The following is a 50466-nucleotide window of genomic DNA, read 5'->3' as shown; positions in this document are numbered from 1 at the left end:
CTGTAGTGAGACAAATCGGAGAAAATATGTCTCACTACAGTTGGCCCAACCGCGAGTTTCCGGGGTTTTCGTGGGCCAACTTATTTGAGACAGGACACCTGGGGAGGGCGAGGGGAGAAAACGCGCAGGAGCAGTTCTGGATCAACGGGCTGGTCGGCTGCATGGGGCAGAGAAGTGGGCAAAAGGGGGTGTGCACATTGTGCACAAATTTGCCTTCGGACCCGGCCGTACCGGTACCGGACTGGCTTGGATTGGGGATGTTTTCGGGATTTCCCAGCGTTTGCAGGGGCGGGAATGCAGTTCGAGTCCCACCTCGGGCACGCATAACCCCTCGTCAGAGGGGTTTTTGCTTTAATGTGTGGACATTGTCCCTCGGCGGGTTCCTCTGACACTGGCCGCGGTCTATGGCTGGCGCTGCGGTGGCCTGTGAAGTTATGTGGGTGGCGGGATCAGGGTCCTGGCTTGTGGGCACTCCGCATGCTGGGATGTGGGGTCCAGTTATTGGCCGTCACTCATTCATGGCCAAGAGTTGTGGTGACGACATGACCAAGCCGGAGCCTCTTCCAGGATTTTCCTCGGATAGCTGCTTCCTGCCATCCAGGCAGCCTCCGCTCATCAGGTGTTTGTCCGGCCAAAGGGGGTGTGGACATTGTCCACACCCTGTCCACGGGCGGCTCTTCGGCCTGCATTTAGATCCCCTCCTCCTGGCGCTGCCTTCACTACTTCATGAAGTTCTCTGTTTCAGACGACATGACTTTGCGGCCTAGAGCGTTGGTTTACGTGGGACGTTCCTGTCGGCGGGCACCTCTCGTGGCGTACCTGTGGCCGGTGAACGATCCGTCGACAGCGTGAAGGTGTGTGGGATCCCGACTTTCTTCCGGGCTGTCCTGGTTTGGTTGATCCGTCACACGTGTCCAAACTCGGCCGCGCGGCCCATATGCATGTCTCTCTGAGCCTGCTCTTCAACGGCCATGAGCAGGCTGGCGTGGATGACCGGAAACGGCCGGTGGATCAGCGCGGGTAAATGGAACACGGAGTATGTCCGCAAGGCGAGGGTCGACAGACGCATTAGGCGAAACACTCGGCCACGGCCTCCACGCAGAGCCCGGACTCTCTTTCCAGGACTCGGAACGCACTGCTCTGCCTCGTGCACCGAATCACTGTTGCGGGACACGGCGCCGGATCCAACGCGGTGGAGACTCTCCGTCGGGCGGAGAAGGTTTCTTGGATGGGCGACGCCCGACAGCGGCGATGCCTATCTACCGGATGGGACCCGCCTCACGCCTACGACCATGTGATCACGTTGGGAGAGTAACCGACGACGACTCCTTACTCGCAGGGTTCTACTCGTTCCGGCGGCCGAGGCCCTTCGTGGCCTCGTAGTGGAGACCCGTGCGGCCTTCTGTTGCCCATGCCTCATAGAATTCAGCCTTCTCGAACAGCCTCCTGTTTCGCGCAGGAGGGCGCAGCCAGAGGATGGTCCTGTCGTCGGAAATGGCGTCAACGTAGCCGCTACTGACGGGACTGCTCTGCTGCCGTATCTCGATGCTAGATCCGGTCAGTAGGTTCAGTCGTTGATGCGTCTCAGGTCCAGGGGGTCAGTCGCCTTTTCCAAATTGGGGGATTGATGGCCCCAAAGATATCCACGCGCGCTGCGGCGGTGAGGAGCTGAATGTTTCGCGGCGGCTCAGGGTGCTATAACCCGTCGCCGCTTCGGCTTTCTTAGTGGGACTTAGCAGGCCAGCGCTTTAGTGCGTTGGAAAGCAAGCCACTGCTGTGGCTGGGGCCTGCTGAAGTGCCTCCGCAACGGGAAGTGCACGATGTTCATCCGACAGGATCTCCACGCCCCAGGACCTTCAAAACCGATGGATTTCACCGTCCTAATGAACCCGGGGGACATCTTGGTCACCTTGTCCGCGCAGGCGGCGGTTGTCGCGGGTGTCTTCGAAAAGGGAGCCGCTGATTTCCGCGTCATTGAGCTCGACGCCGAAAATCTGATGTGCTTCAATGCTGGCTGACAGGTCGCGATGATCTGGGCCATGAACGCGCCGTGCTGCTCATCCGCCTGCACCGGCTCCTGCGCGAACTGATACCCGGCGGCGTCGAACCCGGCCTGAGTGCCGACAAGGCTGCGCAGGCCGGGGACGAACCCCGACGATCAGCTGCCAACGACAATCCAAGCACCCAGAAGACGTCAGCAGGTCTTTGCGCCATCGTGCCGTTTGAACAGCTAGGAGCGGCCATCTCCGGAGAAAGGACTTCAAGGCCGAAGTGCACAAACGGTCCGACCCTCTCAACCGCCGGGGCAGCTTCACATTTTTGACCAAATCATCGCGCACGCAGGGGACCCAGCCGCGGTCCTTTAGGCGCAGTTCGCGGCCAGCCGGACGACCGAGTGGGAGTTCTGCGGCGTGTGTTTTCGACATGGAGGTCGCGGGCGATGCGCCCTTGCTTCCTATGGGCACCGAGCGCCCGCTCGCCTTCGAGGTGGACCCGCCGCGGCTTGCGGGTCTGGTTCAGGTTCTGCTTTGGCACGACGACGGCCGCGCGAGCGGGGTCGAGGTGTCCGCGGTCGAGGATCCACACCCGGACAGAGGGACATGCAGATCATCGACCGTCTGCGCGAAGACCGTGCACCCTGAGGACTGGCTGCACCGGCGCGCGAACGGATCCCTCCACCCTGGGCCGAAAGTTCATGTGCTTCACGATGGCAAGAAGCAGGGGGCGGCCGCCGACCATACGGCTGACACTCTCACCGTCAGTAACGCCATAGTAACGACGTCCTCCGACACTGGCAGGATGAGCGAGCCAAACGTGGACCCGCCTACCCAGCCAGCGGACCTGTCACTCCGGAACGTTCAGACCCTCAGGGAACCAGCAGATGATTTGGGAGGCAGCAATGGTCACGGGCTTGACTATCGCAGATGGATTGACTCCGACGAGCGGATGCCGATACAACCCGATTGACGACAGGGTCTATGTCGCCGAGATCTCGGGTCGGGTGTCGAGCCTCGGCTTGGACCGCTCGGTGCTGACACTCACCGGCGAATTGCGCGGGGCCGTTGATCTTGCGGTCACCAGTGACGGTCGCGCCGTGTTCGTGGCCATACGTGATGGCCGCCTCTACCTGCTCGACTTGTCCTCGCCAGGCTCGGCGCCTCAGCTCGTCGCTGAGGATTTCGGGACGGCCGGGCAGATCGCCTGGGTTCCTGGGCGGGCCACTGTGTGGGCTGTGCAAACGGGGCCGGAGGGATGCCTCATCGAGATCGATCCGGCGACGGGTGACGTCTCGCGTCTGTCGGGCGTTCTCGACAACGGGGTGGGCCTCGCAGCGCGCGCGGACGGATCGCTTGCCTACGTCTCGCGACCGGCTGAAATCCTCGCGGTCGATGTTTTGGGCGGAGTGATCTCACCGTTCACGGGTGCGTTTGAGAGTCCGGGCCGCCTCACCTGGACGGACGACAGCGAGACGCTCCTGCTGCATGCGGAACCGGGGACAGGCGGCCGAGTGGAGCAGATTGACTCTGCCGGTGTGACTGCGCCGCTGTTCGACGCCGGGGACGTGCAGCCCACGAGCATCGGAATGGTGCGGGATCGGGTGGTGATCAGCGGCCTCCGTGAGGTCATCGTCTACGACCTTGCACCTGTGCCTCCAGGGCCCGTCGTCTCCGACCTCTCGCCCCTGCTTGGACACGGCGGCGACGTGCTGGTTCTCTCGGGCAGCGGGTTCGGGGACTGGGCGACACCGGTTACTGTCGAGGCTGGTGGTGCGCCAGCGACAGTGCTGGAGCACTCGGACCATCGGCTGCGTGTGCTCACGCACCCCGACACCCGGGACGGCTCCGTTATCGTCAGGGTCGGCCCCGACGTCCTTGACGCAGGCACGTTCACCTTAAACGAGAGCCCGGGGTACTTCGACGACGGGCCGCCGCTAGTGCTGTCTGATGTAGCCCCCGCGCCGGTACTTGGCGAGGAGGGACTGCCGAAGTCGGGCGGCTCGGTCTTCGTCGCGTTGGTGTCTCCGGCCGATCTGGCGACGCCGGCGACAAGCGTACTCACAACGGTCGACGACAACTGGAACAGCCCCGGGGCTTCGGTCGCCACGTACTACGATCAGGCGAGCTACTCGAAGTGCTCGGTCAGCGCCGAGGTGGCCGCAGGCTGGAAGACGCTCAGCGGCAATCTACTGGACTACCACTGGACCTTCGAGCTGAAGCGGGAGCTCGATTCCAGCGGCAACCAGGTTTACGACTCGAACGGCCACGCAGTGTTCGAGACGGACGACACGGGCAATTTTGTGGTCGAAAAGAACCCCGACGGCACCGACAAGAAGTACGAGAACTTCTGGAACAAGGCACGGCTGGTCGCTGAGGCAGTCCAGCTCTACAAGACCGAGATTGCCGCCGCTGAGCCCGACATGATCGCCGTGACGTGCAACACCGGCGGAAAGTTTGCGCGCGCGTGGGGAAACATGAGCGCCAAGACGTTTATGTTTTCCGCGGCGGGACTCAGCATTAACGAGACCCTCAGCAAGGACACCGCCTACATCATGGTTCACGAGGAAGCCGACTGGGGCCGCCTCGCGCACGAGACCGGGCACAACATCATCGATCCTAAGTTCGCGTCGGGTGCCCTCCTCGAGGAGGACATATACGCGTCCCAACTTATCGACCCCGCCGAGGCGACGGCCGCCGCGTTCGACATCATGGGATCCCACGACAAATTTCACGCACTGTTCAGTGGCTCGAATTTAGAGAACCTGGGGTGGTTCACTGACGCGCACGCGTCGAACCCGGACGAAGAGAACCTGAGCGGGCAGACGAACATCGGGCGCGTCGAGTGGGACCGCAACCCCCGCACCTTCGATGTCGAGCTGCAAGCGCACGGCACTACCGAGAACACGGTTCAGGGCCGGTATCACCTACTGAAGATCATCGTCACGCCTTCGCTGGCGTACTTCGTCGAGGTAAGGCAGCGCCCGGGCACGACCGGGCTGGTGTTCGACCCGATTCTGCCTCTCGACGGGGGGGCGAACCCGAACCGTGGAGGGGTCATCGTCACACGCGTGCTGTTCGACACGGTCAACAACAACCAGCAAACCCGGTTCATCACCCTCGCGCACGCGCCGAACGTGCTGCGCACTGGCGACGTAGTCGTCGATCCGCTGCGCGACCTCAAGATCACCGTGGTCGACGACAACATCCAGGCGTGGCCTCTGATCTGCAAGGTGAGGATCGAGTGGGCACAGAATGTCCCAAACGATCCGGCCGGCAAGTTCGATTTACGCATCCAGCCATGGGATGACTACTACCAGACGCCCGACATTTGGATTGACCGCAACCAGGACGGCGTGTACGACCAGCCCTTGGATGCCGAGGGCCGCCCGCAGGGAAGCGGGGACAAGCCGCTCGTTAATGCCAAGAACGACTTCTACTGCCGCATCCGTAACGACGGGACGGATGGGGCAACCAACGTCCTGGTGACGTTCTATTCCGTCACCCCTCCGGGTGTGGGCGACAACGGAAGCTGGGCGCCGATCAGAACGGCCACGGTGGGCTCCATCGCGGGCGGCTCAAGCTTCGACGCAACGACGGTGTGGGTGCCACAAGTCGGTGAGCACACCTGCCTGAAAGTAGTTGCCACCCATCAGCTGGGCGAGGTCACGGGCGGCAACAACCAAGCGCAGGAGAACATCTCCGAGTTCGACCTTTCGGCAGGCAGCCCGGTGCATCCTCTTACGCTTCCGGTCGCGGTTCGAAACCCGTCTGCTGAGCGCCAGCGCATTCATCTGCGTGTACGGGTCACTGGGCACTCCGATGGCTACGTTGTGCAGATTCCGCATCAGTGGGTGTGGGTCGAGGGACACGGCGAGCGGATGGTCGATGTCGTCATCGCGGCACCCGACGACGTCGGGCGTTATGTGGAACAGCCTCCGATCGATGTGCGAATCGACGGATTCCTCGAACGGCGATACACCGAGACCGTCGACGGGATCGAGCCGGGCGAATTCCTCTCGCCCATCGGCGGGCTGACCGCCCGGTGCAAGGCCAAGTTCGCCTGCCGCGTGCGCATCTGGGCGGAATCCGGTGGAGGGACGGTTGCCGTGGGCGGGGACGTCAGCCCCGGAGGCTCCGGCATTCCAGTGCTCATCGTCATCACGGGCGGACCCGAGGGCGATGTCGTCGTAGATGAGACCCTCACGGGAACTTCCGGCACGTTTGATACGCAGTTCCATCTGCGCTCGGTACTCGACCGCAACCCCGAACTGGACGGCCGGGATCTCGACGTGGTCGCCGTCGTCGACCGAGCCGAATTCGTCGCGGGCGTGCGCTCCAATTCGGTCCGCATCCACACCTGAGCCGATGGACACGAGGAAGACGAAGACGAGCCCGACGCCAACGATCCAACATGGCTGTTACCGCAGACACTGATGTTCCGACCGTGCCGAGTAAGGGGCCGCCCTGGCGGATGCGGAGCGGTTCATCACTCGCCTGGGAGACACCGGAAGCGGCTGTGTGGCTGGATCGGCTGCGCAACCGGTTCACGAGGTTGTGGGCCAACTAGGCTGATTCGCGTGGCTTAGTCCTCGTCCGGATCGAAGACAAAGAAGTCCTATTCGCATGCGTCGACCAGCTCGGGGCCGTCCAGTTGACGTGGGTCTTCTTCGACCTTGTGGCGGCAGTATCGTTCGACCTCCATGCACTCGGATGCATCCTGAAAACTAGGGGTCGCGCGCTCCGTTGCGAAGAAAGCGAGGGGCTGCTTCGACACAGCATTCCCCCTCGTCAGGGGTTTTTGCTTTAGCGTGAGTACCGACCGCACGTCCCCCTGACGCGGGTCGCGGCCTGTGGCCGTGGCCTAGCTTCCGCGGCGGCCTGTTCGGTTGTGTGGATGGCGGGTCAGGGCCCTGGCTAATGGGCCGGCCGCTGCTGGGATGTGGGGTCAACCGCGGGGTTCGGGCCGCTTCGGCGATGATGAACGCCTCCGGGCGTCGGTTTCGCCTCGCGCGGGTGCAGGTCAGCGTTCCGGCGCATCGCCAGCCCGGGCAGGCATCCGACGGTGACACCGATGGCGTGGACAACCGCGACGGGGAGCGCCCCCGATCGTCGCGGGCTCGTCAACCACGAGCAGAATACGGCCGTGCATGCCCGGGGAGCTAAAGATCTCGCGCAACCGGCCCTCGTCGATGGGCAAAGCCTTGTCGAAGAGCTTCTTCCCGACCCGGTCCACTGCAATGGCGTGGTGCTCGCCCTTGCCGACATTCCAAACCGACGAAGACGTTAGCGCTTTCGTGGTTTCCGATCACTGGTACCTCCCAGTCGCAGTGGCTGATACCTGAGCTGGACTGTCCGCGGTGTCTGACGCGGTCCTGAGTGCTGTCACTGGTAATGCACTTCTGTATTTTGCGGCCTGCCTCAGGCGCCGGCGTGTGGCCTCACCAGCTGGGTGCGTCCAGCCAGAAGCCGTACGTCTGGTCACCGCTGCCAGGCACAGACCGAGGGTCATCCCACCGCACCCTCAGGGCGCATTTCGGATCGTTCCACAGCTGGTTCATCAGCGTGAGTTGTCCGCCACTGGACCCGAGCAGATACGGAGGTACGAACCAATAGTTCAGAAGCTGTTTCCCCATGAAATTCTTAAGCACCTCTGCGAGGACCTGCCATGCGATGGGGCAGTAAGCCGAGCGGTCCTCCGCCTGACACGGGTGCAGTCCGCTGTCCGGGCTGAACCAACTCCAGTGGTCGGCGCCTGCGAGCAGGACCTGGCTCTTCGGTACTGGCATCTGCGTCCAAAGTGGCGGGAGATAGGAGGCATTTAGTGAGTCCAATGCTCCTGCAACGAGCAGTGTTGACCGGAGGCTGCTGACGGCGCTGACTACCTCGTTGTCGTCGAAGGCTCCAGCAACGGAGGCGAAAGCGTCCACCGCGACGTTACGGTTTGCTGCGGCCAGGGCCGCAGCCCGCGCTCCCCATGAGTGTCCGATAACGCCGACCGGTGTTGGCATTCCCAGGAAATGAGTGTCGTCATCTCCTATCCCGAGTCCCGCCCCCACACCCGCCAGATCAGCGCGAGGATCCTTCGCCGCAACCGATCGTAAACGGTACTCGTCCGGGTCCAAAAACACGGATGGACGGAAAAGCACTTCCCGTCCATCCCAGTGCCTGTGCATCCACCGGACAGTTTCCTCTAGGACAATGGAGGCCGACACGGGATCGCTGAGTGTATTGCTGAGATCTGGGGCTGCGACGACGAAGCCACACCGGGCGAGGACATACAGGACTGATGTCCATCGCTTGTAATCCTGGCTGACATCCGTCGGGCACAGCTGAACGCCGGAACCGGCGCGGGACCCGTGGGCGAACACCACTAACGGATAGGGTCCGTCCAGGATGGGGGCGTCGAAGACGTAGTTCTCGGCTGTGGGGTACATGATCCGCAGACCTCGGCCGTCTTCAATGGCACCGTCCTGGATCCCGTAAAAAGCTGGGTTATTGAAAAGGTCGGGCATGCTCTCCTCCTGGTGCTGTGTGGACCACTCGCGTTCAGAAATGTCGGGTAGTGATCAGGATGCGCCGTTCATGTTCGCGGTCAAAGTCCGAGCAAATTACACAATGGGCAGCGGGAGCGAGTCCCGCCAGTCACTATGGCGGCGGGAACGGTACCGAGACGGTCCGCGTCGCGTCCGCGACCTCCACGCTTTGCAGTTCCGTTGCACGGGACCGGGCGAAGATCTCATCGATTTCGGGACCGAATACTCATGTTGTCATGATCTTTCCTTGCGATTGAGCTGACGGACAATCGGTCGACTTTCACCTCTAGCTTGGTCGGTACGGGTGGGCAAAGATCCTGTGCTTGAACATCGTCAGGTATGGCCGTCACGTCATCGACACTGCGGCAACAAGTAAAACCAGTGTCGAATTGACGCCGTCGGCACCTGTTCTTGGACTATTCGAGAACGGAGGTCGGTGGCATCGGGTGGCGTGTGACGGCCTTTCGTGCTCGGTTCCCAGTAAGAAAGCAGCCCCGTTTCGGGTAGTTTCCGAAGAGACGGTGCAGGCACGCTCACGTAACGGCCAGCAGCGGCCACTTCGATTGCATGCTCCGCATCAGCCTTCCCGTCATAGGCTTTCGAAATTGGTCCCGCTGTCCGGCTCACTCATGGCACTCCTACATATGAATGGATTCGACCTTCCGCCCCAAGCCGATGACAACGGTCTCGCCGCGCGGCACGCCGGCCTTGCGGATCGAACTGAAAAGCGTTGGCACAAAGAGCCAAACACTCGTCCGTTATCCGAGCGTTACAGCTCAGGAGGGGAAGAATTTCCGCGAATTGGTCGGACCTACTTGTGGATGATCAGATTGCTCGGATTCTGGGGAACGGTTGGGGCGCCGGAGGAAAATCGTCAAACCGGCCGTGAATGTCACAGGCCTGGCAGACTCCGGAGTCGACTCTCTGTTTGGGACCCGTGCGTGGCAGGTGTTGCTCATGAAACCCAATGATGCTGAAGAACACGCATATTTTTCTTCGGGAATCTGCCAGATGACGCAGGCCATTGACAGCCCGCCCCTGACTGCGGAAAGTCGTTGCTATCTGTTCCAGCTCTTCAGTCCCGCGCTGGATTTTGGGGGTGCCTATGGGCAACGACGGCTATGGTTTTCAGTTGAGCCTGCTTCAGTCGTGGCAACTTCGCCGCGGCGCAGACATCGTGCACGTTGCAGCGCGGCAACAACGGCTGATCACAGCGCTGGCCATCAACGGGCCCCGTCCCCGAGGTTTTCTCGTCGGTTTGTTGTGGCCTGAGTGTCGCGAGCCCAGGGCACTCGAAAGCCTGCGCGTCAGCATGCATCTCATCTCGCGGCAGGTCCCCGGTCTGCTCATCAATGGCGGGGCAGTCCTGTCGCTGAGCGAACTGGTCGACGTCGACCTCCACCGGGTCCGCGCCCAGATCCGGGAACTGAGCCGAGTCGGTCTGAATGGGAACGTCCCCTCATGTCTGCATCAGTTACGGGAGGCCGAATTGCTCCCGGGCTGGTATGAGGACTGGGTGCTCTTCGAACAGGGCAGGCTGCGGCAGGACCGGCTCCACGCCTACCACCTCATTGCCCGCGAGTCGTTGGCGCGCTTTGACTATGAATCTGCTCTGGAGGCCGCGGAGGCCGCACTGGAACTCGAACCGCTGTATGAAAGTGCCGTCGGACTTCTCATCCAGGCGGAACGGAAGCAGGGCAATAATGCTTCCGCGCTCCGGGCCTTCGAAAAGTATCGAGCGAGATTGCGAGAGGATATGGACCTTGTGCCGTCGGAGGCCATAAGGCGCCTCGTGTCGGATATTTTGTTACAGCCAAGCCGTACACAAGGGGGAAATCCCTAGAGCTCGCTACGAGGGCCATGTTCGGCAGACAGCCACTGGCGCACAACGCTTAGGATCTCGTCCGGATCGGCTGTGGAGAGAGTGCCCGGTTTATCGCCTGGATTTTGACTAAAGGTCAGGCGGGCTCGGAAACCTGGCGTCTGGTCCGGCTCGTGCCATGTGCGGATAACTAGCGTGCCCATGGACGGCAACGCCGGGTCTGACTCGCCTTCGTCGAGATAATCCGAGGGACGGTCATCGTTTGTCATGGCATTTCACCTTACTTTCAATCAGCGACCATCCAAACAATGGAACACGGCGGACTTTTGCCGCCGAGTCCGACTCGTTTATCAGCCGCAAGCAGCTTTGGGCGTTCGGCCTTGCACGGCACCCGATAACCGGCAGTCCCCGGCTGCCTTGATCCTGCTGCACAAGAATCAGGAATCAACCCACGTTGGCTAAAGGTTTGCTCAAGATCACCGGCATGAGGGTGGGTTAACGCGAGCTAATGCAGTGGCCATCCGTGAATGGACGCCCTGGCGGTAACGCGTCGGTAACGCCACAGGTGTTTGATTGGGTGAGGTCTCAGACGCTGTTTCTGATGGTGCTCAACGGGGTGATGCCACAAGCACTCGAAATGTCGACGCATCCCACGAGTGCTTAACGATCACCCTTCTCCAAGCGGGTGGTTTGGTTTGCATCATGGACACCGGGTCGGGGAGAAAGTCGTGAAAGAACAAGAGGCTCGTCAGAGACTGACCGAGAACATTGAGCTGCGACAGTCAGCTATCAAGCTGTTTCTGCGACAGGAGCGCCCTCGTCGGAACAGGCTGGCCACGACAAGCGTGGTGGGTAGCGCGTTGGCTGCGGGCTTTACAGCGGGCCCCGCATTTGGCGGGCCCAAGTTCGCTGCGGGGGTCCAAGGAGCACTGACGTTGGAACAAAGTTCCATAGTTTGGCAGGTGCTCTGTTTGGCAGCGATGTTGATGTCCGTCGTCGCTGCTGTATCGACCAACTTGGCTAACTCGCACTCAGTGGCCGCAAAGGTCAGTGCAGCAGAGGCCTGCAATGCCCAGCTCGAGGGGCTGCAAACGGCGTTGAACTTCGGACGCCTCCCATTGGAAGATGCCATTCAGCTATATCAGCAATACACGACTCAAGTGGCTTTCGTAGATGATGTGGAAGACAAGACGACTTCACCGCGGTGACGAACGTTATGTCCGAACCGGAACTGGGCTGCAAGGGTGGCTCCGCAACTGGACCTCACTATTTGGTGGATGCTTTGCAGAAGGGTTCTGCCAGGGCCACCAAGAGCCGCGTACATTCGACGTCTATTGCCGGCGATCGGAAACGGAGGAAATTGGCGTGTGGACAATGTCCACACTCGGGGCTTCGGATCGGGTCGTACAGGGGGCGTATCGGGCCGGATTCCGGATGCTTCCGGGCGTTGCCAGTGATGCTCCTATGGTTGTCAATTGGGTTTTTGAGTCGCTTGCTCCTCGAGCCATTTCCGGTAGCTTGCTGCGAGGTCGTCGTTGCGGAGGATGCCTCGTTCGAGCCGGGAGATAATGGAGGGCCATTGGCTGAGTTCGCCGGCGACCGCGTTGACGGTCAACCCGAGGCTTTTGCGTTTCTGGCGTAGGTCGGTGATGTCTGGTGCCGGTACCGGGTTGAATATCTGGCGGTATATTTCACGGGATACGTAGCGTTTGAGACAACGCATGATCTCTCGCTTGTTTTTTCCTTCGGTGGTGCGTTTACTGACATAGTTTTTCGTGCGTGGACACGAAGACATGCGGGTCAGCACCACTTGATGCAGGGCACGGTTTGCGTTGCGGTCACCGCCTCGGCTGAGCCGGTGGCGGGTCGTTTTTCCTGACGATGCCGGGATGGGTGCAACCCCAACGAGTGCCGCGAACTGGGCTTCGTTTCCGATCCGTCCCCGGTTATCTCCCACGGTGATGAGGAGTTGGCTGGCAACGTCTGGTCCTACGCCTGAGAGGTCGCAGAGCAAGGGCGCATAGGAATCGAGGATTTCTTGCAGGGCAGCATCGGCGGCGGTGATTTCCTCGGCCAACGCCTGGTAACGGGTGGCCAGGGTTTTCAAGGTCAGCAGCGTCATGTATTCCGGGTCGGCCACATGGCCTGAGGGCCTGCTCCGCTGAAGGGCGGTGATCATGGTGGGAGTGGCCATCCCCCTGTATTTCGCCCGGAGAGCGTCCGGTGCCGACACGAGGAGACCCTTGATCTGATTGATTGCTGCCGTGCGGGCTTTCATTGCCGAAGAACGCGCGGTACGTAGGATCCGCAGGCATTCGACGGGTCCGTCTTTGGCTTTCGGACTCGAGAGGCCTCGTTGAGCCAGTACTGACTGGGCTGCCTGGTAGGCATCCAGGGGATCGGATTTTCCTTTCAGGCGACGCTGAGCCCGGTTTGGCCGGTTGACCTCCAGGACCGTGAGCCCTTCGCTGCGGAGCACCTTGGACAGCCCGGCACCGTATGAGCCGGTTCCTTCGACCCCCACCGCGGCAACCGTTCCATGACCGGCAATGAAGTCCAGGATTTTGCGGTATCCGGAGCCCACGGCAAGGAACTCCTGATCGGCCAGAGGTTTGCCGTACTCGCTGATGATGGCGACGTGGTGAGTATCGGCATGCGTGTCGACGCCGACGAAGACATTTAGTAGTTCTTTTGCCAAAATGGAAACTGCCCCTGAGATATCAATGATCAGTTGACGGGCACGTGGGCCAGGTAGGCAGACAAAACGGTAATGGGACTGGTCGAATCAGGCTCCTATGAAGTCATGTCCGCCTGGCTCAACGCGCTTATAGCGGAACCTGAACCGGCGGACAGATCACAGGGAAGACAGCACCCGCAGGCACGTCAGTTTGCAAGTGAGTCACACCGGTTCAAGACCAATTCCAGTATTACCGTTTGCAAGGCCGGGAATGCAGTTCGAGTCCCACCTCGGGCACGCATAACCCCTCGTCAGAGGGGTTTTTGCTTTAATGTGTGGACATTGACCCTCTGCGGGCCCCTCTGACATTGGCCGCGGTCTGTGGCTGGCGCCGCGGGCGCCTCTTCGGTTGTGTGGGTGGCGGGGCAGGGTCCTGGCTGGTGGGCCCTCTGCTTGTTGGGATGTGGGGTCACTCGGGCTCCGTTCTTGTTCCTGTGGTGGCCGGGGTTGGTCCTTTACTTATTCATGGGGCGGGGTTGTGCTCACGACATGACCTTGGCGAGATTTCTTGAAGTCTATTCGTCGCCCGTCGCTGGTTAACATGGCGTAGGGGAGCTGGAATGTGGTCGGTTGTCCGGCCAAAGGGGGTGTGGACATTGTCCACACTTTGTCCACCGCCTGCTTTTCGACGCGCATTTTGATCCCTTCCTCAAGGTTCTGCCGACACCACTTTCATGCAGGTCTCTGTTGCAGGCGACATGACTTCGCGGCCTGGATCGTAGGTTTCCTAGGACGATCCGGGTTCAGCGGGAACGTCTCCGGAGGCGCCTGTGGCCGGCGTTCGACCCGGCGGCAGGGTGCAGGTGTGTGGGATCCGGACTCTTCTTCCGGGCAGCCCTGGGTTGGTTGATCCATCCGACGTTGGCGCCCGCTGCTGGCAAGGCTGCTGACGTTCCCCTGCGCGGAGCATACGCTGGAGTGGAATTCCGATCCGGACGGGTGGGACGCGGCGGTGGAGAACTGGCTCCGGAACGTCCCGCCATCGTCCGCCGCCGTGTCCCCGTGACTGCGGGTTATGACGCTTCGAGGCCCCAGGGCCGGAAGGCCCGGTCTTTGTCCATGTTCCAGCCGGCGACCATTCCGGTGCCGATCATGAGGTCGCTGAGCCTGGCCAAGCGGTAGGCGGGGTCGGCTTCGAGGGCGAGTTGGAGGAATTGATGGGCTTTGCTGCCTCGGCCTTCCCACCAGTTGACGTAGGCGATGGCGGTGAGGATGGGGGCGGAGTGTTTGGTGTTGCTGTGCGTGTAGGCGTGGAGTAGCAGCTGTTGTGCCCATTCGACCCGGGACCATTGTGGGCCGCCGTGTGTTTGGGCCAGGAGTACCCGGTCCATGGGTTCGTCGATTCCGGGGATGTCGGCCATGAGTTGGTCGCGGATGGCGGGGGCCTGGAAGTTGGCAATCAGGCTGATGGTCTGATCGTCGTTGGGGTAGGAGATCGCCTCCAGCATGCCGTCCCAGAGTGTCCTGGCTTGCTCGAGCGCTTCGCCCGGGTTCATCGTGTGGATTGTTTTTCGCGCGGTTGTCGACGGCGTCCGCTGTGCGGCCTTCTTTTGTGGAGGCTGGCAGGGTGATGTGGTTGGTTGGTGCGATGGTGCTGCCGCGGTAGATGAATTCGGCGTTGATCTGGCTGGACTGGGTCGCCGTCACGGGCAGTGTGAGTCCGTCCCGGGGGTCGCCGTCGTAGGGGGAGACGGTGTTGTCTCCGACGAGGAGTCCGTCGCGGATGGTCATTCCGCGTTCGGCCAGGGCGCAGGTCAGTGCTGCGATGGTTGCTGCGTGTGGTTTGGGCTGTCCGGGTTTCCAAGTTTCGGAGGTGTAGACGGCGAAGAGCACGCTGGCGGCGCTGGTGTCGTGGGCGAGGTAGTCGGCTACTGTGCGTGCGTAGCTGAGTCCGCCCTCGCGGGTGGGGAGGTCGACTCTGAGTGTTGCGCCGATGCGGTTGGTGTCCAGTGTGATGCAGACGAGGCTTTCGTGTGGCCAGAATCCGAGGGTGTGGCCGACGAAACTGAGGACGTCGGCTGGGGTTTTGATGGTGAGCGGTTCCATGGTCCTTCTCCTTCAGCGACTGGCGGGCACCGGGTGTGTCTGTCAGATGTGTGCGTCGTTCTGATAACGGAGTCACCGCTGGGTTTGAGGGTCCGGAGTGCAACTTGGGGGGACCGGGAGCGATTCAAAGTTTCGGGAGGAAATAAGCGACGGAGGAGCGCCGAACGAAACTTTGGACCGAGGCCGGCGCATCGCGCCCTGGTTGCGTGAAGGGCCCGCCCAGCGATGATGGGGATCAGAATGACGTCAAACAGCAATGTTGCTTCTGGTGGTTCATGGAGGTGGGGGACTGGGGCGGCATGACGTCTCAGAGAGCGGTGCTCAGGGAGTTCTGCCGTCATAAACGAGGGTGCTTCGAGCGGGATTCGAACCTGTTACCTGCCCAAGAGGGGGCTGCTCCATTCAGCGGTGCTATCGAGGCGGGTCCCGCCGAGGAGATCCTTCCGCCTGTGGTGGCAGCGTCCGCAGTCAATAAGGGAGTATCGACTGCGGAGCCACGGGATCACACCAGCAAACGGTGTGATTCAGTTCGACCCAAGAGTCTGGCGGATTGTTGCTGCGGCGTTTAGAGTTTTGGCGGTTCTAGGAGTTGTCTTGCGACGTCGGCGTCGGTGATCAGGACATTGATCCATCCTCCCGTGATGGCACCTCGGATGGCCTCCAGTTTGCGCATGCCTCCGGCGACGCCGATGCGTCGGGGGACGCGCATCATTGCTTCGGCCTCGATGGAGATCATTCGCTCTTCGATGGCAGGCTTCATGGGCTGGCCATCGATGTCGAAGAAACGTAAACATATTTCACCGACGGCGCCGGCGCGGGAAAGTTCATTTTCTTCCGTTCGGCTTAGGGCGTTCCCGCTGGCCTGCCATAGTGGAGATGCCGGGAACGTCCCAACGCCGACCAGCAGCGTGGTCAGGCGGTCCCAGGCTTTGATGGATGTTTTGACGGCCGGGTCGCCGAGGAACGCCTCTCGGATTTGGGGGTTTCCTACGAGTCCGGGGCATCCCATGTAGTAGGGCTTGGCCGATGTCAGTTCCGCGAGATGCGAAACAAGGCGCGTGGTTTGAATCTGTGCCTGAGGGCTGCCTACGCCTCCGATCAGTTGGATCACTTCCTTGGCGATCTTTCTCGGCCGTGAGCGCATGGCTTCCACGGTTTGCAGAAGCGTCGTGCTCCATGAGGAGATTCCCACGTAGTCGTCGGCGTCGATGGTGGTTTCGAGGTAGGTCGCCGCTGATGAGCCGAGCCGCATTCCCAGCGAGGCGCCATCCATGACATCGACCACCACGACTTCGCGGAGTTGGTACTTCTCCTCGAGCGCCTTCTCCAAGCCGACGTAGATGCCGGCGGGCTGAACTATAGATGTCCGTACGATTCCGAGCTCAACAGCATTTTTGAGATATCGCGAGACCCTTGCCTGCGAAAGGTTCAAACGCTGGGAGATCTCGCCCTGTGACATGCCCTCCTCGTGGTAGAGCACAGCGATCTTGGTGAACAGCCGAAGCTGCTCCGTGCTGGCAGAAAGAAGGGATGATTGGGGAGTGACCTGCGTCATATTTCGTCACTTTCGAAGCGTTTGTGAATATTCATTCAGATGCGAATATAGCCTCATTCGGCTCTTCGCGTCACGTGCCCGGCATCACGATGCCTTCGCTGTCCCGGTCTTCATTCGATGCCTGATGAGCATGCTCTGAATCATTATTCAGTGTTGAAAGATTCCCGATCTCCCCGCCAATGCGGGGACAGATCGCTCGTAGACTTCCAACACCAGCCCAACTTCAGAGCCGAAGTTCCATCAGGAATTTCGATCGCCGTCTATGCGGGCCAAGCGGCCTACTCGATCGAAAGCGAACCAATGACCGACATCAAATACTCCACCCGACTCAATTCCTTTGCTTTGGGCAAGGGCAAGAAATACCCCAGCGGCGAGGATTCCGTGATCGACCTGATCGCCCTGGCTGGAAGCGTGAAGGGGCTGACGTCCCTCGAACTGAACTATCCGGAGCACTTCGGCCAGCACTCCGTCGAAGACATTAAGGCCGCCCTGGACAGCGCCGGCCTGGACGTGCGCGGCATCCAGCTTCGCTGGCCAGCTCCACAGTTCGCCAACGGAGGGTTCACCAACCCCGATCCGGCGCTGCGGGAGGCGGCGGTCGGAATGGTGAAGGAAGCCATCAGCCTCTGCCGGGAATTCGGCTCCGACCATGTTCTGCTGTGGCCCGCTCATGACGGGTACGAATACCCGCTGCAAATGGACTACATGAAGTCCTGGAACTGGATGGTCGAAAGCTTGCAGGCCGTCGCCGACGTCGACCAGGACATCCGCATTTCCATTGAGTACAAACCTGCCGAGCCACGTGGACGCACTATCCTCAACACCACCGGCGCCGTCATGAACCTCATCAAAGACTGTGACCGCCCGAACCTCGGGGTGACCCTGGACTTCGGACACCTGCTGATGGCACGGGAAAATCCGGCCCAGTCAGCCGCGATGTGCCTGCGCGAGCAGAAACTGTTCGGGCTGCAGCTCAACGATTCGCACGGCGTGGCTGACGACGGCCTTGTCGTAGCCTCGATCCACTTCGCCGAAACACTGGAACTCGTGTACTACCTCATTCGCGAGGGGTATGAGGGAACGTATTATTTTGACACTGACCCGGTACGGGAAAACCCTGTCTCCGAATGCGAAATGAATATCGACCGGATGGGGACCATCATCGACAAGGCCCGGGAACTGGTCCGGGACAACCCGGACCTGCCGAACGGAGATGCACTGCGCTCGTCAACTGTTCTCTGGTCGAAAGTCGTGGGTGTCTAGGTGGGGTCAGCCAGTATCTGCGTGGTCGGCTCGCTGAACGCTGACCTCATCGCCTACGTGGGCGCAGGCGGCAGCGCGGCGAGCTACGCAACGGGGTCCAACTTCGAAATGGCAGCCGGCGGCAAGAGCCTCAACGCCGCCATGAGCATCGCTTCGCTGGATCCGACGGTCACGCTTGTGGGACGCATCGGATCGGACGATCTCGGCAATTTCATCGCCGATGCCCTCCGGGCGCGCGGCATCACCACAGAAGGCATCATCTTCGATGATCGGACACACACGGGCGTAGGGCACGTGAGAGTCAATCCTGAGGGGGAGTACGACACCGTCGTTGTCCCGGGAGCCAACGGGAACCTCTCGGCCGCCGACGTCGACGCCTACCTCGAAGGTCACGAACCGCCGGCATTTGTGGTTCTCAACCTCGAGGTCCCTCTTCCCGCCGTCCGGCGCGCTGCGGCGCGCTTCCGCGAACTCGGCTCAACCGTGGTGCTGAACCTTTCGCCGGTGCATGCGGAGGCGAGGACACTCCTCCGGCTCGCCGACGTCGTGGTCATGAACCGCAGCGAGGCATGTCACGTATTGGATGTCCCGCCGGACACCGACACGCGACTGCTGCTTAATGCCCTGCGCGAAGCCGGCGCCAAGACGCCTGTGCTGACACTCGGCCACGACGGGGTGGTAGCCCTGAACGGGAACGACCTCATCGAGGAAAAAGTCGAACCGATCCCCGTCGTAAACTCCATCGGGGCAGGGGACAGCTTCCTGGCCACCATGGTGCTGGGGATGGCCAACGAGCACCCATTCGCTGTCAGCCTCCGGGCTGCCAACGAGGCAGGCCGGCTAGTCTGCAACCGTTCCGAATCCTTCCTCACCCCCGATGACGTCCGCCATATCGAAACCGTCATCGGAGTTCCCCTGGCCAAAGGCCCCATCACAGCCCCACAAGCGTCCGAGAACATCCGGGCCTGAGTCCACGACGGACACCAAAAGCCGAAAGACACATCAGCCGCACGGCGAAACGTGGCGGTGCTCCCGTTAGGGACCGTCGCCCAAAAACACGAGCATGAATCCCGCACGCGCGGGCCTTCCAAAGACGAAAGGAAACACAGATCATGAACAAACTTCCCAAGGCAGCCACCCAGATCGCCGTCGCCACTGCAGCCGTAGCCCTCCTGGCAGCGTGCAGTGCCACCCCGGAGGGATCTTCCGGGCAGTCAGGCCAGTCAGGCCAAGCCGCGGGTCTGGTTAGTCGCGTCGACGCGGCAGCGAAGACACCCATCAAGGACCTCACCGCCAGTCTGGGGGCACCTGCAGGGTCGGCGGACACCAAGCTCTGCTACATCACGCGGACGCTGTCCAATGAGTTCTGGGGTTTTGAGAGGGACGGATTTGAAGCCGAGGCGAAGAAGCTCGGCGTGAAGTACCAGACGTTCGACGTGACTGATGAATCCTCGATCACGGAGCAGTTGGACAAGGCCAAGAGCGCTGCGAACCAAGGCTGCAGTGCGCTACTTGCTTCACCCATCTCGGCGACGGGCTTGGACACCGTCTTCACCGACGCCTTGGCTAAGAACACTCCTGTCGTCATCCTCAACGACGCCAAGGGTACCGTCCCCGGAACTGTGTACGTGGGCCCGGACGCTCAAACTATCGGCCAGACGGCAGCGGACTACATCGCCGCAAAGCTGCCTGAGGGCGGCAAAGTTGCCATGATCGAAGGGGATCCCGGATCCTCGAACGCCCTTAACCGCGGCGAGGGATTCAAAGCCGGTGTTGCAAAGCATTCCAACCTTCAGCTGGTTGCGTCCCAGACCGCGAAATGGGATCAGACGAAAGCACAGGAGATCGCCTCGGCCATGCTGACGGCCAACCCCGACATCAAGGCGTTCTACTCCCAGAACGACGGCATGGCCCTTGGTGTTTCAGCTGCCATTGCCGCGAAGAACCTCACGGGCAAGGTCTTGCTGATCGGCACGGACGGCATTCCCCAGGCCAAGAAGGAAATCCAGGCGGGGACCATGACCGCCACCGTGAGTGAGCAGCCTACGACTGAAGGCGCCAGTGGTGTGGATGCGGCGCTCTGGCTGCTGGCCGGGAAGAAAGTTCCGGGTTGGGTCGACGTTCCTGCGTTCATCATCGACTCGGCCAATGTCGGGCAGTACCCGACCGGCATGCCGTAGAGGGACGGTACGGATCATGGTTGCACCACTGCTTGAATTGCAGAATATTGCCAAGTCGTTCCCCGGTGTCCGTGCCCTGAACGACGTTAGCTTCACCTTGGAACGCGGCGAGATTTGCACATTGGCCGGCGAAAACGGGGCCGGCAAAAGCACTCTGCTCGCCATCCTCGGTGGCTCACTCGTCCCGGACCACGGTTCGGTGATCATCGATGGCACCCGAAGGACACACTTCTCACCGCGCCAGGCACTGTCTGAGGGTGTGAAGATCGCCCACCAGGAACCTGCCATTGTGCCGCAGCTGACCGTGGAACAGAACCTGCTTCTGGGCCGGACCTCACGGCAGCGGCGGGAAGCCGGCGCCGACATTGATCAGGCTCTGGCGGACGTCGCCCAGATGGGGTTTCCGCTCAATGCCAAGGCCGCAGTGCAGGGATTGAGCCCGGCGCAGCGCCACGCTCTGACCATCGCCCGGGCAATGGCATTCGGTGCGAAGATCGTCGCCCTGGACGAACCCACCACCAGCATGCTCGAACACAACGTTGAGGGAGTCCTCACCAGGGTCAGGGAGATCGCCCACACGCGAGGGGTGGGGATCATCTACGTTTCGCACAAGATGCCCGAAGTCATGAGCGTCTCCGATAAAGTGGTGGTCCTGCGCGACGGCACCGTCAACTACACGACCGCTATCAGCCAGACGTCCGAACAGGAGATTGTGCGGAACATGGTCGGCCGGGAACTGCTCGCGTTCAAGCGGCAGCACCCCATGCCGCCCGGCGCCCCGGTCATCTTCTCCGCCGCCGAAGTCAGCCACCCCACGAGCGGCAAGCCCCTGTCCCTGGATGTCCGGGCCGGAGAAGTCGTGGGTATTGCCGGCCTGGTCGGCTCCGGACGCACCGAATTCCTGCGCGCCATCATCAGGGCCGACAAGGGCAGCACCGGAACGGTGAGCATCGACGGGAAACCGCGCAAAATCCGCTCGCCCAGGGACAGCCGCAATGCCGGCATTGCGTTCATCCCGGAAGAACGCAAGCACCAGGGGCTGGTCCTGCAGGTTCCGGCCTATGCAAACGTCGCGCTCACCGCGGACAGGCAGTTCAACGGCTTCGGACCGTTGATCAGCAGGCGCAAACAGATAGCAGCCGCGGAAGAGGCCGCCGCACGTATGTCACTTCGCCCGGCCAACGTGCGCCTGAACGCCCGCCAGTTCTCCGGCGGCAACCAGCAAAAAATCGTCATCGCCAAATGGACCTGGCGCAACACCAAGGTCTTCCTCTTTGACGAACCCACCAAAGGTGTTGACGTCGGAGGAAAAGTTGAGATCTACGAACTCATCGACGCGCTGGCCCACGCCGGCAGCGCCGTCATCGTGGTCTCCTCCGATCTTCCCGAAATCATCTCCCTCAGCGACCGGGTCAAAGTAATGCGGCAGGGTCAATTCGTCTCCGAACACACCGGGGACGACATCAACGAACACAGCCTCGTGGCCAATGCCATGGGCATCGCCGAAAGGACGACGACATGAGCCAGCCCACCCTGCCCAAACAAACTTCAAGCCAACATCACCGGGGGACCGGCGTGAAACAACAACATGACGCCCCAGCCAGGGCGAACCGCCGCACCCTACCGCCCCTGAACCTCCAGGCACTCGGCATCTACATCGCCGCCGTTGTCATCTTCCTGATCTTCGGAATGTTGAACGGAAACTTCCTCACGGCCGGCAACCTCAGGGACATCGCCGTCTCCGCCAGCGTCAACGCCATCATCGGACTCGGCATCACCTTCGTGATCATCACCGGCGGCATCGATCTCGCCGTAGGCTCCATCGCGAGTTTCGTCGGGATCGTCTCCGCCACGCTCATGGTAAATGCCGGGACCTCGCCCTTCCTCGCCCTGCTCGCCGGCATCGCGCTCGGCCTGGTCTGCGGTGCCCTCAACGGCGTACTGATCACCAAGCTCAAGCTGCCGCCGTTCATTGCCACGCTGGGGACGATGAGCATCTACCAGGGCTGCGCGTACGTCGTCACTAACGGCCGCCCCGTCTATAACGTGCCCAAGGACTTCGTCTTCATGCTCAACAGCTATGTCGGGGGAGTTCCCGTGGCAGTCATCCTCGTCGCCGTCCTGGCAGTGCTCTGCTGGCTGCTGCTTCGCCGCACGGTATTCGGCCAGAACGTCATCGCGACCGGCGGCAGCGAAGAAACTGCCTGGCTCTCCGGCGTCCGCGTCGACAGGGTTAAAATCGCCGTCTACGCCCTCTCCGGCGTGCTGGCCGGAGTCGGCGGACTGGTCATCGTCGCACGAATTAACGCAGCACAGACCGACGCCGGGAGCCCTTACCTGCTGACCGCCATTGCCTCGGCCGTGATCGGCGGAGCCAACCTTATGGGCGGTGAAGGACGCATCGCCGGGACTCTGGTCGGAGCCCTGATCCTGGGCGCCCTGACCAACGGACTAGTGCTGCTCAACGTCCCCAGCTTCTATGAACAGATCGTCACCGGGCTCGTCGTCGTCATCGCTGTGGCCCTGGACCAAGGCAGCAAGGGCTGGCCACTGTTGAAGAAACGCTCACCCGAGAAGTCCGAGAAGAAAGAGGCAACAGCCTGATGGTGTCCGGTCTCTTGAAGGGAGGCTCTGTCCGTTGCTGGCCGTCGGTCCCTCGACGAAACCGGCGGCGGCCATGAGTGAATGGATCGCGGCCACCGATGCCCTGTTGTCTCCGCTGCACCGGGGACAGCACGGCGCGCGCCGGTGGGGCGGGGGCGGCAATGCTTGACCTTGAGATCATCGACGCGCATTTCCATCTATGCGATTTCTCGCAGTCATACCCGTGGCTGGAAGGACCCGCGGAGCCTTTCCGCTATCACGGAGATGACCGCCCCCTCAGGAAGAGTTACCTTCTCGGCGACTACCTCGCCGATGCCCAGGGCTTCAAGCTGGCCGGCAGCGTCCACATCGAAAACGGCGCAGCCGACCCGCTCTGGGAAGCCGGCTGGGTACAGCGGGTGCACGACGCCCACGGCCTGCCCTCGGTTCAGGTAGCGAGGGCGTCCTTGGCCGATCCAGCCGTGCTGCCCCACCTGGAACGGCTGGCCGCCCTGCAAGCAGTACGAGGCGTGCGGGAGATCCTCAACTGGCACCCCGACCCGCGGTACACGCACACTTCCCGGCCAGACCTGATCACCGATCCGGCATGGCTGAAGGGGTTCTCGCACCTGGCCCCATTAGGCTTGTCCTTTGACCTGCAGGTCTTTCCCGATCAGCTGGAACAGGCTGCGCGGCTGGCGGCGGACCACCCGGAAACGCGCATCATCCTGGACCATGCAGGGATGCCGATCGAACGGGGCCCGGCATCCCTGCGGCACTGGCGTAAAGGCATGGCCGCAATGGCTGCCCAGCCAAACGTCGTCACGAAGATATCGGCCCTCGGAACGAACGATCATTCCTGGACCACCGCATCAATACGTCCGATCGTCCTCGAAACCATCGACGCCTTCGGGCCAGACCGGGCCATGTTCGGAAGTAACTTCCCCGTCGACGGACTCTATTCCAGCTTCGCCGCCCTATATACGGCGTTTGACGAAATAACCGGCCCGATGTCCGCGCACGAACGACGTGAATTGTTCTCCGAAACCGCCCGTCGGACGTACCGCATCGGACCGAATGCCGCATAAGCAACAGCAGCGGCACTGTGCCGTTAGGCCGGTCCATGACTCCACGGGTGTCGTCGGGCGTCGGTGGGAGCCCGGTACGGGACGTGCGCCAGCGCAACTCACCCTTTCGCCCGGGGGTCACGCACAGGGCAGGCCTCCATTCCACCGGAGTACCGGCGGACGGAAGCCTCCAACAGTTGGAGGCGAAGGCGCCGGTCGACGTCGTTCTGGATTCCCGGCGTGGTGAGTGTCAACGGGGCAGGTGCGGAAATGTCAACGTGACCACCCTGGACCGGTAGGCAGTTCGCCGCCGCGAAAGCAAGTTCGGCGTTGATCCAGTCTGATTGAACCGCCTGCAGCGCGGCTTCCGGCCAGGATGAGGCGGTTGGGGGCTGGTAAGTCGGAGAATGAAGAAGGTCCGACCATCCAGCCTACACGGATTGGTATGCCGACCCTGCCAGCTGTTCGGCCAGTTCGTGGATGAGCGGCGGGGAGAATCCCCGTTGATTCGCTGTCCATGGTGTGTCCGCGACGGTGGCGAATATTGATGCAGTGGCGTCGGCGTCGGTTCCAAGATCGCTAGTGACCCGCCGGGGCCTCACAGCGGAAGCGCGGGCGCGTCCATAAGTTGCGGGAATTTGTGCGCCAGTTCCAGAGCCACGAGCGTGGTCACAGGGTTCTCGTTGATGGGTCGGACGAGGAGCTCTCCGGCTCGTTTGACCCGGTATGCCACGGTGTTGGTGGCCAAATGCAGGGCTTGGGATGCGGCAATCCGACTGCTACCGGCCAGCAGAAAGTGCCGCAGCGTGTCGCGGATATCGGTCAGTTTCTGGTCGCTGGCCAGCAGCCCGGCGAGATGGACCTGCACGAACATGGCCGCGCCCTGCGGGTCGGCAATGAGCAGCGCCAGCATGCCGGCGTCGTGTAATTCCAGAACTTCTGCCGCGGCGAAAGTCGGGCAACGCGGGCAGCCTGCTGCGCCTCAAAATGACTTTGACGCAAGCCCGTCAACCCCGAGCCAGGCCGCCCGACCGCGAGTTGGATCCAGTCGGCGCGCGGCACTTCACGCAGTACATCTGTTACCGAGGGGGCCGGGCGGGTGTTGAATCCCCACCAGAACAGTGTCATGCCCTGGTACTCGACGGTCAGGACCCCGGCCGCGCCCAGCGCGTGCGCCGCGTCCGCGCCGAAACGCTGTCGCGCCGCATCACGGTCCGGAATGTGCCCGCTGGTGGCGGGCCAGGCCAAAGCGACCATATGGTGTCTGCCCAGCCGGAGGCCTACCTAGGGTCGGGCGTCGGTTCCGTTGCCCAGCATGTGCCTTGCTGCAGCGAAGACTGGCTTCGGCGTTGATGCCTGTCGACAGGAAGCAAAGAAGGCTCCTCCCGATACCGGGAGGAGCCTTCAAACTGCTGACTAGGGGCAGGCGGTCTGTGGTGCCTTGATGGCCTCCATGACGCGGTCGGTGACCTCGTCGATGCCCCCGATGCCGTCAACCCGGGTCAGGATGCCGCGCTCGGCATACTTGGCCACAACGGCCTCGGTCTGCTCGTGGTACAGATCCAGGCGGTGGCGGATGACGGCTTCGTTGTCGTCGCTGCGGCCGGTTTCCTTGGCACGGCCGAGCAGCCGGTGCACCAGTTCCTCGTCATCGGCAGTCAGCTGCAGGACAAAGTCCAGCTTCTGCTCACCGTTGGCGAGGATCTCATCGAGGTAGTCCACCTGCGCGGTGGTGCGCGGGTAACCGTCCAGCAGGAAGCCGTTCTCGACGTCGTCCTCGCTCAGGCGGTCGCGCACCATCTTGTTGGTGACGCTGTCCGGCACGAAATCGCCGGCATCCATGTACTTCTTGGCCTCGACGCCCAGCGGCGTCTCACCCATGACGTTGGCGCGGAAGATATCGCCGGTGGAGATCGCAACGACGCCGAGGCGTTCGGAGATCCGATCCGCCTGCGTTCCCTTGCCTGAACCCGGAGGTCCGATAATCAGCATTCTCGTCATCGCAAAAGCCCTTCGTAGTGACGTTGTTGTTGACGCCAGTCAATCTGGAAGTCGGTGGTTTCAGTGGTCATATCCTGTCGCTTTCACTAGTCGGTGAGGGTGCTAAGACCGTTGGTTTGCGCCCGGAAGTTGCTCAGTGGGGGATAGGGCCGGACCAGGCGAGCGCCTTGGGCTTGTCGACAACACTTCTTCGCTGTGACGCGGAGGCGGCCGTGGCCGGGCTGCTGGGTGCGGGGGCGGATGGATCGGTCGCTACTTGGATGACGGAGTTGCGGTCGTTGACGTACACGACAGCTGGCCTGTATGCCTTAGCTTCGTCCGTCGTCATCTCGGCGTAGGTGATGAGGACTACAGTGTCGCCGGTGTGGACGAGGTGTGCTGCCGCACCGTTGATGCCGAGGACGCCGGAGCCGCGTTCACCGGCGATGACGTATGTTTCGAGGCGCGCGCCGTTGGTGATGTCAAGGATCGCGACTAGCTCGCCCGGGAGGATGTCTGCAGCGTCCAGCAGGTTTAGGTCAACGGTGACTGACCCTACGTAGTGGAGGTTCGCCTCAGTGACGGTGGCCCCGTGGATCTTGGACTTGAGCATTTTTCGATTCATCTGATTAAGCACCCTTGGTTAATAGAAATCTTTCCTAATTAGTTTACGAACAAACGCTAGTATTGACCCAATCGGACTTCCACAGGATACTTGGTGGGAGGACGTTCACCGTTTGGGTGGACCGATCCAGAACGTGCCACCGAAGCCACTTTGAAAGGACCAGCGATGACAGACGTCGCCTTCGACATCAACAAAAACACGGACATCTTCCGTGTCCACCGCGCCAGCGATTTGCAGGCGGCTCCGGGTCAGACACAGAATGCACGACGCATCTCCGGGGTCAGCAAGGAAAACAGTGCTGCGGATAAATTGTGGTTTGGAAAGGTCTACACCGGACCTGGCGAAATCTCGGATGCGCACCACCACGGTGAGGCTCAAACCGGCGGCTACGTGTTCAAGGGCCGGGGCTTCATCCGCTTCGGCGAGCGCTACAGTGAAATCGTCTACCTCGAAGAAGGGGACTTCGTCTTTGTGCCGCCTTTCATGCCTCACATCGAGGGGAACGCCAGCAAGACTGAAGAGCTGATCTGGATGACGACCCGCACACCGGACAACATTGTCGTGAACCTCGCTGACCAGGATGTGGCCGACCTGGAGATCGACTACAAGTCCTGACAAGCAACCCGTAAACACAGGGAGGGCCGGCCTGATAATTTCAGCCCGGCCCTCCCTGTTGCTGTATTCAGTAGGAACGCTCGAGACCCAGCATTTTCTCGCCCAGGTAATTTCGAGTCATCTCGTCGGTCAGCGGAGCGAAGGTGTACAGCCTGGCATCCCGGAAGAATCGCTGCATGGGCAGGGCGCGGGCCATGCCCCAGCCTGCCATGACACGCATGCCGGTATCTGTGGCTCCCGTTGCCGCGGCCGATGCGGCGAGCTTTGCCATGGCCGACAACGTGCCGTCGGCGGTTCCAGCAGCGTCTGAAGCATCGGCGGCCCGCTGCAGGAGCAAGCGGGCCGATTCGACCTTGACGGCTGCGTCTACGAGATCATGCTGGAGGGCCTGAAACGAACCGACAGCACGGCCAAACGCCTGCCGGTTTCTCGCCCATGCGACCGCAGTGTCCAAGGCCCCTCGAGCGATCCCCAAAGCTACGGCTGCTCCGTTAAGGCGCTCACCGTTGAGGGTGCCAAGCACCTGCCGGAACCCGCGCCCCTCGTCCCCAAGAACGAATTCAGGGGGCACCCGGACGTTTTCGAAAGTGACATCACATTGTGCCAAACCCCGGATGCCCATAGTGTCGATTTCCTCGGTGTGGATGCCAGGGCTTGATCGCGGGATAAGGAACGTCGTGATGCCGTCAACTGCCGAATCAGTGAGAGGAGCGGTGCGGGCCAAAAGGATGAAGAAGTCGCAGTCCATGGCCCCTCCAATCCATTTCTTAGCCCCGTTGATTGAGAAGGAACCATCGCTGAGTCTGACTGCAGTCGTGGACATGACACGTGCGATGTCCGTCCCCCCGCCAGGTTCACTAAGTCCGAACGAAACTCGGGCATCACCCGAGCGCAGAGGCGCAAGAAACCGCTCCCGCTGCTCCGCGGACCCATGGGTATGCAGCAACTCCAGTCCCATGAACTGAACCACCAGACTCACTCCAATGGAGGTCGGTCCCGCTCCGAGTTCTTCCAGAACAATGCTCTGAGCGGCATGGGAGGGGCCGGACCCGTGCAGCTCACCGTCGAGCTGGATCAGTCCTGATTCCCCGAGTGCCCTAAAAAGTTCAAGATCGTATTCTTCGGCCTCATCAAAATAACGAAGCCGTTCGGGCGTCAAATGGGCGGCAAGGACTGACCGCACTCTGTTCCGTAGGGCAGCCCTGTCCGGCGTCTCGGCTATCGCCCTGGGTGGAGCCTCGACCAGATTCAAGGCTTCCTGCATAGTCGCTTCCATCGTGGACTCCACCATCAGCGCCGCTTGATCATGAAACTGCTCGTGAACGTCATCACTGCGCTTCCATCCTGTTTGACCACCGTGTAGTCGAGGGTCCAGATTCCCGCATCTGGCCTCTTTGTTGCGCGCGCCGTCCTTACGGTTGCTTCGACGTGGATGGTGTCTCCGATAAACACCGGCTGCACGGCCCGCACTTCATCCAGTCCAAGCCATGCGGTGACGTTTGTGAAGTATCCGGTCTGAGTGAGCAGGCCCAACCCCACTGAGAGGGTCAGCGGCCCATGCCCAATACGCTGGCCGAATTGGGTCTTTGCAGCGTACTCGGCGTCCAAATGCAGCGATACCCAGTCGCCGGTCAGACCGGCCCATTGGACAAGATGCGCCTCACTGACAGTGATTCCGGGACTGTGGATGCGGTCACCCTCGGTGAGTGCATCCCAGTAGTGGTCCGGGCGCCCCTTGGGCGCCTGCGTTGCAACCCGGGTGATTTCGTCGTCGTAATCCTGCATGTCACTCCTCAAACCGAGACGCCGTGTTGCGCCGTTATTGTTTTCGATAAGTCAAGACTAGACTAGCGAGCGCTTGTTCGTATACTGGTAATGCGCAAGTAATTAAATGCTGTTTCAACTGGAGGCCTATATGAGCACCACTACGATCGCGGAAGCCGAGGCGCCGACGGCGGCAGCCGAAGCGCCGACAGTGCACGAACTTCTCCAGGAGAAGCTCGCCCAGGCAAAGCTCGGAGGTTCAGAGAAGAACCGCCGGAAGATCGTCGATTCCGGCAAACTGCTGGTTCGAGACCGTCTCGCGTTGCTGTTTGATGACAATGAATATATTGAGGACGGGCTCTTGGCCCGGTTCGAGGATGGGCTGCCGGGCGACGCGGTCGTCATTGCCTTCGGGCGGGTCGACGGCCGGCAGGTCTGCGTTATCGCCAATGACTTCAGCGTCAAGGCGGGCACCTGGGGAAACAGGACGTTCGAAAAGATCACTGCCGCACAGGAGAAGTCCAACGCGGCCGGCATCCCTCTGGTCTATTTGTTTGATTCGGCCGGTGCTCGCATCGATGAGCAGTTCGAGAGCTTTGCAGGCCGTCACGCATGGGGAAACATCTTCTACAACCAGGTCCAGATTTCGGGGCGGGTCCCGCAGGTCTGCGCACTTTTCGGACCCTCTCCCGCCGGTTCTGCGTATGTTCCCGCCCTTTGCGACATGACCATCATGGTCCGCGGACATGCGACTGCTTATCTGGGGTCTCCGCGTCTCGCTGAGATGGTGACGGGCGAGAAAGTCACCCTGGAGGAGATGGGCGGGGCTGAGATGCACTGCACCGTCTCCGGTCTGGGTGATGTCTTGGTGGAAGACGACGCCGAAGCCATTGCCGCCATCCGGGTTTGGCTGAGTTTCCTGCCTGCCAACTGGGAGCTGCCGGCTCCGGTGGCTCCGGCCGTGGAGCCCCGCCCCGGCCGCACTCTGGAGGAGATCGTTCCGCTGCGGGAGGCGGAAGTGTTCGACATGGAAGAGTTTGTCGAGTCTCTGGTCGATGAAGGTAGCTGGTTCCCGTATAAGGAACTCTTTGCTGCAGAGATGCTGACCGGGTTTGCCCGGATTGGCGGCCGGCCGGTGGGGCTGGTGGGAAATCAGCCAAAGCACATGGGTGGGTCGATCTTCCCTGACTCGTCCGACAAGGCAGCGCGCTTCATCTGGATCTGCAACGCGTACAACATTCCGATCATCTTCCTGGTTGATATCGCCGGATACATGATCGGGTCTGCCGTAGAGCGCCAAGGCATCATCCGTCACGGCGCCAAGATGATCTTCGCAGTGTCCGAGTGCAGGGTTCCCCGCATCACGGTGCTGGTACGTAAGGCCTACGGTGGCGGCTACCTTGCCATGTCGGGTGCACCGATGAACCCCGACGCGGTCATCGCACTCCCGACAGCCCGCCCGGCGCTGATGGGCCCGGACGCGGCAGTCAACGGCATCTACTACAACCAGATCCATGAGATTGCTGATCCTGAAGAACGCCAGAAGTTCATTATGGAAAAGCACGCTGAGTATGCCGAGGGAATCGACGTCTTCAAGATCGCCAATGCCAACGCGGTCGAAGCGGTCGTTCCCGCTAACGATCTTCGTGCCGACCTGATGGTGCGCCTGGATCTGTATGGCCGACGCAAGGCTGTCCCCGTGGAGCGGCGCCAGGCCGTCACCCCGGTCTAGGGCCGGCCATGATCAAAGTCGTAGCTGTTCTCACCGCAAAAGCCGGACTAAGCCGGGAGGAATTCCTCCATAAATGGAACGTCGAGCACCCGGTACGGGTCCGGAAGTTGCCGGGGCTAAGGCGGTACAGGCAGAATCCGGCCATCGAACATGGCAAGCAGTGGCCCTTCAATGGCATGGCAGAACTCTGGTTCGACAGTGTGGCAGACGTAAAAAAGGCTTATGCCGGTGAGGAAGCGAGGCTGCTCTTCGAACACGAGCATGAATTCCTCGATGACATGCGCTGGTTCCTGGCCGAAGAGAGGGAAATCGACCTCAGCGCTTGAACGGGGGAAGGGCCGGGTCCCTGGATCCGGTCCTTCCTCGTCGGGGTGGCAGACTCCGTGGTGACCGCACGTACGATCGCCCCCTTCTACCGCGTAAGTAAGAACGATCAAGGAGGATCAGGCGGCTTGCTGCCCCACGGGGGAGAGGCAACCCACATGCCTGTTCCATCAGTGAAATGAGGAAGGGCAATGTCAGCTTTGGAAGCAAGCGCTGCAGTGGCGGCCGTGCGCGGTCCACCTCCGGTTCACTCCGGGCCGGTAGTAGACCTGCCCACGAAGTTCGGAGTCTTTCGGGTCCAGGCCTGGACTGACGGGATTACCGGAGTCGAACACCTTGCCGTCAGCTGGCCGGTTCCGAATACGAGCGGGGCAGCCCCGCTGGTCAGGCTGCACTCAGAATGCCTCACCGGTGATGTATTTGGCTCGTACAGGTGTGACTGCGGCGAGCAGCTCGACTATGCACTGGACGTCATCAGTCGATGCGGTGGTACATTGCTTTATCTTCGAGGCCAGGAGGGGCGGGGAATCGGACTTGCGAACAAGATCAAGGCGTACGCGTTGCAGGAAGCCGGTCTGGATACCGTAGAGGCCAACGAACACCTGGGCCTGCCCGTGGATGCCCGATGCTATAACGCAGCAGCTCAGATCCTGATGGAAATGGGTCTTCGGGAGATTCGGCTCCTCAGCAACAACCCTGACAAACAGGAACGCCTCAGCCGGGCCGGGCTTGCCGTAATCGACATGGTGCCCACCGAGGTCCCCTACAGAGATCAGAACATCCGCTACTTGAAGACCAAAAGGGAGCGGATGGACCACCGTCTGAATCTCGACGCCGAGCCGGCTTCTCAGGACGTCCTGGCGTCAAACGGTGCGGGCAGTGGAAGGCAGGCCTGAGCGTCAGCAATCGTGGGAATGCCCGGCGCGGACGGGACATGCCGGGAAGGACAATGTCCTTCCCGGCGCCGTCTTTTAACAGGTTTTCTAGTGTTTGTTGGTAACCCGTGGGGTTCGCTTTCGTATGCCCGCCGCTATCGCAACAGCGTTGAGCCAGTCGAACGGCGCGCCGGCAAGCCTTCTACGCCGTGTTCGACGCCGGATGTCCGCAGATATTGCAGGTGCGCCGCTGTTTCGCTCAGGGCGAGCCGCAACTGAACGCCGCCCAGTGAGGGAAATCCCCTTGACCAATGCAATTGTGTGGCAATTGTCCATATGGTGGGATGCCCCTGCTTCTCTAGGAGAGCGAGGACTTCGTCGGACCTGGTCAGGGCCAGGGACTTGAGCTCGCGAGCACGGTCGCTGAGGCCGCGGAATCGGTACTCGTGTGCGGGAAGTACCTCGAAGGCCTCGTCTCCTTCGATGCGGTCCAGGGATTGCAGGCAGCTGCGCAAGGGGTCAGGGTCGCCCCGCATCTCTAGGGACACGTTCGGTGTTATCCGCGGAAGAACGTGGTCACCGCTTAGGAAGATCTCTCGGCTATCGTCCCGCAGGCAGATGTGACCGGGAGTATGTCCGGGCGTTTCCACCACGCTCAGGCGGCCTCGGGAAATTGGGACGGTGTCACCGTCGCCTACCCGCAGGTCAGCGTCCGCAAGCCGCCGCAAGTGCATCAGGCCGTCAACGTCCAGAGCCGCCTCGTTGATTCTGTCTTCGGGGACACCCCATGTCCGCATGCGGGCGCGGTCGGCAGCCGTCTCTTCCCAAGCGTTTGTGAACGCGGAAATATAGCGCTTCTCAGCCTTCCCCAGGGCGATCCATGCGCCTGACCAGCGGCGCAACCATCTGGCCATGCCCAGATGATCCGTGTGGAAATGGGTCGCGAGAATTCCCGTCACGTCCGAAACAGTTGCTCCCGCGGCACTCAGGCCGGCGATAAGGTCCAGCCGGCCTTGAAAACTGTCGAAGCCCGGATCCACAACCAGGCAGTCCTCGTCCTCGACCACGATGTAGGCGAGCGTGTAACGCATGGGGTTGTCCGGAAACACGACGGGGACAGACCAAACGCCTTCTGCCACGGACTCCACGGGCGGCATGTATTTGTTCAGCCACGCCTCTCTCTGAAGGACACCGGTGATCTCCATCAGCTCAGGCCGGAGACGTGTCGAAGAGACGGAAAATCTGGGTGGCCCCGCCGTCGATCACCAGGTCCGCGCCGTTAATACTGCGCGAGTCGTCGGTGAGCAGGAACGCGATCAGCGCGCCGATTTCCTCAGGGTCGACGATCTTTCCGGTCGGAACTTTGTTCCGGACCTGGTCCCGTACCTGCTGGATGACCATGGGAGTGTCCACGACGCCCGGGCATACAGAGTTGACCGTGACCCCGGTGCCCCAGAAGTCCATGAGTAGCGATCGGGTGAGATTCGAGAGGCCTGCCTTTGAAGCTGCGTAGCTGGGATACGGATAGCCCGTGGTCCCGGCGATGGAGGAGATATTGATGATCCGCCCCCAGTTCGCGGCCAGCAGGTCCTCTGCAAAGGCCCTAATAAGGGCAAAAGGACCCACGAGGTTGATATCAATGGCGCGGGCGAACGTAGCGACATCATGGTCCAGGAGCATCTTTCGGTCCAGGATTCCGGCCGCGTTAATGAGGGCCTGAACGTCGCCAACCGTGTCTTTGATCTCGCCTCTGAGGCGTTTCACATCTTCTTCCCGGGTGACGTCGGCGGCGAATGCATACGCAGTCGCCCCTCCTGCCCGGAGCTCCTCCACGGCCGCCTGGCAGCGTTCCAGGTCGAGGTCGACGCAAAGCAGTATGTGTCCGGCCTCTCCCAGTCGTTTGTTGATTCCGCGGCACATTCCTCCCGCCGCCCCCGTTATCAGCACGTTGAGCCCGAGCGGGGCGACGTAGGGGGCATGCGGATTCGGGTTCACGTCGTGGTTCATCTCTCGTCGGATTATCAGTTGGAGGACTGAAGTTCGGGGTAGTCGGTATACCCTGCAGGGCCGCCGGCGTAGAGCCCTTCTTCACGGAGGTCAGCGAGGTCAGCGCCGTTCCTGATCCTGCGGGGCAGATCGGGATTGGCAATGAAGAGACGCCCAAAGCCCACGAGGTCAGCACTTCCCGATCCAACAGCTGCGGCTGCAGTCTGGGGAGTATGGCCGCCCGTGACGATGACGGGGCCGTCGAAGAGCTCGCTGAGTTCGGCGCTCTGAATTGCGTTTGGGTCCGCCAGCGCGTCGACGGCTCCGGCGATCCCCGGTTCGACCATGTGAAGATATGCCAATCCGCGCTCATTCACGCCGCGCACCAACGCCGAGTAAAGGCTCCGTTTGTCCGGATCAGATACGTCCATCCAGCTCGAAGACGGTGAGATACGCACGCCTATCCGGTTGACGGGAATGATCCCGCTGACGGCTTCGATGACCTCAAAGAGGAAGCGGAGCCGGTTCTCGATGGTTCCTCCGTATTGGTCGGAGCGCTGGTTGGAACTGGAGTTGAAGAACTGGTCAAACAGGTATCCGTTTGCGGCGTGGAGCTCCACCCCATCGAAGCCGGCCGCGGCCGCGTTCTGCGCTGCCGTTGCGAACTGCCCGACGATTTCGGCGATCCCTTCCTGGCTGAGCTCCCGGGGAACTTCAAAGGGGACCGGTCCGTCCGGGCTGCGGTATTCCCATCCGGAGATGGCAATGGGTGAGGGCCCCAACGGCGGGCATCCATCGGGCTGCACGCAGGAGTGGGCCTGACGGCCTACATGCCATAGCTGCGCGTAAACGGCAGCGCCCTTTGAACGAGCGGCGGTGACGACGGGGCGCCATGCCTCGACCTGCTCCGCCGTGTACATGCCCGGGACCTGCGCATAGGCGGAGCCCTGCGGTGAAACTACGGTGCCCTCGCTGATCACGAGGCCTGCACCTGCCCGCTGCCGGTAGTACTCGACCATAAGGGGAGTCGGAACACCGTCTGCCTGGGCCCTGCTCCGGGTGAGGGGAGGGAGTACGAAGCGGTTGGGCAGGGTTTGGCCGCCAAGGACCATCGGTTCGAATAGTTGATCGAGCAAGACACACCTCATCGTGTAGGAGTACGATCGTTCGTACGTTCATTACAGTGAACGAGTTTGCGAGGGGATTGTCAACACCCCGGCCTGTCGTCCGGTGGGACAACAGCTGGCCTGAGGCAACAGCACGGCGAAACGGAAGGGCGGTATGCGATGACGGTAGTGAACGAGCGGCACAGCGCGGACGTGATTCGGGCGGAGGCTGCCAAGCTGTTCTTTGATCGGGGCTACGATGCGACAAGCCTGCGACAGGTCGCAACCGCCTCCGGATTGAAGGTAGGCAGCCTCTACAACCACATCGAGAGCAAAGAGCACCTGCTGCTACAGATCATGGGCGGGGTCATTGACGATCTCGTCGCCGCTGCTCGCGAAGCGGCGCTTCATGACGGGGATGCAGTCGATAAGCTTCAGGCTGCGCTGGCGGCCAACCTGACCTTCCATGCAGAACACGCCCAGGAAGTGTTCATTGGCAACGCCGAACTGCGCTCGCTCTCCAACGGCGCCCGTCAGGTGGTGATCGACAAGCGACACGAATACGAGCTGTTCCTTCAGGGGCTGGTCGAGGATGCCGGGCGCGCAGGACTTGCCGATGTCATCGACGCCAAAATCCACGTCTACAGCTTCGTGGCCCAGGCCACCCATATCGCCAGCTGGTTTAAGCCCGGAGGACGAATGAACCTGGACGAGATCGTCGCCATCTACACCAAGCTGGCGCTGCGCGAACTGAAGGTGGCCGACGCCGACGCCAGAGTCGCCCACGGGTAAGGGTGGACGAAAACTATCAGCGGCGTTGCGAATGTCAGCTTTCGGACGTACGCTTGTTCGTATCACGGGAGTTGCCAGCGTGGGTAACTTCAGAGAGCTGAATTTCGTTCCAGAGAGGCAACGATGCGAACTATTGGAGACTGGATTCGCCTGAACAGCCGGCGTAACCCCGCAAGGGAAGCCTTCGTCGGCGTGGATGGCAGAGTCACGTTTGGCGAAGCCGCAGAAAGGGCCTGGCAGCTGGGCAGGGGACTGCGCGCTTCGGGCGTTGGGGCAGGGGACGGGGTTGGCGTACTTGCCGGCAACTCGCTATTCAACGCCGAGGCGTTCCTCGGCGTTGCAGCGGCCGGCGGGGTCTACATCGCGTACAACTGGCGATGGGCACCGGCAGAACTTGCTGCCGGCATTCTGGAAACAGAAGCCAGTGTGATTCTCGTGGAAGAGACTCACCTTCACTTGCTGGAGCAGGCTCTGGAGATCATTGCCCAGCGCGCCGAATTTCTGCCGCTGATAATCCGGCAAGGCAGTGAAATCGACAGGCTTCGCACCGGAACCGGCCCTCTCGAGGATCTTGCACACCCTGAATCGCCGCTGTGCATCATCTACACCGGCGGAAGCACCGGGACGCCTAAGGGCGTCGTGTTGTCGCACAGATCGGCCTTGGCGAATGCGATCAATGAAATGTACGACTGCGGGGTCGGAACCCGTGAAAATGAGCGCGGGCTGATTGTCACGCCGCTCTTCCATTCTGCAGCGCTGCTATGCTGGCTCGTTCCGCATTTCATCGCGGGAGCCACCAGCGTCATCGCCCAGAAGTTCAGCGATGAGTCAGTCGTAGACCTCGTGGGCCGTGAAGCCATCACCAACACCTTTATGATCCCCAACATGCTGCGACGGCTCATGGACGGCGGCATCCTGAGCGACCCGGCTATTCGCAAGAACCTCAGGAGCGTCCATACCGGAGCCGGACTCCTCCGCATGCCGGACAAGGAACTTTTCACCCAGATGCTGCCGGGCGCAGAACTCTATTTCCGCTACGGTCTGACTGAAGCCGGTCCCATGGTGACCCGACTCAAGCCCTCTGACATGCTCGACCCGGCAGTGGACGGGTCGATCGGCACCGAGTACCTCCTGGCTGAGGCTCAGCTGCATGATCCCGATGGCAAGGAAGTCAAGCCAGGGGAACTGGGCGAAATCTGCGTGCGGGGCCCCGGCCTGATGACCGGGTACTTCGGGCGCCCGGAAGCAACTGCGGAGGCGATGCGAGGCGGCTGGCTGCACACCGGTGACCTCGCTGTGAGGGACGAACGAGGCTACTTCTACTTCCGGGACCGTTTGAAGGAAATGATCAAGACCGGAGGCGAAAACGTCTACTCGGCCGAGATCGAGCAGGTCCTGCACCTTCATCCCTCCGTCCTGGAGGCCGTGGTTCTCGGGGTGCCCGACCCGAAATGGGACGAGGAAGTCCGGGCGGTCGTAGTCCTGCGGAACGGTGTGCAGACAGATGCGTCCGAGCTTTCGGGCTTCCTGCGCCAGCATCTGGCAGGGTACAAAATCCCCAAGAAAATGGTGTTTGTGCGGCCGGAGGACTTGCCCCGGTCCGCTGCGGGAAAGCTGGTCAAGAGTCAGCTGAAAGTGAATCTGGGGTGGGGCGCATGAGACTGGCAACAATCCGTACAAACGAAGGAACCAGCGCCGCGGTTCTGGACGGCGGCAAGGTATTGCCGCTGGCCTTTGCCGACGTGGGCTCCTGGCTGCAGGCCGGGTCCCCTGACTGGTCAGCCCACGTCGCAGGAGCACCTGTCAGGCCCGAGGACGCGGATTTTGCCCCCGTCGTGCCGCATCCGGGCAAGATCATCTGCGTGGGTCTGAACTACCGGGATCACATTCTGGAAATGGGAAGGGACCTTCCCGAATTCCCGACCCTGTTCGCCAAATTTTCCGATTCCCTCATCGGTGCGCACGACGACATCGTGCTTCCTCCCGGTTCCACGAGCATCGACTGGGAGGGCGAACTGGCGGTCATCATCGGTACCACCGTCAGCCGCGCGGACCAGACTGCTGCACGCAACGCCATCGCGGGATTCGCCGTGGCCAATGACGTCTCGGCCCGTGATTTTCAGCGACGGACGCCGGAATGGCTGCAGGGAAAGACCTTTGACCGAACGACGCCGCTCGGGCCATATCTTGTGACGGTCGATGAGACGGGTGCCGAACCGGACCTGGACATCAGCTGCAGCGTCGACGGCAACACAAAACAGCACTCCCGCACCTCCGAACTCGTATTCGGGCCCGTGGCACTCGTTGAGTACATCTCGGCCATCACCACCCTGCGTCCCGGCGACGTCATCCTCACCGGAACACCTGGCGGAGTCGGCGACGGCCGCAATCCGAAGGAATTCCTCCAGCCGGGATCGCTGCTTGAGACGAGCATCAACACACTAGGCGCCACAGCCAACCGCTGCATTCTGCAATAAACGGACGCCACAGACTCACACACGACAGGAACAACCATGTTTAGCAAAATCCTCATCGCCAACCGGGGCGAAATCGCCGTCCGTGTCATTCGGAGCTGCAGGTCCCTCGGAATTCAGTCAGTTGCGGTCCACTCAGAAGCTGACACCGCATCCCTTCACGTACGCGAAGCCGATGAAGCCGTCGACCTCGGCCCCGGCGCTGCAAGCGAGAACTACCTCAACATCGAACGCATCATCGCGGCTGCGCGTGAAACCGGCGCCCAAGCCATCCACCCGGGTTACGGATTCCTCTCCGAAAACGCTGCCTTCGCCAGGGCGGTCGTAGAAGCAGGGCTGGCGTTCATCGGCCCCAGCCCCGAAGCGATATCCACCATGGGGGAAAAGGTTGCGGCGCGGGCAGTCGCAATCGCGGCGGAGGTCCCGCTCGCCCCGGGCTCCAAGGGCGCCATCACCGGAGCCGAAGACGTTGTTGCTTTCGGCGCCGAACACGGATACCCGATCCTCGTCAAGGCATCGGCTGGCGGCGGCGGACGTGGCATGCGGCTGGTCGAATCCGAAGAGCAGGCCGAGGATGCCGTCGCCGCGGCTGTCCGCGAAGCAACGGCAGCATTTGGCAACGGCGAGGTGTATCTGGAGCGATACCTCACCAGCGCCCGGCACGTTGAAGTACAGGTATTTGCCGACAAGCTCGGAAACACGATCTATGTGGGGGACAGGGACTGCTCGGTCCAGCGCCGCCACCAGAAACTCGTTGAGGAGTCCCCGGCGCCTGGCCTGTCGCCGGAGCTTAGGGCAGCAATGGGAGCAGCCGCCGTCCGGCTCGCCCAGCACGTAGGGTACGCCGGCGCCGGCACCGTGGAATTCCTCGTCGAAGGCGAAAAGTTCTACTTCCTTGAAATGAACACCCGCATCCAGGTGGAGCACCCGGTTACCGAGATGGTCCACGGCGTGGACCTGATTGCCGAACAGATCCGAGTGGCTGCGGGAGACGAACTCAGCATCCGCGACCGTCTGACCCCCCAGGGTGCCGCCATCGAAGCGAGAATCAATGCCGAGGACGTGGCCGGAGGGCGATTCCTTCCGGCACCCGGTCTTCTTGAAGAGCTGACCCCGCCCGAAGGCGAGGGTCTCCGGTTCGACACCGGGTACCAGAGTGGGGATGAAGTACTCCCGTTCTATGACAGCCTTATCGGCAAGCTCATCGCCTACGGGCCGGACCGTGAAACGGCTCTGGCGAGGCTTGAAGACGGTCTCGAACGGCTCATGGTCCGCGGCGTTCCCACTACGGTCCCGGCTTCACTCAAGGTTATTCGCCACGAGGACTTCCGCTCGGCCCGCTTCACCACCCGCTGGCTCGAAGAGACCGTGGACTTCTCGGAGGAGCCCGAAGAGGAACCGCTGGCACGCAACGAGGTGGAAGTGGGCGGACGCTTTTACATCATTCCCCAGTTCTCGGACCGCGCCGGCGCAGGACATGCCAACGGACACGGATCAAGCTGGGCCGCGCCGGCAGATGAAGCCGGCACCGGCGGCGGACAACGCCCGCGCAACACCCGCGTACGGGGCAAAGGCAAGGCATCAGACGGCAGCGTCAAGGCACCCATGCAGGGAACCATCATTAAGGTCAACGTCGAAGAGGGACAGGACGTCGCCGCGGGGGACATCCTCTTCGTGCTGGAGGCGATGAAAATGGAGAACCCCATCCAGGCACCCGCCGCCGGAACCGTCGGCCAGGTCCACGCCGTCGTCGGTGACTCGATGGCAGCAGGAACCCTGCTGACCCAACTGGTCCTGGAAGGAGCGATCTGATGAAGCCCTTCCGTTCGCTCCTGTTCGTCCCCGGCCATAAGCGAAGCTGGATCGACAAGGCCCTTGCGTCGGAAGCCGATGCCATCATCATCGACCTGGAAGATTCGGTCCCGGAACCGGACAAGGCGCTGGCCCGGACCAACGCACTTGACGCGCTCAGGGCACACTCCGGGGACAAAGGGATCCTCATCCGTCCCAACGCCCTTGACACCGTGCACTTCGGAGCCGACATCGCGGAGACCACCCACGGAAGCCTGACCGGATACCTGCTGCCTAAGCTCTTCTCACGTGATGACGTGGTGCGCTTCGACGCGCTAGTCACTGCCGCGGAAATCATGCACCAGGTCCCCCGGGGAACTGTGGAACTGATTCCCTCGCTGGAGACGGCGGCCTCCATCAGCAAGGTCGATGAGATTCTGGCCGGACCCCGGGTGGGCGGTGTCATGGCCGCGGCGGCCAAGGACGCAGACGTGTCCCGCGAAGTGGGCTTCAGCTGGACCCCGGAGGGAACCGAAACACTCTACCTACGCAGCAAAGTCGTCCTCGCCGCCCGCGCCGCAGGCCTGCGAAGCATCGTTCTTGGACTCTGGCAGGAGGTCACAAACATTGACGGCCTGCGCCGCTTCGCCGCGGACAACCACGGCCTCGGCTACACCGGCCAAGTATTGATCCATCCCACGCACGCCCCGGTGGCAAACGAGTCCTACGGCCTGTCTGCTGCGACGCGTGACTACTACGAAGGGCTCGTAAAGGCCTTCGAAGACGGCCAACGCCAAGGGCACGGTGCTGTCTCCTACCGAGGAGACCACATCGACCTGGCCCATGCCAACCACGCCCGACAGGCTCTCGCTTTCGCGGGCATCGGCTAGCCAGAACAAACCACCAGACACACCCACCACAACCAGGAGACACACCATGGCCGGAATGTATTACGAAGACTTCCAGGTAGGCGAAGTGATCCGCCACGAAGTCACTCGGACCGTCACCGAGACGGACAACCTGTTGATCACGGCATTGACCATGAACGTGCAGCCCCTGCACCTCGATGCGGAGTTTGCTGCGCAGAGCATGTACGGCAAGCAGATCGTCAACAGCATTTTCACGCTGGGACTCGTTACCGGGATCCCCGTTCAGGAAACAACGCTCGGGACAACCCTGGGCAATCTCGGGTTCCGGGACATCGAGTTCCCCAAGCCCGTCTTCTTCGGAGACACCCTTCGCGTGGAAACAGAGGCACTGGACAAGCGCGTTTCCAAGTCCCGGCCGGAAACCGGGATTGTGGGCATCGAACACCGCGGCTACAACCAGCACGGCGATCTGGTCTGCGTGGTCCGCCGCACCGCCCTGATGAAGCGACGCGAGAACGCGGAAGCCGAGATCCCACTGCACGTGTAGCCCCTAAACGACACACCAAAACCACCCGCGGTTCCCGCATGACGCAGGCCGGCCGGCACGACGCCGCCCGGCCTGCGTCGATTAATTAACTGTTGCCACGCGCGCCACCTTCTTGCCGCGCGTACTTACCTCGGTACGAGCCCGGACTCGCTCCTGGACGCTGCAAGAAGCCAACCGAACCCGACAGGATGTGATCCCGTGCCTTTCCTCAACAGAATTCAGAAGTGGGCGGACCTGCGTCCTGATGACCTCGCAATCGCTGTCGGCAACCGGGGATTCAGCTGGGCGGAACTTCGTGGAGCAGCCGAAGAGCTCGTCCCCTCCACTCCGGAGACCTACATCCTCTCCGAACCCAACTCGGCCGAATTCGCTGCGCTCTACTGCGCAGGGGTAGCCAGGGGACGGCAGATCGCTGTATTCGATCCGGCCTGGACATCACAGACCCGCGAAGAGATCACCCGGATGCTGCCGTCGGCCTCTCGCGCCGCGGGCACGGAGCTGGAAGACGGCGAGCCAGACTCAACCTTCCTCATCGGATTCACCGCAGGAACTACCGCGACGCCGAAAGGCTTCACGCGTTCCCGTAGGTCCTGGCAAACGTCCTTTGATGCCTCAATCGAATTCTTCGGCCTCCGACCGGACGACAAAACCCTCGCCCCGGGGCCGCTCTCTGCAAGTCTGAACCTTTTTGCGCTTTCCGAATGCCTTTATGCCGGTACCGAATTTCATACACTGCGCCATTTCGATGTCGGAGACGCCCACGCTGTCATCGCCCATGACGGCATCACCAGGTTGGTTGTCGTCCCCACGATGCTCCGGCTTCTTAGCGAACGAGGACTGATGGCGTCGGTAGACGCCTCCGCGATCAGAACCATCATCTGTGCCGGATCCAAGCTCGATGCCCGCACACTCAAGGCCGCCCGGCGCTGGGCGCCAAATGCGACTATCTTCGAGTATTACGGTGCCGCGGAACTCAGTTTCGTCTCCGGCCGCGGACTCGCCGCAGCGGAACCACTCGACGCTGCAGGCACGTCCATTGGGCGGCCATTCCCCGGCGTGCAAGTGCAGATCCTCGATGACGACGGCGTACCCCTGCCCGATGGCACCCCCGGCAATATCAGCGTCACAAGCCCCATGGTGTGCGAAGGCTACCTTTGGGGAGATGACGGGCACGCTCTTCGCTGCCTCAACGGACGCTACACCGTCGGGGACCAGGGTTACCTTTTTGGCTCCGATCTCCACATACTCGGCCGGAGCTCGGACATGATCATCACTGCGGGCAAGAACGTTTACCCGCACGAGGTCGAACTCGCCCTGTCCTCAATTCCTGGCGTTGAAGCTGCCGTTGCAGTCGGCGTACCGGATGATCTGCGCGGGCGCCGTGTCGTTGCCGGGGTCGTTCCGTCGATCGGGGGTCTTACCGCAACGGCCCTCAGCGCTGGGTTGGAGGCGGTTCTGACACGGGACAAAAGGCCTCACCAATATTTCTCACTGGATGAGCTGCCCCTGACGGACAGGGGTAAAGTCAGCCGACGGATGCTGCTGGAGTGGATCATCAACAACGATCGCAGGCTGCAGCGGCTGCGCTAGACAATCGAAATAGGGCAAGCCTGCACTCCGGGTTTGTTCGCTCGCCAAGAACCCCTTGCGGAAGCATCCGCAGAGGTCCTTAGCGTGTGGCATGTACAAAGCAACTGGCCCGGTACCGTCGAACGGTACCGGGCCAGCCTCTTTCCGTGCTGTGCTCTTCGCGGCCGGGCAGCCTGAGCAGTCCTAGTGGTGCTGGGGTTCTTTAAGTTCTTGCACCACGTCCGAGCCGATTGGCTTTCGCTTCGCCGGGCTGGTTTCCGGGATGAAGAACAGCGCCAGTGCGGTGAGGGCGGCGCATCCGATCATGTAGAACGCCGGGGACAACGTTGAGCCGGTGGCCCGGATCAGCAACTCGCAGAAGAACGGCGCGGTGCCGCCGAGGGTGAGGTTTGTCAGGTTGTTGCCCAGCGCGATGCCGGTGTACCGGAACTGCGGCTCAAGCAGTTCTGCATAGGTGGAGAAGGAGCTGCCGGAGACCGTCGCCACGGCACTCACCAGGAGAACCTGCCCGCAGGTGGCCAGGAAAGGCGTACCGCTGGCCATGAGCATGAATGCGGGCACGGCGCCGACAAGACCGACAGCGACGCCGATGGTCATGAGGCGTTTGCGTCCAAAGCGGTCCCCAAGATGGCCGGAGAGCATGAGCATGCCGACGCCGACCGTGAGGGAAACACAGGTCGACCAGAACGCCTGCTGGGCCGTGAGGTGGCCGCTGGTCTGCATGTAGGACGCAGCGTAGATCGAGCAGACGTAGTATCCGCCCACGATGAACGCTCCGAGGCCCGTGATCTTCAGGATGGTGCCTTTTGCCCTGCTGACGAGCGCCTTAAAGGGAACCTCGGCAATTTCATTTTTGGCCTGCATCTCAAGGAATGAGTCAGTGTCATGGAGCTGTGTCCGAAGCCAGATACCTACCAGGCCGAGCACCAGGCTGAGCAGGAACGGGATGCGCCATGCGATGTCCAGGACCTGCTCCGGACTGAAGACCGTGTTGAGAAGTAACGCGACAAGGGAAGCGGACAGGGAGCCGATATAGGTCCCTGCGTTCACGATGGAAGTCTGGAACCCGCGGGCGTGGGCCGGCGATTTCTCCGCCACAAAGGCCATTGCGCCGCCGAGTTCACCGCCGGCGGCGATCCCTTGGAGGCAACGGCACAGCACGAGGATCACAGTTGCCCAGACGCCAAGAGTCAGGTAGTTCGGCAGCAGGCCAATGGCCGCTGTCGCCCCTGCCATCAGCAGAATCGTCCAGGACAGCGCACGCTTGCGCCCGTACTTGTCGCCTATGTGGCCGAAGAGAATGCCTCCTGGGATGCGGACGATAAAGGCGACAGCAAACGTTGCAAAGGTTCCCAACAGCCCCGCTGCAGGATCACCCTTGACGAAGAACAGCGCCGCGAGGACGGTGGCCATATAGCCGTAGATGCCGAAATCGTAGTACTCCACGACGGTTCCGATCATTGACGCGCGCACCGTTTTGACCGACGAGTCCTTCTTGGGTGCGCGGCTCTGGATAGTGCTCAAGATGCCTCCTTGCATCTGGCGGCTGCTGCCGCCGCTGCTCACGATATTCGGGGATCATCGTGATGATCTAACTCACATCCCCACTACGAACAAGCGTACGTATGTTTAGGATTGGAGTCAATACACCTGAGAATGGGATCCGCGTTCTTTCCGGAAGGAACATCCATGACAATCAGCACTCTTGAGCTACCGGTGACGGTTACCGTTGGGGACCGGTCGAGTATGGAAGGCCAACTCGATGCAGCAGTGAAAACGGTAAGAGCGGCGGCCGTCCGCGAACGTCGCGGAATTCTGGTTACTCGCCTTAATTCGCACCAGTTCACGGTCGAACTAAACGACTGTGTGCCGTTCGGAATGACCCGTGAACGCCAGATATGGTGAGCGGCAGGACCCGGTGCTTTCGGCGTAGCCGCGGCGGCTTCTCCGGCTGAGGGTCACTCCTTGAGCTGGTTCGTAAGCACTTCGTACTCCTCCACTTTGAGGATTTGCATATGCTGCTCGGCGCTGGTTTCCGAGCGGATACGGTCGGCAGGCTGCTGGCTTGCCGCCAGTGCTTTCGCGTCCTCCCAGAGGGTTATGGACAAAGAATTGTTGTCCTGGCCGAACAAATAGTAGATGCCGCGGCACCCCGGCAACTCAAGTACACGGTTGATGGTCTCTTCCGAGGGCGTTCCGGAGCTTTCAGGGCCGGGGCGGTACGTGCTGACTCTAGCGAACATGTTGATCCTCCAATATCAGACGGTGGAGTGGCCTTGCCGCTTCGGTCTGCTTGTCACGCGGCTCCGGGATGAAACCCGGGCGTGCAGAGGTACCGTTAAGCCCGCTTTACGCGGTGGCATGGGCTCCTCCCATAAGTAAGGATCCGATCGGCGCCGGACGCAACCCCCGAAGGACAACACCTCTTCAGTCAACACCTGCGCTCGATGCAAGGACCTTCTGTGGGGCTTGGAAGGACAAGAACCGGATCCATTCAGGTTCCTGCTCCCGCAGCTGGATGAGAGGTAACGCGGCAGCAGTTTCCTGGACGATGACGGCCGCCTCGAGTTCTGCGAGCTTTGCTCCGAGGCAGCGGTGGATGCCGGAGCCAAAAACCAAGCCGTAGCCGGTGGATTGTCCGTGCCCGGCCGCCTGGGCAGGAATGGATGAGCTTCCGGGTGCGGCCGGTGCGGTGATGTGGTTGCCGCTCAGTTCGAGGAGGATTTCGGCGCCGGCCGGGATCGGGTCGCCGGCGAGGTTCGTGTCGTGGGCTGCAACGCGTCGCCAGGTGGGGACGGACGATTCGGTGGCCAGCACGTGCCGGACCATGGTCCGGGAGCCTGATTCGGACGCCGCATTCCTCCAGCTCACCGGTGCGGACCCCTCCAGGAGACGGAACAGGGTGGTGCTGATCAGCTGGGTGGTTGTCTCCTGTCCGGCGATCAGCAGGAAGTAGCCCAGCGAACAGATTTCCGGCCCGGTCAGGCCGTGCTCCGCCAGGGACTTGAACAGGTTGCGTCCGGGCGCCGTCAGGGATTCCGCGACGAGCTTCCGCAGCCAGACATAGAAATCGGCAGCGCTCCGGGCCAATTCAAGTTGCCGGGCCTCGTCGGGCCACCCCCAGAACAACTCCATGGAGTCAAGGCCCCAGCGCTTGAGATCGGCAAGGTCCCGAACGGGCAGCCCGAGGAGTTCAAGCATCACGACTGCCGGGGTAAACGCCGCGACAGTCTGCACCAATTCGACTTGGCCGGAGGAGTGGAGCTGGTCCGCAGTGTTCTGTGCCGCTTCCCGGGCCAGTTCACGGATCCGAGGCTCCATGGCGGCGACGGTGGCAGGAGTGAAGAAACCGGCCACGACCTTGCGGATCCCGGCGTGCGTGTCCGTGTCGTTGCTGGCCAGGACTGGAGGCAGCGCAAAGCGGACGCGCTGCAGCACTCGCAGGGCAGGCCCTGCCAGTGGGGTTACCGCGATCAAGGCATTTGCCGGACTGAAGTCGGTGGGCCGGTGCAGTACGTCACGGACCGCGTCAGGATCGCGCACCACGAGGTACGGGCAACGCGCCCGGCCGGCACCGGCAGTCTGACCCGTGACGTCCGTCTCTTCCTGCACCAGCGGCGCGGGACCCGCGGTCATCATCACCGGGTTCATGCGGGCAGGCCGTTCAGCCAGGCAGCGGCTTCGGCCCGGAAATCGGCCGGGGACAGTTCCGAGGCCCCCTCGGGAAGCACCCCCAGGAAAGGCACCCGCAGCGTCTCGAGCACTTTCCGGTTGCTGTGGTGGACGAAGTCAGGGTATCCGGGCCAGCTTCCGAGCACCACACCGAGAACCCGAAGGTCTCGCACGGCCAGCGCTTCGAGGGTCAGGGCGGTGTGGTTCAGGGTGCCGAGGGCCGGCCGGGCGACGAGCACAAATGCCGCGGTCAGGAGCGATCCGAGGTCCGCCAGGGTGCCGCCGCCGGAATCCAGTTCCACGAGCAGACCGCCTGCGCCCTCAACCAGGACGTGGTCGTGGGACGCAGCCAGCTCGCGGACCCGGTCTGCATGCGCAACAACCCGGGGAAGCGGAGTTCCGTCGACGGCAGCAGCGGCGACAGGAGCCAGCGGCTCCTGCAGGACGACTCCGGTTTCTGCTGTCACGACACCGGCGAGCCGGACAATTTCGGTCGTGTCGGAATCACCGGCGGCTGCGCCTGACTGGCACGGTTTGTAAACCGCGACGCTGCGCCCCATTCCGTGGAGGACGGCGGCGAGGGCCGCCGTCGTGATGGTTTTACCGACGCCGGTGTCGGTACCGGTGACCAGGATGATGGCGGGCAGGTTCATGGAAGTTCCTCCAAAATGCCGCGCAGCACGGCGCAGCTGTCTTCGATTTCCTCGGGTGTAAGGGTGGCGCGGGCAGTGAGCCGCAGCCGCGAAATCCCGTCCGGGACGGACGGCGGGCGGAAGCAGCCGATCCGGACGCCGGCGGTGCGCGCGGTGGCGGCGGCTGCCAGGGCCGATTCGGCCGACGGCATGGCGATGGACTGGACGGCCCCCGCCGTTTGCTCGACAGCGGGCCGGTGGATAGTGGCACCACGGGCCTCCAGGGCAGGGGCGAGCCCGGCGGCCAGCGCCGCAGCGTTGTCCCGGACGGACCCGGCCCGCCAGGGCTCTTCCCGGATGATCCGCACCGCAGCGAGGGCCGCTGCGGCGGAGGCGGGCGCCAGACCGGTGTCAAAGATGAAGCTCCGGGCACGGTTGCTGAGGTGTTCCCGCAGCAGCGCGGAGCCCAGGACTGCTCCGCCCTGGCTGCCCAGGGCCTTGGACAGTGTCGCGGTCACGATTACGTTCGGATGCCCGGCGAGGGCTGTCCCGGCCACCGCACCGCGGCCCTGAAAGTCACCGGCGCCGGTGATTCCGAGGCTGTGGGCCCCGTCGATGAGCAGCACGGCGTCATGCTCCTCGGCCAAAGCCAGCAGCCCGGCGAGCGGGGCTTCGTCGCCCAGGACGCTGTAGAGGGATTCGACGGCGATCAGCGCGCGCGGCTCCGGCCGGCCGGCAATCAGCCGGCGGGCTTCCGCCACGCTGTTGTGGGTGAAGGATTCGGTGCGGGAGCGGCTGAGCCGGAATCCGTCGATCATCGAGGCGTGGCAGTGTTCATCGGCCACAATCAGGGTCCCGGGGCCGCCGAGCGCCGTGATCACACCGATATTGGCCAGGTAGCCGGAGGAAAACACCAGCGCCGTTTCCATCCCGGCCAGCATGGCCAGTTCCTGCTCCAGGTCCAGATGCAGCCGGGTGGTTCCGGCGACCAGACGCGAGGACGTTGCGCCCGCGCCCCACAGCGACGCGGCCGCCGCAGCCGCCCCGGCAACCCGCGGGTCCGCCGCGAGGCCCAGATAATCGTTGCTGGCCAGGTCGATGAACTGTTCGTCCGCGGCGCGGACGAGCGGGCGGCGGACCAGGCCCCGGCGGTCCCGAACTGCGGCCTGCCGCTCAAGCCACTGGGTCATCGAGTTGCTCACGCCGCGCCCCCGGACCGTGCCGGGACGCGCTCGTGGACTTCGGCGACGGCGCCCGTCATGCCCGCGGTGATCTGGTCAACGTCCGCCGCCGTGCTGATGTACGGCGGCATGGTGTAAACGAGGTTCCGGAACGGCCGGACCCAGACCCCGTGCCGGATCGCCGCGGCGGTCACCGCGGTGACGTCGACGGCGTCGTGCAGCTCGATGACTCCGACGGCGCCGATGGTGCGGACATCCCGGACGGCCTCAAGATCCAGGGCGGGGGAGAGCCCCGATAACAGGGCCGCGCCGATCCGGGCGACGTCGGCGCGCCAGCCGCCGTCGTCAAGGATGCCGAGGCTGGCGTTGGCCACCGCACACGCCAGCGGGTTGCCCATGAAGGTCGGGCCGTGCAGCAGCGCCCCGGCGTTGCCGTTGGAAACCATCGCCGCCACCTCAGCTGTGCAGAGCATGGCGGCCAGGGTCAGGTAGCCACCGGTCAGGGCCTTGCCCACGCACATGATGTCCGGCACGACGCCCGCATGATCGGCCGCGAAAAGCTCGCCGGTGCGCCCGAAACCCGTGGCGATCTCATCGAAAATAAGGAGCAGCCCGTGCCGGTCCGCCGCCTCCCGCAACGCTGTCAGGCAGGCGGCCGGGTAGGCGTGCATACCGCCCGCACCCTGAAGGACCGGCTCGACGATGATCGCAGCCAGCTCCCCGGAATGCGCAGCCGCGATGTCGCCGAGCTCGGATGCCCACGCCTTTACGGACTCGGGCGTGGCTGACGCTGCCGCCGGAGGACGCGGCGCAAACACGTTGCCGGCCAGCAGCCCCGGGAACGCGGAATGCATGCCGTCCACGGGATCGCAGACCCCCATCGCCGCGAACGTATCGCCGTGGTAACCGCCGCGGATGCTCAGGAACCGCTGCCGCTGAGGGTGCCCGGACGCGGTCTGGAACTGCACCGCCAGCTTCAGTGCAACCTCCACGGCCACCGAACCCGAATCCGCGAGGAACACCCGCTCCAGGCCCGGCCGTCCGGGCGCGGAAGGCGCCATGTCCGCCAGCCGCTCGGCCAGTTCCACCGCCGGGGCATGCGTGAGGCCGCCGAACATCACGTGGCTGAAACTCTCCAGCTGCCGCTTTGCAGCGGCGTCCAGCACCGGGTTGCGGTAGCCGTGGATCACCGACCACCACGAGGACATCGCATCCAGCACCTCATGGCGTGCGCCGTCCTCGCCGCGAAGCCGCAGCCGCACGCCGTCGGCCGCCTCAACCTCCCACAGCGGAAGGTTCGGGGACGCCGGGGCGTACGGGTGCCACAACCGTGCGCGGTCCCGCTCGATCAGGCCCATGGACGTGCCCGTCATGGTGCAAGCCCCCCGTGCCGGGAGCATTCGGCGCTCCAGCCGAGCGGTGTCACCTGGACCTTCATGCGGCGCCGGCAGGCGGCGCAGTAGCGCGGCGGCTCCATGGTGAGTTGCTCGCCGCAGCGGAGGTGAACGTCCGACGTCGGGCTGGCGCCGCCGTCGGACGGCTCGCCGCAGTGGCCGCAAAACTTAGCGGTGGCTGCGTCCGCCGGGTTGCCGGCGGTTGAGCGGCCGGTGGATGAAACCCTGTTCATAGTGTCTTTTGGAGTTCTTTGATGGGCATGTTCAACTCGACGAGGAGGTTGAGGTCGGCGGTGGCGGGGCGGCCGAGGGTGGTGAGGTAGTTGCCGACGATGACGGCGTTGATACCGCCCATGAGGCCTTCGCGGTCGGCGGTGGCGGGGCGGCCGAGGGTGGTGAGGTAGTTGCCGACGATGACGGCGTTGATACCGCCCATGAGGCCTTCGCGGGTGCCGAGGTCGCCGAGCGTCAGTTCCCGGCCGCCGGCGTAGCGCAGGACGGTGCGGGGCATGGCGAGGCGAAACGCCGCGATGGCCCGCAGGGCGTCCTTGCCGTCCATGATGCCCTGGTTTTCGAGCGGGGTGCCGGGGCGGGGGTTGAGGAAGTTCAGGGGGACTTCGTGGGGTTCGAGGGCGGCGAGCTGGGCGGCGAGTTCGGCGCGCTGTTCCAGGGTTTCGCCCATGCCGATCAGGGCACCGCAGCACAGTTCCATGCCGGCGGCCTTGACCATGTTG

The 50466-nt window shown here is 62.3% G+C and carries 43 protein-coding genes and 3 pseudogenes; 22 read left to right on the top strand and 24 right to left on the bottom strand.

Annotated features, from left to right (window positions below):
- Positions 1-1865: 1865 nt before the first annotated feature.
- Positions 1866-2018 (top strand): hypothetical protein, encoded by a 153-nt coding sequence (locus ASF98_RS24195; protein ID WP_156372424.1) that lies wholly within the window; start codon positions 1866-1868, stop codon positions 2016-2018.
- An 893-nt stretch (positions 2019-2911) separates the two neighbouring features.
- Complete coding sequence (locus tag ASF98_RS14745) at positions 2912-6358, top strand: IPT/TIG domain-containing protein (protein ID WP_156372423.1); 3447 nt, start codon at positions 2912-2914, stop codon at positions 6356-6358.
- A gap of 594 nt (positions 6359-6952) precedes the next feature.
- On the opposite strand, the pseudogene ASF98_RS23770 reads toward ASF98_RS14745, so the two are convergent.
- Together ASF98_RS23770 and ASF98_RS14740 are read right to left on the bottom strand one after the other, a co-directional pair.
- Positions 6953-7383: pseudogene (locus ASF98_RS23770) on the bottom strand (IS110 family transposase); the annotation flags it as partial.
- A 52-nt stretch (positions 7384-7435) separates the two neighbouring features.
- Positions 7436-8509, bottom strand: coding sequence for a hypothetical protein (locus ASF98_RS14740; RefSeq protein ID WP_055803084.1), 1074 nt, complete (start codon positions 8507-8509; stop codon positions 7436-7438).
- Positions 8510-9635: 1126 nt separating this feature from the next.
- Here ASF98_RS14740 and ASF98_RS14735 point away from each other — a divergent pair.
- Positions 9636-10373 (top strand): AfsR/SARP family transcriptional regulator, encoded by a 738-nt coding sequence (locus ASF98_RS14735; RefSeq protein ID WP_055803082.1) that lies wholly within the window; start codon positions 9636-9638, stop codon positions 10371-10373.
- On the opposite strand, the gene ASF98_RS24190 is transcribed toward ASF98_RS14735, so the two are convergent.
- Positions 10370-10621, bottom strand: a complete 252-nt coding sequence (locus tag ASF98_RS24190) for a hypothetical protein (RefSeq protein ID WP_156372422.1) — start codon at positions 10619-10621, stop codon at positions 10370-10372. The genes ASF98_RS14735 and ASF98_RS24190 overlap by 4 nt on opposite strands.
- Before the next feature lie 459 nt (positions 10622-11080).
- On the opposite strand from ASF98_RS24190, the gene ASF98_RS14730 reads away from it, so the two are divergent.
- Complete coding sequence (locus ASF98_RS14730) at positions 11081-11560, top strand: hypothetical protein (RefSeq protein ID WP_235506034.1); 480 nt, start codon at positions 11081-11083, stop codon at positions 11558-11560.
- Between the two features lie 263 nt (positions 11561-11823).
- Here ASF98_RS14730 and ASF98_RS14725 read toward each other — a convergent pair whose 3' ends face one another.
- The 4 genes and pseudogenes from ASF98_RS14725 to ASF98_RS14715 all read right to left on the bottom strand — a co-directional run bounded on the left by ASF98_RS14725 (position 11824) and on the right by ASF98_RS14715 (position 16690).
- Positions 11824-13050 carry an IS110 family transposase gene (locus ASF98_RS14725; RefSeq protein WP_055803078.1) on the bottom strand — a complete coding sequence of 409 codons (1227 nt, stop codon included), beginning with the start codon at positions 13048-13050 and terminating at the stop codon, positions 11824-11826.
- A gap of 1052 nt (positions 13051-14102) precedes the next feature.
- Positions 14103-14585, bottom strand: a complete 483-nt coding sequence (locus ASF98_RS25040) for a DUF4192 family protein (RefSeq protein WP_268760431.1) — start codon at positions 14583-14585, stop codon at positions 14103-14105.
- A gap of 136 nt (positions 14586-14721) precedes the next feature.
- A pseudogene (locus tag ASF98_RS25035) lies at positions 14722-15135 on the bottom strand (DUF4192 family protein); the annotation flags it as partial.
- A gap of 565 nt (positions 15136-15700) precedes the next feature.
- Positions 15701-16690 carry a sugar-binding transcriptional regulator gene (locus tag ASF98_RS14715; protein WP_055803075.1) on the bottom strand — a complete coding sequence of 330 codons (990 nt, stop codon included), beginning with the start codon at positions 16688-16690 and terminating at the stop codon, positions 15701-15703.
- Between the two features lie 300 nt (positions 16691-16990).
- Here ASF98_RS14715 and ASF98_RS14710 point away from each other — a divergent pair, with 300 nt between their 5' ends.
- The 6 genes from ASF98_RS14710 (at position 16991) to ASF98_RS14685 (ending at position 23804) form a co-directional block, all read left to right on the top strand.
- A complete protein-coding gene (locus tag ASF98_RS14710; RefSeq protein ID WP_055803073.1) occupies positions 16991-17953 on the top strand; it encodes a sugar phosphate isomerase/epimerase family protein in 963 nt (320 codons plus the stop codon).
- Positions 17954-18922 carry a PfkB family carbohydrate kinase gene (locus ASF98_RS14705; RefSeq protein ID WP_055803071.1) on the top strand — a complete coding sequence of 323 codons (969 nt, stop codon included), beginning with the start codon at positions 17954-17956 and terminating at the stop codon, positions 18920-18922.
- A 143-nt stretch (positions 18923-19065) separates the two neighbouring features.
- Complete coding sequence (locus tag ASF98_RS14700) at positions 19066-20133, top strand: sugar ABC transporter substrate-binding protein (RefSeq protein WP_055803069.1); 1068 nt, start codon at positions 19066-19068, stop codon at positions 20131-20133.
- A 16-nt stretch (positions 20134-20149) separates the two neighbouring features.
- Positions 20150-21655 carry a sugar ABC transporter ATP-binding protein gene (locus ASF98_RS14695; protein ID WP_055803067.1) on the top strand — a complete coding sequence of 502 codons (1506 nt, stop codon included), beginning with the start codon at positions 20150-20152 and terminating at the stop codon, positions 21653-21655.
- Positions 21652-22737, top strand: a complete 1086-nt coding sequence (locus ASF98_RS14690; protein ID WP_082506866.1) for an ABC transporter permease — start codon at positions 21652-21654, stop codon at positions 22735-22737. The genes ASF98_RS14695 and ASF98_RS14690 overlap by 4 nt, the downstream gene beginning before the upstream one ends.
- 161 nt (positions 22738-22898) lie before the next feature.
- Positions 22899-23804: an amidohydrolase family protein gene (locus ASF98_RS14685; protein ID WP_055803065.1), complete on the top strand. Its 906-nt coding sequence runs from the start codon at positions 22899-22901 to the stop codon at positions 23802-23804.
- Positions 23805-24381: 577 nt separating this feature from the next.
- On the opposite strand, the gene ASF98_RS14680 is transcribed toward ASF98_RS14685, so the two are convergent.
- The 4 genes from ASF98_RS14680 to panD form a co-directional block, all read right to left on the bottom strand.
- Positions 24382-24696, bottom strand: coding sequence for a helix-turn-helix domain-containing protein (locus ASF98_RS14680; protein ID WP_055803062.1), 315 nt, complete (start codon positions 24694-24696; stop codon positions 24382-24384).
- Positions 24606-25055, bottom strand: coding sequence for a hypothetical protein (locus ASF98_RS25175; RefSeq protein WP_442854040.1), 450 nt, complete (start codon positions 25053-25055; stop codon positions 24606-24608). The genes ASF98_RS14680 and ASF98_RS25175 overlap by 91 nt, the downstream gene beginning before the upstream one ends.
- A gap of 144 nt (positions 25056-25199) precedes the next feature.
- Positions 25200-25775 (bottom strand): adenylate kinase, encoded by a 576-nt coding sequence (locus tag ASF98_RS14675; RefSeq protein ID WP_200939376.1) that lies wholly within the window; start codon positions 25773-25775, stop codon positions 25200-25202.
- A gap of 142 nt (positions 25776-25917) precedes the next feature.
- Positions 25918-26388 (bottom strand): aspartate 1-decarboxylase, encoded by a 471-nt coding sequence (gene panD / locus ASF98_RS14670; protein WP_082506865.1) that lies wholly within the window; start codon positions 26386-26388, stop codon positions 25918-25920.
- Between the two features lie 165 nt (positions 26389-26553).
- On the opposite strand from panD, the gene ASF98_RS14665 reads away from it, so the two are divergent.
- Positions 26554-27003, top strand: a complete 450-nt coding sequence (locus ASF98_RS14665) for a cupin domain-containing protein (RefSeq protein WP_082506864.1) — start codon at positions 26554-26556, stop codon at positions 27001-27003.
- Positions 27004-27070: 67 nt separating this feature from the next.
- Here the strand turns inward: ASF98_RS14665 and ASF98_RS14660 are convergent, their stop codons facing one another.
- The gene (locus ASF98_RS14660; protein WP_268760432.1) at positions 27071-28267 is read right to left on the bottom strand and encodes an acyl-CoA dehydrogenase family protein; all 1197 of its coding nucleotides are present in this window, start codon (positions 28265-28267) and stop codon (positions 27071-27073) included.
- A 26-nt stretch (positions 28268-28293) separates the two neighbouring features.
- Positions 28294-28788: a MaoC/PaaZ C-terminal domain-containing protein gene (locus ASF98_RS14655; RefSeq protein WP_055803056.1), complete on the bottom strand. Its 495-nt coding sequence runs from the start codon at positions 28786-28788 to the stop codon at positions 28294-28296.
- Between the two features lie 106 nt (positions 28789-28894).
- On the opposite strand from ASF98_RS14655, the gene ASF98_RS14650 reads away from it, so the two are divergent.
- The 3 genes from ASF98_RS14650 (at position 28895) to ribA (ending at position 31719) form a co-directional block, all read left to right on the top strand.
- Positions 28895-30499 (top strand): acyl-CoA carboxylase subunit beta, encoded by a 1605-nt coding sequence (locus tag ASF98_RS14650; RefSeq protein WP_235506020.1) that lies wholly within the window; start codon positions 28895-28897, stop codon positions 30497-30499.
- 8 nt (positions 30500-30507) lie between these two features.
- Positions 30508-30825: an EthD family reductase gene (locus tag ASF98_RS14645; protein WP_055803054.1), complete on the top strand. Its 318-nt coding sequence runs from the start codon at positions 30508-30510 to the stop codon at positions 30823-30825.
- Between the two features lie 189 nt (positions 30826-31014).
- Positions 31015-31719 (top strand): GTP cyclohydrolase II, encoded by a 705-nt coding sequence (ribA, locus tag ASF98_RS14640; protein WP_055803052.1) that lies wholly within the window; start codon positions 31015-31017, stop codon positions 31717-31719.
- A 134-nt stretch (positions 31720-31853) separates the two neighbouring features.
- On the opposite strand, the gene ASF98_RS14635 is transcribed toward ribA, so the two are convergent.
- The 3 genes from ASF98_RS14635 to ASF98_RS14625 are packed head-to-tail and all read right to left on the bottom strand — an operon-like array spanning position 31854 to position 34820.
- On the bottom strand, positions 31854-32903 hold the full coding sequence (locus ASF98_RS14635) for an MBL fold metallo-hydrolase (protein ID WP_235506015.1): 1050 nt from the start codon (positions 32901-32903) through the stop codon (positions 31854-31856).
- Positions 32904-32907: 4 nt separating this feature from the next.
- Positions 32908-33705: an SDR family NAD(P)-dependent oxidoreductase gene (locus tag ASF98_RS14630; RefSeq protein WP_055803050.1), complete on the bottom strand. Its 798-nt coding sequence runs from the start codon at positions 33703-33705 to the stop codon at positions 32908-32910.
- A 14-nt stretch (positions 33706-33719) separates the two neighbouring features.
- Positions 33720-34820 carry an alkene reductase gene (locus ASF98_RS14625; protein ID WP_082506862.1) on the bottom strand — a complete coding sequence of 367 codons (1101 nt, stop codon included), beginning with the start codon at positions 34818-34820 and terminating at the stop codon, positions 33720-33722.
- Positions 34821-34970: 150 nt separating this feature from the next.
- On the opposite strand from ASF98_RS14625, the gene ASF98_RS14620 reads away from it, so the two are divergent.
- The 7 genes from ASF98_RS14620 (at position 34971) to ASF98_RS14590 (ending at position 42853) form a co-directional block, all read left to right on the top strand.
- Entirely contained in the window at positions 34971-35582 is a 612-nt protein-coding gene (locus tag ASF98_RS14620) for a TetR/AcrR family transcriptional regulator (RefSeq protein WP_055803046.1), read from the top strand.
- Between the two features lie 123 nt (positions 35583-35705).
- Complete coding sequence (locus tag ASF98_RS14615; protein ID WP_055803044.1) at positions 35706-37241, top strand: class I adenylate-forming enzyme family protein; 1536 nt, start codon at positions 35706-35708, stop codon at positions 37239-37241.
- Positions 37238-38059: a fumarylacetoacetate hydrolase family protein gene (locus tag ASF98_RS14610; protein ID WP_055803043.1), complete on the top strand. Its 822-nt coding sequence runs from the start codon at positions 37238-37240 to the stop codon at positions 38057-38059. The genes ASF98_RS14615 and ASF98_RS14610 overlap by 4 nt, the downstream gene beginning before the upstream one ends.
- 36 nt (positions 38060-38095) lie before the next feature.
- A complete protein-coding gene (locus ASF98_RS14605) occupies positions 38096-39868 on the top strand; it encodes an acetyl-CoA carboxylase biotin carboxylase subunit (protein ID WP_055803041.1) in 1773 nt (590 codons plus the stop codon).
- Positions 39868-40737: an HpcH/HpaI aldolase/citrate lyase family protein gene (locus tag ASF98_RS14600; protein WP_055803039.1), complete on the top strand. Its 870-nt coding sequence runs from the start codon at positions 39868-39870 to the stop codon at positions 40735-40737. Before ASF98_RS14605 ends, ASF98_RS14600 begins: the two co-directional genes overlap by 1 nt.
- Before the next feature lie 46 nt (positions 40738-40783).
- Entirely contained in the window at positions 40784-41263 is a 480-nt protein-coding gene (locus ASF98_RS14595) for a MaoC family dehydratase (RefSeq protein ID WP_055803037.1), read from the top strand.
- Between the two features lie 198 nt (positions 41264-41461).
- A complete protein-coding gene (locus tag ASF98_RS14590; RefSeq protein WP_055803035.1) occupies positions 41462-42853 on the top strand; it encodes a class I adenylate-forming enzyme family protein in 1392 nt (463 codons plus the stop codon).
- Between the two features lie 183 nt (positions 42854-43036).
- Here the strand turns inward: ASF98_RS14590 and ASF98_RS14585 are convergent, their stop codons facing one another.
- Positions 43037-44377, bottom strand: a complete 1341-nt coding sequence (locus ASF98_RS14585) for an MFS transporter (RefSeq protein ID WP_200939374.1) — start codon at positions 44375-44377, stop codon at positions 43037-43039.
- Positions 44378-44542: 165 nt separating this feature from the next.
- On the opposite strand from ASF98_RS14585, the gene ASF98_RS14580 reads away from it, so the two are divergent.
- On the top strand, positions 44543-44758 hold the full coding sequence (locus ASF98_RS14580) for a hypothetical protein (RefSeq protein ID WP_055803033.1): 216 nt from the start codon (positions 44543-44545) through the stop codon (positions 44756-44758).
- A gap of 53 nt (positions 44759-44811) precedes the next feature.
- On the opposite strand, the gene ASF98_RS14575 is transcribed toward ASF98_RS14580, so the two are convergent.
- The 7 genes and pseudogenes from ASF98_RS14575 to ASF98_RS14545 all read right to left on the bottom strand — a co-directional run.
- Entirely contained in the window at positions 44812-45096 is a 285-nt protein-coding gene (locus ASF98_RS14575) for a hypothetical protein (protein ID WP_055803031.1), read from the bottom strand.
- Between the two features lie 184 nt (positions 45097-45280).
- Positions 45281-46504: a cytochrome P450 gene (locus ASF98_RS14570; RefSeq protein WP_235506008.1), complete on the bottom strand. Its 1224-nt coding sequence runs from the start codon at positions 46502-46504 to the stop codon at positions 45281-45283.
- The gene (gene bioD / locus ASF98_RS14565) at positions 46501-47178 is read right to left on the bottom strand and encodes a dethiobiotin synthase (protein WP_055803029.1); all 678 of its coding nucleotides are present in this window, start codon (positions 47176-47178) and stop codon (positions 46501-46503) included. Before bioD ends, ASF98_RS14570 begins: the two co-directional genes overlap by 4 nt.
- The gene (locus tag ASF98_RS14560) at positions 47175-48347 is read right to left on the bottom strand and encodes an aminotransferase class I/II-fold pyridoxal phosphate-dependent enzyme (RefSeq protein ID WP_055803093.1); all 1173 of its coding nucleotides are present in this window, start codon (positions 48345-48347) and stop codon (positions 47175-47177) included. The genes bioD and ASF98_RS14560 overlap by 4 nt, the downstream gene beginning before the upstream one ends.
- 8 nt (positions 48348-48355) lie before the next feature.
- Positions 48356-49711 (bottom strand): adenosylmethionine--8-amino-7-oxononanoate transaminase, encoded by a 1356-nt coding sequence (locus tag ASF98_RS14555; protein WP_055803027.1) that lies wholly within the window; start codon positions 49709-49711, stop codon positions 48356-48358.
- On the bottom strand, positions 49708-49965 hold the full coding sequence (gene bsaP, locus ASF98_RS14550; RefSeq protein WP_055803025.1) for a biotin synthase auxiliary protein BsaP: 258 nt from the start codon (positions 49963-49965) through the stop codon (positions 49708-49710). The genes ASF98_RS14555 and bsaP overlap by 4 nt, the downstream gene beginning before the upstream one ends.
- Positions 49962-50466 (bottom strand): annotated as a pseudogene (locus ASF98_RS14545) (hypothetical protein); the annotation flags it as partial. The gene bsaP and the pseudogene ASF98_RS14545, both read right to left, overlap by 4 nt.

This window comes from Arthrobacter sp. Leaf337 (genome assembly GCF_001423745.1).
In the GTDB taxonomy this organism is placed as follows: domain Bacteria; phylum Actinomycetota; class Actinomycetes; order Actinomycetales; family Micrococcaceae; genus Arthrobacter.
The sequence above is the reverse complement of the archived record's forward strand: the minus strand, read 5'-3'. Positions and strand labels throughout refer to the sequence as shown.

What these genes read in the sequence shown, in the direction of transcription:
- ASF98_RS24195 (WP_156372424.1), top strand. Translation starts at nt 1,866, where the DNA reads ATGGATTTCACCGTCCTAATGAACCCGGGGGACATCTTGGTCACCTTG.
- ASF98_RS14740 (WP_055803084.1), bottom strand. Translation starts at nt 8,509, where the DNA reads ATGCCCGACCTTTTCAATAACCCAGCTTTTTACGGGATCCAGGACGGT.
- ASF98_RS14735 (WP_055803082.1), top strand. Translation starts at nt 9,636, where the DNA reads ATGGGCAACGACGGCTATGGTTTTCAGTTGAGCCTGCTTCAGTCGTGG.
- ASF98_RS24190 (WP_156372422.1), bottom strand. Translation starts at nt 10,621, where the DNA reads ATGACAAACGATGACCGTCCCTCGGATTATCTCGACGAAGGCGAGTCA.
- ASF98_RS25040 (WP_268760431.1), bottom strand. Translation starts at nt 14,585, where the DNA reads ATGAACCCGGGCGAAGCGCTCGAGCAAGCCAGGACACTCTGGGACGGC.
- ASF98_RS14715 (WP_055803075.1), bottom strand. Translation starts at nt 16,690, where the DNA reads ATGACGCAGGTCACTCCCCAATCATCCCTTCTTTCTGCCAGCACGGAG.
- ASF98_RS14710 (WP_055803073.1), top strand. Translation starts at nt 16,991, where the DNA reads ATGACCGACATCAAATACTCCACCCGACTCAATTCCTTTGCTTTGGGC.
- ASF98_RS14700 (WP_055803069.1), top strand. Translation starts at nt 19,066, where the DNA reads ATGAACAAACTTCCCAAGGCAGCCACCCAGATCGCCGTCGCCACTGCA.
- ASF98_RS14695 (WP_055803067.1), top strand. Translation starts at nt 20,150, where the DNA reads ATGGTTGCACCACTGCTTGAATTGCAGAATATTGCCAAGTCGTTCCCC.
- ASF98_RS14690 (WP_082506866.1), top strand. Translation starts at nt 21,652, where the DNA reads ATGAGCCAGCCCACCCTGCCCAAACAAACTTCAAGCCAACATCACCGG.
- ASF98_RS14685 (WP_055803065.1), top strand. Translation starts at nt 22,899, where the DNA reads ATGCTTGACCTTGAGATCATCGACGCGCATTTCCATCTATGCGATTTC.
- ASF98_RS14680 (WP_055803062.1), bottom strand. Translation starts at nt 24,696, where the DNA reads ATGCTGGCGCTGCTCATTGCCGACCCGCAGGGCGCGGCCATGTTCGTG.
- ASF98_RS14675 (WP_200939376.1), bottom strand. Translation starts at nt 25,775, where the DNA reads ATGCTGATTATCGGACCTCCGGGTTCAGGCAAGGGAACGCAGGCGGAT.
- panD (WP_082506865.1), bottom strand. Translation starts at nt 26,388, where the DNA reads ATGAATCGAAAAATGCTCAAGTCCAAGATCCACGGGGCCACCGTCACT.
- ASF98_RS14665 (WP_082506864.1), top strand. Translation starts at nt 26,554, where the DNA reads ATGACAGACGTCGCCTTCGACATCAACAAAAACACGGACATCTTCCGT.
- ASF98_RS14660 (WP_268760432.1), bottom strand. Translation starts at nt 28,267, where the DNA reads ATGCAGGAAGCCTTGAATCTGGTCGAGGCTCCACCCAGGGCGATAGCC.
- ASF98_RS14655 (WP_055803056.1), bottom strand. Translation starts at nt 28,788, where the DNA reads ATGCAGGATTACGACGACGAAATCACCCGGGTTGCAACGCAGGCGCCC.
- ASF98_RS14650 (WP_235506020.1), top strand. Translation starts at nt 28,895, where the DNA reads ATGCTGTTTCAACTGGAGGCCTATATGAGCACCACTACGATCGCGGAA.
- ASF98_RS14645 (WP_055803054.1), top strand. Translation starts at nt 30,508, where the DNA reads ATGATCAAAGTCGTAGCTGTTCTCACCGCAAAAGCCGGACTAAGCCGG.
- ribA (WP_055803052.1), top strand. Translation starts at nt 31,015, where the DNA reads ATGTCAGCTTTGGAAGCAAGCGCTGCAGTGGCGGCCGTGCGCGGTCCA.
- ASF98_RS14635 (WP_235506015.1), bottom strand. Translation starts at nt 32,903, where the DNA reads ATGGAGATCACCGGTGTCCTTCAGAGAGAGGCGTGGCTGAACAAATAC.
- ASF98_RS14630 (WP_055803050.1), bottom strand. Translation starts at nt 33,705, where the DNA reads ATGAACCACGACGTGAACCCGAATCCGCATGCCCCCTACGTCGCCCCG.
- ASF98_RS14620 (WP_055803046.1), top strand. Translation starts at nt 34,971, where the DNA reads ATGACGGTAGTGAACGAGCGGCACAGCGCGGACGTGATTCGGGCGGAG.
- ASF98_RS14615 (WP_055803044.1), top strand. Translation starts at nt 35,706, where the DNA reads ATGCGAACTATTGGAGACTGGATTCGCCTGAACAGCCGGCGTAACCCC.
- ASF98_RS14610 (WP_055803043.1), top strand. Translation starts at nt 37,238, where the DNA reads ATGAGACTGGCAACAATCCGTACAAACGAAGGAACCAGCGCCGCGGTT.
- ASF98_RS14605 (WP_055803041.1), top strand. Translation starts at nt 38,096, where the DNA reads ATGTTTAGCAAAATCCTCATCGCCAACCGGGGCGAAATCGCCGTCCGT.
- ASF98_RS14600 (WP_055803039.1), top strand. Translation starts at nt 39,868, where the DNA reads ATGAAGCCCTTCCGTTCGCTCCTGTTCGTCCCCGGCCATAAGCGAAGC.
- ASF98_RS14595 (WP_055803037.1), top strand. Translation starts at nt 40,784, where the DNA reads ATGGCCGGAATGTATTACGAAGACTTCCAGGTAGGCGAAGTGATCCGC.
- ASF98_RS14580 (WP_055803033.1), top strand. Translation starts at nt 44,543, where the DNA reads ATGACAATCAGCACTCTTGAGCTACCGGTGACGGTTACCGTTGGGGAC.
- ASF98_RS14575 (WP_055803031.1), bottom strand. Translation starts at nt 45,096, where the DNA reads ATGTTCGCTAGAGTCAGCACGTACCGCCCCGGCCCTGAAAGCTCCGGA.
- ASF98_RS14570 (WP_235506008.1), bottom strand. Translation starts at nt 46,504, where the DNA reads ATGAACCCGGTGATGATGACCGCGGGTCCCGCGCCGCTGGTGCAGGAA.
- bioD (WP_055803029.1), bottom strand. Translation starts at nt 47,178, where the DNA reads ATGAACCTGCCCGCCATCATCCTGGTCACCGGTACCGACACCGGCGTC.
- ASF98_RS14560 (WP_055803093.1), bottom strand. Translation starts at nt 48,347, where the DNA reads ATGACCCAGTGGCTTGAGCGGCAGGCCGCAGTTCGGGACCGCCGGGGC.
- ASF98_RS14555 (WP_055803027.1), bottom strand. Translation starts at nt 49,711, where the DNA reads ATGACGGGCACGTCCATGGGCCTGATCGAGCGGGACCGCGCACGGTTG.
- bsaP (WP_055803025.1), bottom strand. Translation starts at nt 49,965, where the DNA reads ATGAACAGGGTTTCATCCACCGGCCGCTCAACCGCCGGCAACCCGGCG.